This is a genomic window from Aeromonas sp. QDB25 (genome assembly GCF_027707725.1).
GTDB classification, from domain to species: domain Bacteria; phylum Pseudomonadota; class Gammaproteobacteria; order Enterobacterales; family Aeromonadaceae; genus Aeromonas; species Aeromonas caviae.
Genome location: NZ_JAPCIZ010000016.1, coordinates 1 through 57671, shown reverse-complemented (window position 1 = coordinate 57671; position 57671 = coordinate 1). Strand labels below are relative to the sequence as shown.

The 57671-nt window shown below is 61.0% G+C and carries 47 protein-coding genes, 3 tRNA genes, 2 pseudogenes and 1 riboswitch (1 of these 53 running past the window's edge); of the genes and pseudogenes, 29 read left to right on the top strand and 23 right to left on the bottom strand.

What is annotated here, in order from left to right:
* Both ggt and ybaL read left to right on the top strand, forming a co-directional pair.
* A protein-coding gene (ggt, locus tag PG883_RS07990; RefSeq protein WP_128297111.1) for a gamma-glutamyltransferase crosses the window boundary here: on the top strand, positions 1-1485 show its 3' portion. Its footprint begins 297 nt before the window's first position; only the last 1485 of its 1782 coding nucleotides appear in the window; its start codon lies off the left edge, out of view; its stop codon occupies positions 1483-1485.
* 374 nt (positions 1486-1859) lie between these two features.
* Positions 1860-3491, top strand: a complete 1632-nt coding sequence (gene ybaL, locus PG883_RS07985; RefSeq protein WP_049636613.1) for a YbaL family putative K(+) efflux transporter — start codon at positions 1860-1862, stop codon at positions 3489-3491.
* Between the two features lie 98 nt (positions 3492-3589).
* Here ybaL and PG883_RS07980 read toward each other — a convergent pair whose 3' ends face one another.
* Positions 3590-4891 (bottom strand): sigma-54 dependent transcriptional regulator, encoded by a 1302-nt coding sequence (locus tag PG883_RS07980; RefSeq protein ID WP_010673560.1) that lies wholly within the window; start codon positions 4889-4891, stop codon positions 3590-3592.
* 346 nt (positions 4892-5237) lie between these two features.
* Here PG883_RS07980 and PG883_RS07975 point away from each other — a divergent pair, with 346 nt between their 5' ends.
* From PG883_RS07975 to PG883_RS07955, 5 genes are all read left to right on the top strand, one after another.
* Complete coding sequence (locus PG883_RS07975) at positions 5238-5816, top strand: hypothetical protein (RefSeq protein ID WP_223924172.1); 579 nt, start codon at positions 5238-5240, stop codon at positions 5814-5816.
* Positions 5817-6003: 187 nt separating this feature from the next.
* The gene (locus PG883_RS07970; protein WP_081331937.1) at positions 6004-6963 is read left to right on the top strand and encodes a hypothetical protein; all 960 of its coding nucleotides are present in this window, start codon (positions 6004-6006) and stop codon (positions 6961-6963) included.
* Positions 6964-7015: 52 nt separating this feature from the next.
* Positions 7016-7693, top strand: a complete 678-nt coding sequence (locus PG883_RS07965) for a C39 family peptidase (protein WP_039039335.1) — start codon at positions 7016-7018, stop codon at positions 7691-7693.
* Between the two features lie 7 nt (positions 7694-7700).
* Complete coding sequence (locus PG883_RS07960) at positions 7701-8360, top strand: hypothetical protein (protein ID WP_039039334.1); 660 nt, start codon at positions 7701-7703, stop codon at positions 8358-8360.
* Positions 8361-8422: 62 nt separating this feature from the next.
* Complete coding sequence (locus PG883_RS07955) at positions 8423-9622, top strand: transporter (protein WP_041213311.1); 1200 nt, start codon at positions 8423-8425, stop codon at positions 9620-9622.
* A gap of 99 nt (positions 9623-9721) precedes the next feature.
* Here the strand turns inward: PG883_RS07955 and PG883_RS07950 are convergent, their stop codons facing one another.
* Positions 9722-10999, bottom strand: a complete 1278-nt coding sequence (locus PG883_RS07950; protein WP_042014744.1) for an NAD(P)/FAD-dependent oxidoreductase — start codon at positions 10997-10999, stop codon at positions 9722-9724.
* 49 nt (positions 11000-11048) lie between these two features.
* A complete protein-coding gene (gene puuR / locus PG883_RS07945) occupies positions 11049-11657 on the bottom strand; it encodes an HTH-type transcriptional regulator PuuR (protein ID WP_029314011.1) in 609 nt (202 codons plus the stop codon).
* A gap of 309 nt (positions 11658-11966) precedes the next feature.
* On the opposite strand from puuR, the gene PG883_RS07940 reads away from it, so the two are divergent.
* The 5 genes from PG883_RS07940 (at position 11967) to PG883_RS07920 (ending at position 18480) form a co-directional block, all read left to right on the top strand.
* Complete coding sequence (locus PG883_RS07940; protein WP_010673552.1) at positions 11967-13430, top strand: NAD-dependent succinate-semialdehyde dehydrogenase; 1464 nt, start codon at positions 11967-11969, stop codon at positions 13428-13430.
* Positions 13431-13662: 232 nt separating this feature from the next.
* Positions 13663-14952, top strand: a complete 1290-nt coding sequence (gene gabT / locus PG883_RS07935) for a 4-aminobutyrate--2-oxoglutarate transaminase (RefSeq protein ID WP_042014742.1) — start codon at positions 13663-13665, stop codon at positions 14950-14952.
* A 233-nt stretch (positions 14953-15185) separates the two neighbouring features.
* The gene (locus tag PG883_RS07930) at positions 15186-15323 is read left to right on the top strand and encodes a hypothetical protein (protein WP_164882979.1); all 138 of its coding nucleotides are present in this window, start codon (positions 15186-15188) and stop codon (positions 15321-15323) included.
* The gene (locus PG883_RS07925) at positions 15323-16666 is read left to right on the top strand and encodes an APC family permease (protein ID WP_128297292.1); all 1344 of its coding nucleotides are present in this window, start codon (positions 15323-15325) and stop codon (positions 16664-16666) included. Before PG883_RS07930 ends, PG883_RS07925 begins: the two co-directional genes overlap by 1 nt.
* A gap of 470 nt (positions 16667-17136) precedes the next feature.
* Positions 17137-18480 (top strand): APC family permease, encoded by a 1344-nt coding sequence (locus PG883_RS07920; RefSeq protein ID WP_039039328.1) that lies wholly within the window; start codon positions 17137-17139, stop codon positions 18478-18480.
* 75 nt (positions 18481-18555) lie between these two features.
* Here PG883_RS07920 and PG883_RS07915 read toward each other — a convergent pair whose 3' ends face one another.
* Positions 18556-18948 (bottom strand): hypothetical protein, encoded by a 393-nt coding sequence (locus PG883_RS07915; RefSeq protein WP_029314009.1) that lies wholly within the window; start codon positions 18946-18948, stop codon positions 18556-18558.
* Between the two features lie 251 nt (positions 18949-19199).
* On the opposite strand from PG883_RS07915, the gene PG883_RS07910 reads away from it, so the two are divergent.
* The 4 genes from PG883_RS07910 (at position 19200) to PG883_RS07895 (ending at position 25397) form a co-directional block, all read left to right on the top strand.
* Positions 19200-20354, top strand: coding sequence for a Na/Pi symporter (locus tag PG883_RS07910; RefSeq protein ID WP_049636607.1), 1155 nt, complete (start codon positions 19200-19202; stop codon positions 20352-20354).
* Between the two features lie 141 nt (positions 20355-20495).
* Entirely contained in the window at positions 20496-20966 is a 471-nt protein-coding gene (locus PG883_RS07905) for an FKBP-type peptidyl-prolyl cis-trans isomerase (protein WP_010673545.1), read from the top strand.
* Between the two features lie 298 nt (positions 20967-21264).
* Complete coding sequence (locus PG883_RS07900; protein ID WP_128297545.1) at positions 21265-22032, top strand: DODA-type extradiol aromatic ring-opening family dioxygenase; 768 nt, start codon at positions 21265-21267, stop codon at positions 22030-22032.
* A gap of 143 nt (positions 22033-22175) precedes the next feature.
* Entirely contained in the window at positions 22176-25397 is a 3222-nt protein-coding gene (locus tag PG883_RS07895) for an ATP-binding protein (RefSeq protein WP_270807060.1), read from the top strand.
* A 264-nt stretch (positions 25398-25661) separates the two neighbouring features.
* Here PG883_RS07895 and PG883_RS07890 read toward each other — a convergent pair whose 3' ends face one another.
* Positions 25662-25862 (bottom strand): YbfA family protein, encoded by a 201-nt coding sequence (locus tag PG883_RS07890; RefSeq protein WP_010673543.1) that lies wholly within the window; start codon positions 25860-25862, stop codon positions 25662-25664.
* A gap of 214 nt (positions 25863-26076) precedes the next feature.
* Here PG883_RS07890 and PG883_RS07885 point away from each other — a divergent pair, with 214 nt between their 5' ends.
* On the top strand, positions 26077-26364 hold the full coding sequence (locus PG883_RS07885) for a hypothetical protein (protein ID WP_010673542.1): 288 nt from the start codon (positions 26077-26079) through the stop codon (positions 26362-26364).
* Positions 26365-26427: 63 nt separating this feature from the next.
* Here the strand turns inward: PG883_RS07885 and PG883_RS07880 are convergent.
* Positions 26428-26501: transfer RNA gene (locus PG883_RS07880), tRNA-Cys, on the bottom strand.
* A 55-nt stretch (positions 26502-26556) separates the two neighbouring features.
* Positions 26557-26632 (bottom strand) — tRNA-Gly (locus PG883_RS07875).
* A gap of 249 nt (positions 26633-26881) precedes the next feature.
* Between PG883_RS07875 and PG883_RS07870 the strand changes: the two genes are divergently transcribed.
* Positions 26882-30319 carry a hybrid sensor histidine kinase/response regulator gene (locus PG883_RS07870; RefSeq protein ID WP_128296988.1) on the top strand — a complete coding sequence of 1146 codons (3438 nt, stop codon included), beginning with the start codon at positions 26882-26884 and terminating at the stop codon, positions 30317-30319.
* 380 nt (positions 30320-30699) lie between these two features.
* Here PG883_RS07870 and PG883_RS07865 read toward each other — a convergent pair.
* Positions 30700-30789, bottom strand: a tRNA-Ser gene (locus PG883_RS07865).
* Positions 30790-31129: 340 nt separating this feature from the next.
* On the opposite strand from PG883_RS07865, the gene PG883_RS07860 reads away from it, so the two are divergent.
* Complete coding sequence (locus PG883_RS07860; RefSeq protein ID WP_125117417.1) at positions 31130-32047, top strand: L,D-transpeptidase family protein; 918 nt, start codon at positions 31130-31132, stop codon at positions 32045-32047.
* A gap of 13 nt (positions 32048-32060) precedes the next feature.
* Positions 32061-33053, top strand: a complete 993-nt coding sequence (locus PG883_RS07855; protein WP_125117418.1) for a DUF481 domain-containing protein — start codon at positions 32061-32063, stop codon at positions 33051-33053.
* Between the two features lie 63 nt (positions 33054-33116).
* Here the strand turns inward: PG883_RS07855 and PG883_RS07850 are convergent, their stop codons facing one another.
* The 3 genes from PG883_RS07850 to PG883_RS07840 all read right to left on the bottom strand — a co-directional run bounded on the left by PG883_RS07850 (position 33117) and on the right by PG883_RS07840 (position 35666).
* Positions 33117-33842, bottom strand: a complete 726-nt coding sequence (locus PG883_RS07850) for a MaoC family dehydratase (protein WP_010673529.1) — start codon at positions 33840-33842, stop codon at positions 33117-33119.
* 236 nt (positions 33843-34078) lie between these two features.
* Positions 34079-35026, bottom strand: coding sequence for a 23S rRNA (adenine(1618)-N(6))-methyltransferase RlmF (gene rlmF / locus PG883_RS07845; RefSeq protein ID WP_029313997.1), 948 nt, complete (start codon positions 35024-35026; stop codon positions 34079-34081).
* Between the two features lie 151 nt (positions 35027-35177).
* Positions 35178-35666, bottom strand: a complete 489-nt coding sequence (locus tag PG883_RS07840) for a C40 family peptidase (RefSeq protein ID WP_010673526.1) — start codon at positions 35664-35666, stop codon at positions 35178-35180.
* On the opposite strand from PG883_RS07840, the gene PG883_RS07835 reads away from it, so the two are divergent.
* The 3 genes from PG883_RS07835 to PG883_RS07825 all read left to right on the top strand — a co-directional run bounded on the left by PG883_RS07835 (position 35584) and on the right by PG883_RS07825 (position 37511).
* Positions 35584-35847, top strand: a complete 264-nt coding sequence (locus PG883_RS07835; protein ID WP_164882945.1) for a hypothetical protein — start codon at positions 35584-35586, stop codon at positions 35845-35847. The two genes, PG883_RS07840 and PG883_RS07835, sit on opposite strands and share 83 nt — an antisense overlap.
* 96 nt (positions 35848-35943) lie before the next feature.
* Positions 35944-36666 carry a 4'-phosphopantetheinyl transferase family protein gene (locus tag PG883_RS07830; protein ID WP_053288177.1) on the top strand — a complete coding sequence of 241 codons (723 nt, stop codon included), beginning with the start codon at positions 35944-35946 and terminating at the stop codon, positions 36664-36666.
* Positions 36663-37511, top strand: coding sequence for a tetratricopeptide repeat protein (locus PG883_RS07825; protein ID WP_041214740.1), 849 nt, complete (start codon positions 36663-36665; stop codon positions 37509-37511). Before PG883_RS07830 ends, PG883_RS07825 begins: the two co-directional genes overlap by 4 nt.
* Before the next feature lie 139 nt (positions 37512-37650).
* Here the strand turns inward: PG883_RS07825 and PG883_RS07820 are convergent, their stop codons facing one another.
* Together PG883_RS07820 and ribB are read right to left on the bottom strand one after the other, a co-directional pair.
* A complete protein-coding gene (locus PG883_RS07820) occupies positions 37651-37893 on the bottom strand; it encodes an Lpp/OprI family alanine-zipper lipoprotein (RefSeq protein ID WP_010634682.1) in 243 nt (80 codons plus the stop codon).
* 225 nt (positions 37894-38118) lie between these two features.
* Entirely contained in the window at positions 38119-38772 is a 654-nt protein-coding gene (gene ribB / locus PG883_RS07815) for a 3,4-dihydroxy-2-butanone-4-phosphate synthase (RefSeq protein WP_010673523.1), read from the bottom strand.
* 104 nt (positions 38773-38876) lie between these two features.
* Positions 38877-39034: riboswitch (FMN riboswitch) on the bottom strand.
* Positions 39035-39243: 209 nt separating this feature from the next.
* Between ribB and purU the strand changes: the two genes are divergently transcribed.
* The gene (gene purU, locus PG883_RS07810) at positions 39244-40080 is read left to right on the top strand and encodes a formyltetrahydrofolate deformylase (RefSeq protein WP_029313992.1); all 837 of its coding nucleotides are present in this window, start codon (positions 39244-39246) and stop codon (positions 40078-40080) included.
* 58 nt (positions 40081-40138) lie between these two features.
* On the opposite strand, the gene PG883_RS07805 is transcribed toward purU, so the two are convergent.
* Complete coding sequence (locus PG883_RS07805; RefSeq protein ID WP_128296989.1) at positions 40139-41407, bottom strand: DUF945 family protein; 1269 nt, start codon at positions 41405-41407, stop codon at positions 40139-40141.
* Positions 41408-41516: 109 nt separating this feature from the next.
* Entirely contained in the window at positions 41517-42998 is a 1482-nt protein-coding gene (gene cls / locus PG883_RS07800; RefSeq protein WP_010673520.1) for a cardiolipin synthase, read from the bottom strand.
* A 96-nt stretch (positions 42999-43094) separates the two neighbouring features.
* Here cls and PG883_RS07795 point away from each other — a divergent pair, with 96 nt between their 5' ends.
* Positions 43095-43637: a DUF1439 domain-containing protein gene (locus tag PG883_RS07795; RefSeq protein ID WP_029313991.1), complete on the top strand. Its 543-nt coding sequence runs from the start codon at positions 43095-43097 to the stop codon at positions 43635-43637.
* A gap of 4 nt (positions 43638-43641) precedes the next feature.
* Here the strand turns inward: PG883_RS07795 and PG883_RS07790 are convergent, their stop codons facing one another.
* Positions 43642-44082 carry a GNAT family N-acetyltransferase gene (locus tag PG883_RS07790; protein ID WP_010673518.1) on the bottom strand — a complete coding sequence of 147 codons (441 nt, stop codon included), beginning with the start codon at positions 44080-44082 and terminating at the stop codon, positions 43642-43644.
* Positions 44083-44424: 342 nt separating this feature from the next.
* Between PG883_RS07790 and PG883_RS07785 the strand changes: the two genes are divergently transcribed.
* On the top strand, positions 44425-45165 hold the full coding sequence (locus tag PG883_RS07785) for a lytic transglycosylase domain-containing protein (RefSeq protein WP_041213327.1): 741 nt from the start codon (positions 44425-44427) through the stop codon (positions 45163-45165).
* Between the two features lie 104 nt (positions 45166-45269).
* Here the strand turns inward: PG883_RS07785 and aqpZ are convergent.
* The 5 genes and pseudogenes from aqpZ to PG883_RS07760 all read right to left on the bottom strand — a co-directional run bounded on the left by aqpZ (position 45270) and on the right by PG883_RS07760 (position 49828).
* Positions 45270-45956 (bottom strand): annotated as a pseudogene (aqpZ, locus tag PG883_RS07780) (aquaporin Z).
* 300 nt (positions 45957-46256) lie between these two features.
* The gene (gene ruvC, locus PG883_RS07775) at positions 46257-46778 is read right to left on the bottom strand and encodes a crossover junction endodeoxyribonuclease RuvC (protein ID WP_039039380.1); all 522 of its coding nucleotides are present in this window, start codon (positions 46776-46778) and stop codon (positions 46257-46259) included.
* A gap of 233 nt (positions 46779-47011) precedes the next feature.
* Positions 47012-47920 carry a Gfo/Idh/MocA family protein gene (locus PG883_RS07770; RefSeq protein WP_128296990.1) on the bottom strand — a complete coding sequence of 303 codons (909 nt, stop codon included), beginning with the start codon at positions 47918-47920 and terminating at the stop codon, positions 47012-47014.
* Between the two features lie 284 nt (positions 47921-48204).
* Entirely contained in the window at positions 48205-48432 is a 228-nt protein-coding gene (locus PG883_RS07765; RefSeq protein ID WP_053288171.1) for a hypothetical protein, read from the bottom strand.
* A gap of 445 nt (positions 48433-48877) precedes the next feature.
* A complete protein-coding gene (locus PG883_RS07760; RefSeq protein WP_128296991.1) occupies positions 48878-49828 on the bottom strand; it encodes a transposase in 951 nt (316 codons plus the stop codon).
* Between the two features lie 584 nt (positions 49829-50412).
* Between PG883_RS07760 and PG883_RS07755 the strand changes: the two genes are divergently transcribed.
* Genes PG883_RS07755 through PG883_RS07745 form a run of 3 tightly spaced genes read left to right on the top strand, consistent with a single transcriptional unit; the run spans position 50413 to position 53427 of the window.
* Positions 50413-51444 (top strand): IS630-like element ISAhy2 family transposase, encoded by a 1032-nt coding sequence (locus PG883_RS07755; RefSeq protein ID WP_001809438.1) that lies wholly within the window; start codon positions 50413-50415, stop codon positions 51442-51444.
* Positions 51425-52744 (top strand): SIR2 family protein, encoded by a 1320-nt coding sequence (locus tag PG883_RS07750; protein WP_270807059.1) that lies wholly within the window; start codon positions 51425-51427, stop codon positions 52742-52744. Before PG883_RS07755 ends, PG883_RS07750 begins: the two co-directional genes overlap by 20 nt.
* On the top strand, positions 52744-53427 hold the full coding sequence (locus PG883_RS07745; protein ID WP_270807058.1) for a hypothetical protein: 684 nt from the start codon (positions 52744-52746) through the stop codon (positions 53425-53427). Before PG883_RS07750 ends, PG883_RS07745 begins: the two co-directional genes overlap by 1 nt.
* A gap of 108 nt (positions 53428-53535) precedes the next feature.
* Here PG883_RS07745 and PG883_RS07740 read toward each other — a convergent pair whose 3' ends face one another.
* Together PG883_RS07740 and PG883_RS07735 are read right to left on the bottom strand one after the other, a co-directional pair.
* A complete protein-coding gene (locus PG883_RS07740) occupies positions 53536-55938 on the bottom strand; it encodes a YgiQ family radical SAM protein (protein ID WP_128297218.1) in 2403 nt (800 codons plus the stop codon).
* Between the two features lie 196 nt (positions 55939-56134).
* Positions 56135-57559, bottom strand: a pseudogene (locus tag PG883_RS07735) (efflux RND transporter permease subunit); the annotation flags it as partial.
* Positions 57560-57671: the final 112 nt, after the last annotated feature.

Sequence of the window (57671 nt, the reverse complement as noted above, 5' to 3'; positions counted from 1 at the left end):
GGCTCCCTCATGCTGGTGTGGGACGGCAAGCAGGTGGCGGCGGTGGATGGCCGGGAGACAGCCCCCGCCGCTGCCACCGATCAGCTCTTCATGAAGGAGGGCAAACCCATGGCCTTCTATGAGGGGGTGGTGGGCGGGCGCTCCGTCGGCGCCCCCGGCACGGTGCGTGCCCTGGCCCTGGCCCACGAGCGCTATGGCAAGCTGCCCTGGGCCACGCTGTTCGAACCCGCCATCACCCTCGCGGAGCAAGGGTTCGTGATAAGCCCCCGCCTCGCCACCCTGCTGGCAAAAGATCCCTATCTGGCCGGGGATCCGGACGCCCGCGCCTACTTCTATCAGGCGGACGGCACTCCCAAGACGGCTGGTACCCGGCTCACCAACCCGGCCCTGGCCAGGGTGCTGCGTACCCTGGCAAGCGACGGCCCCGACGCCTTCTATCGCGGCCCGCTGGCCGAGGCCATGGTGGCCAAGGTGCACGCCCACCCGACCAACCCCGGGGTGCTGAGCGCCGCCGATCTCGCCAGCTACCGGGCCAAGCTGCGGGACGGGCTCTGCTTTGACTATCGCCAGAGCGAGATCTGCGGCTTCCCGACCCCCTCCTCCGGCACCCTGGCCCTCGGCCAGATCTTCGGCATGCTGGAAAGCCGGGACATGGCCGCCCTCAAACCGGTACAGGGGGAGCAGGGTCAACTGGCCGCCTCCAGCGAGGCCATTCACCTCTACAGCGAGGCGGCACGCCTCGCCTTCGCCGATCGCAACCAGTACGTGGCCGACGGCGACGTCGTCGACGTGCCGGTGACAGGCCTGCTGGACAAGGGCTATCTGGCGCAGCGGGGGCACCTTATCGGCAACCGCTCCATGGGCGTCGCCCAGCCCGGCAACCCGCCCCGGGCGCTGGCCAGGGGCCGGGACGCCACCCCGGAGCTGCCCTCCACCAGCCACATCTCCATCGTGGACAAGAGCGGCATGGCGGTGGCCATGACCAGCTCCATCGAGGATGGCTTCGGCTCGCGGCTGATGGTCAACGGCTACCTGCTGAACAACCAGCTCACCGACTTCTCCTTCACCTCGGTGGACGCCGCCGGCCTGCCGGTGGCCAACCGGGTGGAGCCCGGCAAGCGCCCCCGCTCCTCCATGTCTCCCCTGTTGGTGTTTGACAAGGCAAGCGGCGAGCTGGAGATGAGCCTGGGATCCCCGGGAGGCTCGGCCATCATCAACTACGTGGGCAAGGCGCTGCTCGGCACCCAGGATTGGGGGCTCGACCTGCAGCAGGCCATCAACCTGCCCAATTTCGGCAGTCGCAACGGCCCCACCGAGCTGGAGCAGGGGCGCACGCCCGACGCCGTGGTACAGGGGCTCAAGGCCAGAGGGCACGAGGTCCTGCTTAACGAGCAGACCTCCGGGCTGCAGGGCGTCCAGCGCCATGCCGGCGGCTGGCTGGGGGCCGCAGACCCCAGACGTGAGGGGGTCGCCAGGGGGGAGTGATGCCCCTTCAGCACCCTCGTTCACCATGGAGGAGGCCAGCCTCCTCCATGCCGTGTGCTCATAGGTGTTCTCCCTTGCCTCCCAATATCATCATCGATTGATTATTCCTGCCAATTTTTCTTTAACTGCACACTCTTTTCACCCAATCGCAATGCATTAAAGATGCTTTTCATCAAAACCAACGCAAAAACTGGAACAGTGTTGCTCATGGCATATAAATGCATTACTTTTCAATAGAAACGGCATCTGTTGCCCTCAAGATTTCCCCTTGATACGGCCAACTTCTGTCTCTTTCGCCCCCTGCTCATTGACAGCTGCCCTCTTCACCTTCGGGTGATCTGGTAGCCCCTGACTGCCATTAGCGAGGTGACGACATGGACCACTCACTCCCCCTTATCACCACCCTGGTAGGCGGCCTCGTGCTGGCCTACCTCTTCGGCATGCTGGCAAGCCGCCTGCGCATCTCCCCCATGGTGGGCTACCTCGCGGCCGGCGTGGTATGCGGCCCCTTTACGCCGGGCTATGTCGCCGACCTGCGGCTCGCCCCCGAGCTGGCCGAAATCGGCGTCATCCTGCTGATGTTTGGTGTCGGCCTGCATTTTTCCGTGAAAGACCTGCTGTCGGTGAAACACATCGCCATCCCGGGAGCCATCGTCCAGATAACGCTTGCGACCCTGCTCGGCCTTGGCCTCTCCCAACTGCTCGACTGGACCGTGACCGCCGGCCTGGTGTTTGGCCTGGCCCTCTCCACCGCCAGTACCGTGGTGCTGCTGCGCGCCCTGGAGAGCCGCGGCCAGCTCGACACCAACGAGGGACGCATCGCCATCGGCTGGCTCATCGTGGAGGATCTGGTGATGGTGCTGGCCCTGGTACTGCTCCCCATCCTCGCCAACCTGCAGCAGGGGGGCGAGGCACTGACCCCGGCCCAGGTGATGGCGGATATCGGCCTGACCCTGGCCAAGGTGGCTGCCTTCATCGCCCTGATGGTCATCGGAGGGCGACGCCTCATCCCCTGGCTGCTGGCCCGCACCGCCGCCACCGGCTCCCGCGAGCTGTTCACCCTGGCCGTCCTCTCCTGTTCCCTTGGCATCGCTTTTGGCGCCGTCAAGCTGTTTGGCGTCTCCTTTGCCCTCGGCGCCTTCTTCGCCGGCGTCGTGATGAACAGCTCCCATCTGAGCCACAAGGCGGCCAACGACACCCTGCCCCTGCAGGACGCCTTCGCCGTGCTCTTCTTCGTCTCCGTGGGCATGCTGTTCGACCCCGTCATCCTGCTGCGCGAGCCCCTGGCCGTGCTGGCCACCCTGTTCGTCATCGTGATCGGCAAATCAGTGGCCGCCTTCGCCATCGTGCGGCTCTTTGGCCACAGCCAGCGCACGGCGCTGACCATCTCCGCCAGCCTGGCCCAGGTGGGGGAGTTCTCCTTCATCCTGATGGGTCTCGGAGTCATGCTCGAGCTGGTCCCCGGGGTCGCCCGTGATCTGGTGCTAGTCGGCGCCTGTTTCTCCATCGTGCTCAATCCGCTGGTCTTCAACCAGGTGGAGCGCTGGCTGAGGCGCCATCCCGATCCACGCACCGATGGGTCACCTCACCTCTGCCCCTTGCAGGGCCATGTGGTGGTAGTGGGCGCCGACGAGATAGGTCAGCACCTCATCCGGCAGTTGCATGAACAAGGCAGGGAGATGGTGGTGATCGACACCGACGAGCGACTGCTGGCCCCCTGGCGCGCCATGGGGATCACCTGTCTGGCGGGCCATCCCATCCAGCAGGATCTGCTGACGGCGGCGCTGCCCAACGCCAGCTGGCTGCTGATCACCCTGGATGACAGCCTGCTGGCCGGTGAGATAGCCATCAGGGCGCAGGAATACGGCGCCCTGATGCGCATCGCCGCCTGTGCCCACCAGCACGAGGAGGTGCATCATCTGCGCGTGCGCGGCGTGCATCAGGTGGTCAAGAGCGAGGAGGAGGCTGCGCGGCGACTCTGTCACCTCGCCATGGAGATGGCCTGAAGCTCATCGGAAGTCACGAGTCCCCACGACGGGGCCAGACAAGAAGCCCGGGCCTGCTGCCCGGGCTTCTTGCATGACGGGACGATACTGCCGTTCCCTCACAGCAGATCGTGCTTGTCCAGCAGGCGATAGAGGGTGGCCCGGGAGATGTCGAGCGTGCGGGCCACCTCCTCGAGCTGATCGGGGAAGCGGGCCAGCGTCCGTTGCAAGGCCTGACGCTCCGCCGCTTCGCGCACCGCCTTGAGCGAGCCGTCGAGCAGCAGGCTGTCCATGTTGGTCAGCTCCATGTCATCGGCTTCGATGAAGGGGCCGCTGCACATGACCACCGCCCGCTGAACCCGGTTGCGCAGCTCCCTCACATTCCCCGGCCAGCCATAGGACTGCATGGCCTGGCGCGCCTTGCGGGTGAAGCTGAGCACCCGCCCGCCCCGCACTTCCGCCAGAATGTCATCGGCAAGGAGCTGGATGTCTTCCGCCCGCTCGCACAAGGCCGGGGTGCGCAGGCGCACCACGTTGAGCCGGTAGTAGAGATCCATGCGAAATCCGCCGCTAGCCACCGCCTGCTCCACATCGATATTGGTGGCCGCGATGATCCGCACATCCACACGACGCGTCAGGTGGCTGCCCACCGCCTCTATGCACTGCTCCTGCAAGAAGCGCAGCAGGGTTGCCTGATCCTCCAGTGGCAACTCCCCTATCTCGTCGAGAAACAGGGTGCCGCCATCGGCGGCCTCTATCTTGCCTATCTTGTGGTGCTGTGCCCCGGTGAAGGCCCCCTTGACGTGGCCGAACAGCTCGGACTGGATGAGCTGATGGGGCATGGCCCCGCAATTGACCGCCACGAAAGGGCTCTCCTCCCCGAACGTGCTGTAGTGCAGCTCCCGGGCCACCAGCTCCTTGCCCGTACCGCTCGGTCCCGTCACCAGTACGGGCAGGCGGCAATGCTGCAACCGCACGATCTGGTCGCGCAACTGGCGGATGGGGGCGCTCTCCCCCTGGATGAAACGAAGCTGGGGTTGCAGTCGGGGGCGGTGTCGCCGGATGAGGCGCGCCATCCCCAAGGCATGTCCCAGGCTGTGGGAGAGCCTGTCTCTGTCCAGGGGAAAGGTGTGAAAATCATGAAAACAGGCTGCCAGCAAATTGCGAAGGGCTTCGCTGGCGAGACAGTCCCGCTGGATGAGGCCGATCCACAAGGCGCCGGAGTGCTGCGCAATCAGGTTGTAGAGGGCTTCGTGCTGCTGATGCTCGATCACCACCAGCACCAGGGGATAGTCCTTTTCCTGCAGTTTTTTCTCTGCCACCACCAGGGAGCTTGCCTGCTCCACCTGCCACTCGCCTTGTTCCAGCAGGCTTTCCAGTACGGCACATGAATTGATGAGCAACAATGCCGTTTCTGTCATAGGGACAACTCCTTGTTATCGCCACTGCACGAAGGAGTCTGACGACTTGTTCAGATAACTCCCTTTATCATCAAATGGCGCCATTTAATATGGCCAGACGATGATAACTATAAAACATCCCGCCTTTAGATTGATGGCACCACAATATTGAGACAGCCAAATTATCCGTGAGAAAAAATAAATCCATTGATAAATAAGCGCTTACTTCACGACATAATATGTCGCTCTCAATATTGAGACGTAAAAACAATTATATCAAATAAAAAACAACTAAAAATCATATGGTTGTAAATTGGCATGGTCGTTGCTCTCTCCAATAAGCCCTCCTGGCATATGGAGACAGAACATGAAAATATATATTGCATTGGCAGCATTTCCTTTTCTGGCATTTGCCACCCCCTCAATGGCACAAAACCGGGTCGATCTCGGTGCTCAGGCATTGAGCAATATTCGTGGTTCCATGGGCGTCAATATGGTTGCCGGCAATAACAACCAACAAGGCAATCTTGCCGCCATCGCCATTTCGGGTCCGGCCGTCATTCAATTTGGTCAGCTGAATCAATCCACCACCAATCTGAACGGCAGCCAGAGCGTCGCCATCCTGGGCTCGGCCCTGAGCCAGAACCGGGGACTGGTCGGCATCAATCAGGGGGCGGGTGAGGGCAACCAGCAACTGAACGCCTTCGCCCTGTCCCTCGATGACAGCGGCCTGGGTGTCGTGACCGACATCAATCTCAGCTCCAGCGTCGCGAAGACCCCAGGGGGAAAGCCCCCCGCCAACACCACTACCAGCATCTATCTGGATGACACCGCCCTCACGGGCAGCAAGGGGGTCATTCAGGTGAACCAGGTCACGGGACAGGGAAACCAGTCAGTCAACATGGTTTCCCTGCCCCTGGCTGGCGCAGTAACGGCATCCCCATGATGCCGCAGGGATAGGAAGCCAGGCCCGGGGGTATCAGCCGATGGGCATATCTTCCGCTGAAAGTTCAATGGAGAGACTCATTATGCGTGGACTTATTTATAGCTCATTAGCCGCCGCGGTCATCATGGCCATGTCGGGCACTGCATCCGCCGATTACCGCGGTGACAGAGATGAGACAGGGGCAACCTTGACCAAGAAGGTCAAGGCAGAGGTCGATGTGGAATACGAAGGCAGGGTCAATGTCGGCGGCTACATCAACGTCAACAAACTCGGCATGGCCGTCGTGGACAACCAGCAGTCCAGTTCCATGATAGGCACCGCCAATACAAGAACGGAGAACACGAGCAAGATCGACGGCTCGTTCAAGGGTGCATCCGGTAACATCGGCGCCAACGTCGCAGCCGGTGACTCCAACGTACAGGGCAACAGCGCTTCCCTGGCCGCCTATGACGAGGTCGATGCCGAGTTCATCATGGGTCGTGGTCAACAACAACACGGCGCCCCTGGCGGATCATCGGATGCCGAGGTCTTCTCCACCCAGAGCGCCAGCAACAACTGGACGACCAATCACGGCCATCAGAACAAGGCCGGTGTGGGCGATGGGGCCTTCAAGGATGCCGCAGGCAACATCGGGGTCAACGTGACCTCGGGCTCGGGTAACGTCCAGGCCAACAACATGGCTGCCTCCGTGTCCACCGGCAACATGGCCGTGGCCACCGTGGCCAACAGCCAGAGCGTCTCCAAGAACATGACCGAAAACCAAAGCCTGAGTGCAACCAAGACGGTTGACAAGGCGGGTGTGTTCCTCGGTCTCAAGGCTTGGGGCGATTACGAGGGGGGCGGTACCGGTCATGATGTCAAGAAAGGACATGACCACGACAATGACAACGACAGGTACGGCAACAACAACCCGAAAGATGATGGCAAGTTCGAGTTCAAGGAAGAGGGTGACATCAAGCTCAGTGGGTACGCCGTCGGGTATATTCCCGTGGTCAACACCTACACCAGCCGCGAAACCTTCAACCGGGCAACCATCGATGGCGGCGCCTTCAACGGTGCCGTGGGCAACATCGGGGTGAACGTCTCCTCGGGGACCAACAACCTGCAAGCGAACAATCTCTCGCTGGCCGCAGGGTTTGCCAAGTAAGTCGATGCGAGGGGGCCCAGTGCCCCCTTTTTCCCTGACACTGGAGGTCTGAATGCGCTGGCTGTTGCTGTTGCTGTGCTGTCCTGCCGTCTGGGCGGGCTCGGTGCCACTGGGAGAGCATCTTCCGGCGCTGGGGGATCTCAACAAACCGGTGCAGAGCATTCTGGAGCGCCGGTACGCCAACATCGAGCGCCAACATACGGATTTCAGCTGCGGGGCCGCCGCCGTCGCCACCATCTTGCGCTACGCCTACGGCCATGCAACCAATGAACGCTGGGTCATGGATGGCATGCTTGCCATGGCAGACCCGGAGCAGGTCAAGCACTACGGCTTCTCCATGCTCGACATGAAGCAGTACCTGCAAATGCTCGGCATGCGGGTCAGAGGGTATCGACTGGGCGATGAAAAACTGCGCCAGGTGAGGGTGCCCACCATCGTCCTGCTCAACATTCGCGGCTATCAGCACTTTGCCGTGCTGCGGGCCATCGATCGCCACGATCGCGTCTATCTGGCAGACCCGGCCCTCGGCAACCGGGTGATCACGTTCAAGGAGTTCAAGGAGAGCTGGAACGGCATCCTCCTCGCCGTCATCGGCGCGGGCTATCGTCCCGATGCCCCCCTTGCCAACCCCTCTCCCCCGCTCTCTGTCAGAGGCAAGGATGGGCTCTTCGCCCCGGTCAATGAAACATCCCTGCTGGAATTCGGTTTTCAGCACAAAGAGCTAATGTGAGGTCATCATGAATACCCGACCCGCCCTATGCCTCCTCTGCAGCCTGGGTGGCATCGCCTCTCCCCTGCTGGCAGCACCGGACCCGCTGGCCCATCTGTCAGACCACTTTGCGCCCGAACTGGCGGACGGGGAGCTGGCCCACCTGCGCGGCCGCTATGTCAGCAGCCATGGCATCAGCTACTTCGGCATCGAGTTCATCTCGTCACTGACCACGGCCCAGGCCCAGCAGACGGCGGCCATGAACCTGGCGCTGAGCATTGTGCAAAACAAGCCCAAGCTGGATGTGCGCGTCAAGGATGAGGTCAAGCCCGCGGCCACGCCCGCCAAGGAGGCCCAGGTGCAGGGGGCCGGGCTGGTGCAGGTCGTTCAACTGGAGGGGAGTGGCAACAGCTCGGTCAACCAGGCCGGTATTGAACTGACCACCCCCACCATGACGGGACACCTGGTCCAGGCGGGCAGCTACGAGCACCAGGGCGATCTTGGCACCGCCACCTACCGGGTCTCGGGGAATTATGCCGGCTTGCAACTACACTCTTCCGACGGCCGGGTCCTGCTGGAGCAGAGCCTGCGCGGTACCGACTTCAGCCGGGGGCTGCTGCAGTTCAACAAGGTCAGAGGGGACGGTTTGCAGACGCTCAATCAGACCCGCATCTGGTTTTCGCGCTGAGCACCGGTGAGCCCGGGGGCTGAACCATCAGAAAGGATGATAAACAACAAGGACGTATCCCGATGAAACAGTCTCGCATGCTGTTGATTGCCCTCGCCCCCTTCGCCTGCTGGGGGGCCACGGCCGAGGAGGAGGCCCTGCAACAACAGCTGGATCTCCTGCGCCAGCAACTGATCCAGCAAAACCAGGCCCTTCATCAGCTCCAAGCTCGCCTGGAGGCCGTCAAGGCCGCCGGTGCCACGACGGCAACCGCCGGGGTCGGAGCCGGGGCCGCCGTCGCCTCCACCCAGCAGGACGCCTCACGGCGCACGCCGGAGGTCGGCCGCAGCACCGAAGACCTGATGATCGAACAGCACAATGTGTTCGACCGCGCCCTGACCGTCGATGTGGGCCTCTCCTATCAGCACTACAACCGCAAGGATCTCGCCCTGCGCGGCTTCCTCGCCCTGGACGCCATCTTCCTTGGCGAAATCAACCTGGATCGGGTTCGCTCCGATCAGTGGACGGCGGATGTCATCACCCGCTACACCCTCAACGATCGCTGGCAACTGGAGCTGGCCCTCCCCTACATGTTCCGCAACACGAACTACCAGAGCACCGGCAAGGAGAACTCCAGCCGCGACTTCGAGGAGCAGAGCGTCAGCGATGGCGGTCTGGGGGATCTCAGCCTCGCCATCTACTACAGGGTCATGGCCGAGAGCGAGGATTGGCCGGATCTGGTGTGGAACTTCCGGGCCAAGGCGCCGACCGGCAAGGATCCTTACGGCATCGAGATCAACACCTCGGAATCGGGCAACCTGGTGACCCCCAAGGAGCTCGCCACCGGCAACGGGCTCTGGCAGCTCTCCACCGGCTTCTCCCTGGTCAAGACCATGGATCCCGCCATCCTGTTTGCCAGCCTCAACTATGGTCACAGCCTCAAGCAGGACTTTGACGATATCTCCTACCAGCCCGGCAACCAGCCCGGCAGCATCCAGCTGGGAGACTGGTATGAATATGGCCTGGGGGTCGCATTCGCTCTCAACGAACGCTTCAGCCTCTCCTTCAACATCAACCAGCGCGTCACCATGGAGTCCGAGCAGGGGTCCGAAGGCTTTGCCATGGAGAAGGTCACCGGCTCCGATGCCAACGCCGCCAGCTTTGGCATGGGGTCGACCTGGGCCATCACCGACAACCTCTCCATGGCGGTCAACTGGTCTGCCGGGCTCACCACGGATGCACCGGACTACACCATCGGGATCCGCTTCCCCTACCGCTTCTAGCCCTGTCAGGGCCCGGGCAGGTTGACGACAAAAAACGAGGGAGGCATAACGCCTCCCTCTTCTTGTTGCCGCCAGCCTGCCTGGCGGGCCACCTTGTCATCACACCCCCAGTCGATCGCGCAGGGTGTACCAGGCGGCGCCGGCGGCGGTGAAGGGGATGCGCAGCAGGCGGCCACCCGGGAAGGGGTAGTGCGGCAGCCTGGCGAACGCATCGAAGCGCTCCGCCTGACCGCTCAGCACCTCGGAGAGCAGCTTGCCCGCCAGATGGGTACAGGTGACGCCGTGGCCGCTGTAGCCCTGCATGTAGTAGATGTTGTGACCGATGCGGCCAAACTGCGGCAGGCGCGACAGGGTGAGCAGGAAGTTGCCGGTCCAGGTGTACTCCACCTTGACGTCGGCCAGCTGCGGGAAAGTCTTGAGCATCTTGGGGATGATCAGCCGCTCGATGTCCGCCGGATCCCGCGCCCCGTAGACCACGCCGCCGCCATAGATGAGCCGGTGATCGCCGGAGGTACGGTAGTAGTCGAGCAGGTAGTTGCAATCCTCCAGACAGTAGTTCTGTGGCAAGAGTGAACGGGCCCGCTCCTCTCCCAGCACTTCGGTGGCGATCACCTGGGTGCCGCAAGGCATGCTCTTGCTGGCCAGTTCCGGCACCAGATTGCCGAGGTAGGCGTTGCCGGCCACCACGATAAAGCGTGCCTTCACCGCCCCCTTGGCGGTCTTGACCAACGCCGGCTGACCCGGAGTAATGCTGGTGACGGCGGACTGCTCGAAGATAAGCCCCCCCTGCATGCGGATGGCTTCCGCCTCCCCCAGCGCCAGGTTGAGGGGATGGATATGGCCGCCGCTCTTGTCCAGCAGGGCGCCGACGTAACGATCGCTCGCGACCACCTCGCGCACCCCGTCGGCATCGAGCAGCTCCAGTTGGTCGTTGCCCCACTTCTCCCAGCGCGCCTTCTGCGCCTTGAGCTCGTGCAGCTGCTTCTCGGTCTCGGCGGCAAAGACGCCCCCCTCCTGCAGATCGCACTGGATGTTGTAGCGCTTGATCCGCTCGCGGATGATCTGGCCCCCCTCAAACAGCATGGAGCCGAGCAGCCTGGCCTGATCCGGCGGGCAGTTCGCTTCGATGGTGTCGATGTCGCGGCTGTAGGAGTTGACGATCTGGCCGCCGTTGCGGCCGCTGGCGCCAAAGCCGACTCGCGCGGCCTCCAGCACCACCACCTTGTACCCCTTCTCCACCAGATGCAGCGCACTGGAGAGGCCGGTGTAGCCTGCGCCTATGACGCAGACGTCGCACTCCAGCTGCTCGGTGAGCGTGGGATAGGGCGCGTGTTTGTTGGCACTGGCTGCGTAGTAACTCTTTACATGTTCGGTCATGATCCCTGTTTCCTTACCGGTTCGTTTCCAACACAACGGGTTGTTCACATTAAAAGCTGGCCGGGGTGTGGGCGCTGACGATGCGGCAGACCTGCCCCGAGGGATTGCTGAAACTGTGGGGCTCGCCGGTGTCGATGACATAGCTGTCCCCGGCGCACAGTTCATAGGTCTGGCCGGCCAGGGTCAGCAACACCGACCCTTCCAGCACGGTGCCCACCTCTTCCCCCTGATGCTTCACCACGCCGCCGGTGTCGGTGCCGGGGGCATAGGTCTCCAGCATGAAGCCGAGCTGGCGCCGATTGTTGCCGTTGTGCACCAGCTTCATGGAGACCCCCTGGCTGCCGAGCTCGATGAGCTGCTCCGCCTTGATCACCACGCTGGGCGTGCTCGCCACCTCCTCTTCGGCGAAGAAGCGCGACAACGGCAGCTCGTAGACGCTCAGCAGCTTTTGCAGGGAGGCCACCGAGGGGCTCACCTTGTTCTGCTCTATCATGCAGATGGCGCCGTGGGTCAGGCCGCTCAGCTCCGCCACCCGGCGCTGGGAGAGCCCGAGCTCCCTGCGGATCCGGGCAAGCCGCTCCCCCATGTTTCTCTCGTGCTCCGCTAGGGGATTGTCCGTCATGGTCCGCCACCGGACCTCGCCACGGGATTGCTCCATCGCCCACCTCCTTCCATGGTCATTCGAATACCTGGGGCCGACTGGTCAATATAGTGAGTCAGGAACGTCAGCCCCGTTCACTATCCTGCACAACCCAGAGCGTTCATTATTTTGCACACCCTGCGCAATGAAAACCGCTACAATCGCGCTAACAGCCCCATTTCTAGCATGTGACGCCCAGTTCACTCAAATATATTTAACACTTGAAAAACATTTCGGCTCATTTTATGGTCGTTACGTGCTTATTATTCTATACGGCGGTGCCCACATAAACGCGCCACCCAGACCCACTATCGAGGCCCCTTACTTATGTCAGCATCACAACCTGCTCTCTCCCTGATCAAATCCCTGGCCTATGTCGACGGCCGCTGGTGCGAGTCCCTGGGCGGGCGCCGGTTCGAGGTCCTGAACCCGGCCACCGGCCAGGTCATCACCCAGGTGCCCGACATGGACGGGGAGGATACCCGCCTCGCCATCGCGGCCGCCCACGCGGCGCAACCCGCCTGGGCGGCCCTCACCGCCAAGGAGCGCAGCAGCAAACTCTACGCCTGGTTCGAGCGCATCATGGCCAACCAGGAGGAGCTCGCCCGTATCATGACCTGCGAGCAGGGCAAGCCGCTGGCGGAAGCCAAAGGAGAGGTGGCCTACGGCGCCAGCTTCATCCAGTGGTTCGCGGAAGAGGGCAAGCGTGCCTATGGCCGCACCATCCCCGGCTTCTCCGCCGATCGGCGCCTGGCCACCATCAAGCAGCCGGTGGGGGTCGTGGCCGCCATCACCCCCTGGAACTTCCCCATCGCCATGATCACCCGCAAGGCGGGTCCGGCGCTGGCCGCCGGTTGTACCATAGTCATCAAGCCCGCCGCCGAAACGCCCCTCTGCGCCCTGGCGCTGGCGGTACTGGCGGAGCAGGCGGGCATTCCCGCCGGGGTCATCAACATCGTCACCTCCCATCAGGCGAGCGCGGTGGGCAACGAGCTGTGCAGCAACCCCGTGGTGCGCAAGCTCTCCTTCACCGGCTCCACCCGCATCGGCAAACTGCTGATGCGCCAGTGCGCCGACACCATGAAGCGCCTCTCCCTGGAGCTTGGCGGCAACGCCCCCTTCATCGTCTTTGACGACGCCGACCTCGACGCCGCCGTGGCCGGGGCCCTGGCGTCCAAATACCGCAACGCCGGCCAGACCTGCGTCTGCGCCAACCGCATCCTGGTGCAGGCCAGCGTCTATGACGCCTTCGCCGAGAAGCTCGCCGCCGCGGTCAAAGCCTTCAAGGTCGGGGACGGCATGGGCGAGGGCGTCCAGATCGGGCCCCTCATCAACCCGGCCGCCGCCAGCAAGGTGGCCGAGCTGGTGCAGCAATCGGTCGCCGCCGGTGCCCGGGTGCTGGTGGGGGGCGACGCCCACCCCGCCGGTCCCCTCTTCTATCACCCCACCATCCTGACCGGGGTCACCCGGGGCAACCCCATTCTGGACGAGGAGATCTTCGGGCCCGTCGCCCCCCTGGTGCGCTTCGAGACGGAAGCCGAGGCCATTGCGCTTGCCAACGACACCCCCTATGGCCTGGCCGCCTACTTCTATGGCCGCGACATCGCCCGGGTGTGGCGAGTGGCCGAGGGACTCGAATACGGCATGGTGGGGATCAACGAGGGGATCATCTCCACCGAACTGGCCCCCTTTGGCGGGATCAAGGAGTCGGGACTGGGCCGGGAAGGTGCGGCCGAAGGGCTGGAGGAGTACCTGGAGACCAAATACCTCTGCTTTGGCGGCATTCGCTGAGGGAAATGAAAGGGCAATCGCATCGTTAAAACAGATGCGTTATGACACAGCCCATCGCTTTTACAGATAGAAAGAGGGGGTCGCCGGTCACGACCGAGCGCCTTGTGGGCCCTGAGGGCACGCCCGGGGCCCCCTTTTGCGAACAGGCCGCCCTGCCCGAAGGCAGTTGGCGGCACACATATGGCCAGATGGCACAGGAACAGCGGGGGCCCATGCCCCTCAGGGAGGAAAGATGAGTCATTCAAGCAACAACCAGCAGTGGCAGGCCCGCCGCGAAGCGGCCGTGGTCCAGGGGGTCGGCACCCTGCTGCCGGTCTTCATCGACCGGGCGCACAACGCCGAGCTGTGGGACGTGGAGGGCAACCGCTACATCGACTTTGCCTCCGGCATCGCCGTGCTCAACACCGGCCACAACCACCCCAAGGTGGTGGCGGCGGTGCGCGAGCAGCTCGAGAAGTTCAGCCACACCTGCTTCCAGGTCACCCCCTACTCCGGCTATATCGAGCTGGCGGAGAAGTTGAATGCCCTGGTGCCCGGCCCCACCCCCAAGCGCACCCTCTTCCTCTCCACCGGCGCCGAGGCGGTGGAGAACGCCATCAAGATCGCCCGCGCCCACACCGGTCGCAGCGGCACCATCGCCTTCAAGGGGGGCTTCCACGGCCGCACCATGATGGGCATGGCCCTCACCGGCAAGGTGGTGCCCTACAAGACCGGCTTCGGCCCCTTCCCGGGGGAGGTCTATCACCTCCCCTTCCCCGCCGACTACCTGGGAGTGAGTGAAGACGATGCCCTGGCCGCGCTGGATCTCTGCTTCAGCGCCGACATCGAACCCACCCGGGTGGCCGCCATCATCATCGAGCCGGTGCAGGGGGAAGGGGGCTTCTACCCCGCCTCCGCCAGCTTCATGCAGCGCCTGCGCCAGGTGTGCGACCAGCACGGCATCCTACTTATCTGCGACGAGATCCAGACCGGTTTCTGTCGCACCGGCAAGACCTTCGCCACCGAATACAGCGGTGTCGAACCCGACATCATGACCCTCGCCAAGAGCCTGGCCGGCGGCTTCCCGCTCTCTGCCGTGGTGGGCAAAAGCGAGGTGATGAACGCCGCCAAGCCCGGTGGCCTGGGGGGCACCTATGCGGGCTCCCCCATCGCCTGCGCCGCCGCCCTGGCGGTGCTGGAGGTGATCGAGGAGGAGCGCCTGAACCAGAAGGCCCTGGCCCAGGGGGAGCAGATCAAGGCACGCCTGCACCAGCTGGCGACACGGTTTGACTGCATCGGCAACATCCGCGGCCCCGGCGCCATGGTGGCCATGGAGCTGGTGAAGGAGGGGGATGCCGCCAGACCGGACCCGGATCTCACCAAGCGGCTGGTGGCCGAGGCGGGCAAGCGGGGCCTGGTGCTGCTGGCCTGCGGCGTGCGTGGCAACGTGATCCGTTTCCTCGCCCCCCTGACCGCCCCGGCAGCCATCGTCGACGAGGGGCTCGACCTGCTGGAGCAGGCCCTGTCCGCCTCCCTGGCCTGATCCGGAAGAGCGCGTTCGCCCACGTGCAAAAAAATGCGTTTTTGCTCCCTTGATATGCTTGTCAAGGGGGCATCACGAATGCACAATGCGCCGCCGTATTCAAGGACCGTCCGCTCATCGGAGCCCGGTTCTTTTTTTGCGCCAAACAAATCCATAACGAGGCCGGAACAGACCGGAAATGATAACGAGGTGGCACGCCATCTCACGACACCCGCTTCTTAGTGAGGAACTCCATGGGGCATATCATCGCTTTCCTGCCGGCCCGCGCCGGTCTGCGCCATCCGTCCGCATCCCGGACTGGCGCCCCCACCGTGCAGGATGACCTCACCGTCAGCCTGATCCCGTCAGCCAGCCTGCGGGGGATCGCCTGATGCACCCGCACCCCGCCGGTCTGAAAAAAAGCCTGAAACTCTGGCACGTGGTCATCATGGGGCTGGCCTATCTCACCCCCATGGCGGTGTTCGACACCTTCGGCATCGTCACCGAGATCACCGAAGGCCATGTGCCGACCGCCTACCTGCTCGCCCTCATCGGCATGCTGTTCACCGCCATGAGCTACGGCCACCTGGTGCGCAAGTTCCCCTCGGCAGGCTCCGCCTACACCTATGCCCAGAAGGTGTTCCACCCCTATGTGGGTTTCATGGTGGGCTGGGTCTCCCTGCTCGACTACATGTTCATGCCCATGATCAACATGCTGCTGGCCAAGATCTACATAGAGGCCCTCTTCCCCGGCGTGGCCCCCTGGACCTACATCCTGGCCCTGGCCGCCGTCATGACCTTCCTGAACCTGCGGGGCATCAAGCTGGTGGCGAACTTCAACAGCCTGATCGTCATCATGCAGTTCAGCATCATCGCCGTCTTCATCGGCCTCATCGCCTGGGGCGTGAGCCACGGCGAGGGGCTGGGCACGGTGGCGAGCAGCCGCCCCTTCTTCTCCGAGCAGATGCACATCCATCCCCTGCTGACCGGCGCCTCCATCCTCTGCCTGTCGTTCCTCGGGTTTGACGCCATCACCACCCTGTCGGAGGAGACCCCGAACGCGGATCGGGTGATCCCCCGGGCCATCGTGCTCACCGCCCTCATCGGCGGCGTGCTCTTCATCTCGGTCTCCTACTTCCTGCAGCTCTTCTTCCCGGACATCTCCCGCTTCCAGCAGCCGGATGCGGTGCTGCCGGAGATCGCCCTCTATGTGGGCGGCAAGCTGTTCCAGGCGGTGGTGCTGGTCTGCACCACGGTGGCGGTGCTCGCCTCGGGGCTCGCCTCCCACGCCGGGGTATCGCGCCTGCTCTACGTGATGGGCCGGGATCGCGCCCTGCCGAGCCGCGTCTTCGGCTACATCCACCCCACCTGGCAGACCCCGGCTCTCAACGTGCTGCTGGTGGGCATGCTGGCCCTCTCGGCGGTGGCCTTCGATCTGGAGATGGCGCTGGCGCTCATCAACTTCGGCGCCCTGGTGGCCTTCACCTTCGTCAACCTGGCGGTGATTGCCCACTTCTATCTCAGGCTGGGTCACAACAAGACCCTGAAGGATCACCTGCTGTTCCTCGCCCTGCCCCTGTGCGGCGCCGCCTGCATCGGGGTGCTCTGGCTCAACCTGGAGCCCGCCTCCTTCGAGCTGGGGCTGATCTGGGCCGCCCTCGGTGCCATCTACCTGCTGCTGCGCCTCACCGTGTTCCGGGTCCGCCTCGGCCGCCCCGAGCAGGACGCCTCCTGAGCGAAACCGGCGCCCTCAGGGCGCCGGTTTCACATGGCGGCAAAGCAGGGTCCCGCCTGATGACAAGGTTGTCATCGACTTTCCGGCAGCGGTGGCGAAGTGATCGCTCACCGGGGGAACAAATTCCCCGCTGACGGCCTTTTTCGCTTGTCTCCTCCCTCCCCTGAGGGCACAATACGGCGCCCCTTGAGAGCCGATGTTTCAACAACATCGGTTCTTTGCTTTTCTGGGGCACACCACCATTCACCAAGAGGCCGGCCATGTGCCGGAATTGATACCCAGATTGCCAAGCAATCTCCCGACGTTGTGAGGAAAAACATGGGGCATTTCACTGCTTTCCTGCCGGTCCCCGCCGGCGTGCGCCACGCATCTGTGCCACAGATGGGCGCCCCCTGTGTCCAGCGACGCGTTTCCGCGTCCCTGATCCCGTCCCATCTCGCCCACGGGGCCTGTGCAGAGGAGAAAGCGTGATGGCCGGTGCCAAGCTGCTCAAGACCCTCACCCTGTTCCAGGTCGTGGTGATGGGTCTGGCTTACCTCACGCCCATGGCGGTATTCGATACCTTCGCCATCGTCGGTGACATCACGGATGGTCGCGTGGCCACCGCCTACCTGCTGGCGCTCGGCGGCATCCTGCTGACCGCGTTCAGCTACGGCCACCTGGTGCGCCGCTTCCCGTCCGCAGGCTCCGCCTACACCTATGCCCAGAAGGTGTTCCACCCCTACGTGGGCTTCATGGTGGGCTGGTCTTCCCTGCTGGACTACATGTTCATGCCGATGATCAACATCCTGCTGGCCAAGATCTACCTGACCGCCATGTTCCCCACCGTGGAGCCTTGGATCTTCATCTTCGGTCTGGTGACCGTGATGACCTTCCTGAACCTGCGCGGCATCAAGCTGGTGGCGAACCTCAACGGCTTCATCGTCTTCATCCAGATCGCCATCATCGTCACCTTCCTCGGCCTCATCGCCTGGGGCCTGAGTCACGGTGAAGGGGCCGGCACCCTGATGAGCAGCCGTCCGTTCCATGTGGAGTCTGCCAGCATGCTGCCGCTGTTTACCGGCGCCACCATCCTCTGCTTCTCGTTCCTGGGCTTCGACGGCCTGAGCTCCCTCTCCGAAGAGACCCCGAATGCCGGCAAGGTGATCCCCCGCGCCATCGTGCTGACGGCCCTCATCGGCGGCATCATCTTCGTCACCGTCTCCTACAGCCTGCAGCTCTTCTTCCCGGATCTGGCCCGCTTCAAGGAGCCGGACGCCGTGCTGCCGGAGATCGCCCTCTACGTGGGTGGCACCCTGTTCCAGAGCGTGGTGCTGGTGTGCACCACCGCGGCCGTGCTCGCCTCCGGCATGGCGGCCCACGCCGGCGTGTCGCGCATCCTCTACGTGATGGGTCGCGATCGCATGATCCCGGAGCGGGTGTTCGGCTATATCCACCCCACCTGGCGCACCCCGGCCATCAACGTGCTGCTGGTGGGGGCCCTGGCCCTCTCCGCGGTCTCCTTCGATCTGGACATGGCCCTGGCCCTGGTGAACTTCGGCGCCCTGGTGGCCTTCACCTTCGTCAACCTCTCGGTGATCGGCCAGTTCTGGGTCCGCGAGAAGCGCAACAAGAGCCTCAAGGAGCACCTGCTGTTCCTGGTGCTGCCGCTGCTGGGGGCCGCCACCATCGGCGCCCTCTGGATCAACCTGGAGCAGAGCTCCCTGGAGCTTGGCCTCATCTGGGCGGGGATCGGGGTCACCTACCTCTTCCTGCGCCTCGCCGTGTTCCGCATCCCCTTCCGTCAGTACGAGGAAGCGGCCGACGGCCAGTAAGGCGGCACACACGCCCAAACAGAAGGGGAGCCCATGGCTCCCCTTCTTGCATTCAGACGTCCGGTGCGCGGACCCTCACCCCTGATTGAGCACGGCCGTGGCGGCCGCCTTGACCGGATCCCTGGTCACGGCGTTGACATCCTTGCGGGTCTGGTTGACCTTGTCCTGCGCCTGCTTCACACCGGCACTCTGCTTGTTCAGGGCCGCATTGGTGTGCTGCCTGGTCTCTTTCAGTCCCGCCGTCTTCTTGTCCAGCACGTCCGTGGTGTGTTTCTTCACCTCGGCATTGGCCTTCTCCTTCTGCTTGCGCACCAGCTTGTCGGCATCGCAGTTGCCCTTGACCCCCAGGGTGGCGTTCATCGCCTCGTTCCTGACCGCCTTGTCGAGGTTGCACTCGGACTTGAACACGCTGGCCTGCGCACCGGCAGACAGCAGACCCAGGGAGAGGCACAAAACCCATGCACGCATCATCACTTCCTCAGTTTCAAGACAGGAAAGTCCGGCAGCATATAACCCTGGGATCCCAGTGCAAGGGCGGGGGCCGGTGATGAGCCGGATGGCGTCATATCGGCGTTTGCTCCGACACCTTTTGTCTGCGACGCCCCCTGCCGCCCTGTCACCAAAGCATCATAAAAGTGTCACGTTGTCATATTTCTGTCATGGAGCCTTGTTGTAATGCGCCCGTCCATTTTCAACGCAGAACGACCCCAAGAGGCCATATGCACAGCACCGCATCTTCCGCACCCCAGCAGATCCGTCGTCCCGGCCCCCTGTTCAACTGGCTCGCGGTGATCACGCTGATCTACCTGATCCTGGTCGCCGTTGGCGCCGTCTCCCACGGCTTCAAGGGCTTCTCCGGCGGCGCCGAGGGCGCGGCCCAGATCTTCGCCTTTGCCAACAACCCCTTCGTCGCCCTGCTGCTCGGCATCCTGGCCACCGCCCTGGTGCAATCCTCCAGCACCGTCACCTCGGTGATCGTCGGCCTGGTGGCAGGGGGCCTGCCCATGGCCATGGCCATCCCCATGGTGATGGGGGCTAACCTCGGCACCACCATCACCAACACCATCGTCTCCCTGGGGCACATCCGGGACAGAGGCGAGTTTCGCCGCGCCTTCGCCGCCGCCACCGTGCACGACTTTTTCAACCTGCTGGCGGTCTTCATCTTCCTGCCCCTGGAGCTGATGTTCGGTCTGCTGCAAAAGAGTGCGGAAGGGATTGCCAGCCTGCTGCTGGGCTCCGCCGACATGTCGATGAAGGGGATGGATTTCATGAAGCCCCTCATCTCCCCGTCCCTGGATCTCATCGACGGTGCCGTCGCCTTCCTGCCGGGCAAGGGGGGCGCCATCGCCACCATTCTCATCGGGATTCTGCTCATCCTGTTCTGCGTCACCGCCCTTGGCAAGGTGCTGCAACAGGTCATGGTGGGCCGTGCCAAGGAGCTGCTGCACAAGGCCCTGGGCCGTGGCCCGCTCACCGGCATCGCCTCCGGCACCCTGGTCACCGTGATGGTGCAGTCCTCCTCCACCACCACCAGCCTGATGATCCCCCTGGCGGGAGGCGGCGTGTTCAACACCCGTCAGCTCTACCCCTTCACCCTGGGGGCCAACATCGGCACCACCATCACCGCCCTGCTGGCCGCCACCGCCATCAGCGGTGCCGGTGCCCAGCTCGCCCTGACCATCGCCCTGGTCCACGTGCTGTTCAACCTCTTCGCCGTGGTGCTCATCTACGGGGTGCCCTTCCTGCGGGAATTGCCCATCAAGGCCGCCGAAGCCCTGGCCCGGGTCGGCAGCGAGAACAAGCTGCTGGCGCTGGGTTACGTGGCCGGGCTCTTCTTCGCCCTGCCCGCCCTGATGATGGTGGCCGTCAAGTAACCCCGCGGCGGGGGCACTCAGCTGCCCCCGCCCCCTTACCCGCCAGGTCACATCCCGGGGCGCCTCCCCTCGCCCTCTCCCCCTGGCTGGGATAAGATGCCCCCTCACTCGCACTCTGATTTCAAGGAACAGGAAAACCCGATGAAATTCATTCTGATAGCCCTTCTTATCGCCGGCGCCGCCTACTACTTCTACTCCAGCAGCAACAACCGGAAGCTGGCCGAAGAGAACGTGCGCAAGGGGGCCGAGTTCCTCGCCAGCAACCAGGAAAAACCCCTGGTGACCACCACCGCCTCCGGCCTGCAGTACGAAGTGCTGACCCCGGGCACCGGTACCGTTCACCCCACCGCCACCAGCAAGGTGAAGGTGCACTACGAGGGCAAGCTGCTGGACGGCACCGTGTTCGACAGCTCCGTCGCCCGTGGCGAACCCATCGAGTTCGGCCTCAACCAGGTGATCAAGGGTTGGACCGAAGGGGTGCAACTGATGGTGGAAGGGGAGAAGACCCGCTTCTACATCCCCGCCAACCTGGCCTATGGCGACAGAGCCGCCGGCAAGATCCCGCCGGGCTCAGTCCTCATCTTCGACGTGGAGCTGCTGGGCATTCAATAAACCCGCCCGGGGCCCGCGTTGATCTTGGAGGCGGCGCTGCGGGGCATCCCGTCAGAGGCCACGTCCGACGGACCCTGATCACAACGCCGGCGCACTGCGCCGGCGTTGTCGTTTCTGCCCCGGTCTCCCTCGCCCTGATGCCAGACTATCAACCAAAAGTGAAGAGTGCTTATCCTTAAAGCCTGATTGTTAACCCATCAATAGGGGCAGATAATGACCACATCGTCAGCGGCATGTCGCCCTGGCCTCGGGTTGTCGGTGCGCCGCGCGCATCGGCACAACACATATGGAGTCTGTCATGTCTATCGCCCCTGTCTGGTTCATCTCCCACGGCGCCCCGGATCTGGTCCTGCGCGATCAGCCCGCGACCCGGTTCCTGAAGCAACTGCGCCTCGAGGGTGCCAGAGGGCTGGTGGTGATCTCGGCCCACTGGTTCAGCCGAAGCGAGCTGCAGATCAACGTCGAGCCCAGCCCGGCCCTGATGTACGACTTCTACGGCTTCCCCGAGCCCCTCTACCAGATCCGCTGGCCCGCGACGAGCCCGCAATGGTTGCAGGAAGCGGTGAGCGATCAGCTGCTGCTGGCCGGCCTGCCCGCCACCCCGGTGCGCCGCGAGCTGGATCACGGGGTCTGGTCCCCCCTCTCCCTGATGGATCCGGACAGTGAACTCCCCCTGGTGCAGATCGCCATCCCGGCCAACTTCACCCCGGCCCAGCTGTGGCAGCTGGGGGAGGCATTGCAGGGGCTGCGCGAGCAAGGGATCGGCATCCTCGCCTCCGGCGCCATCACCCACAACCTGCGTGCCCTCGGGCCGGACGGCTCGCCGGTTCCCCAGTGGGCGAGCCAGTTTGCCCGCTGGCTGGAGCAGACCATGGCAGAGGGAGACAGGGGGGCGCTGGAAGATTACCGGGCCCGGGCGCCGGGCGCGGTGGAATCCCATCCCCACGACGATCACCTGCGCCCCCTGTTTGTGGCGCTCGGCGCGGCGGGGGCCGACAGACCCCGAAAGCTGCACGACAGCTGGGATTACGGCAGCCTCTACATGGGGGCCTACCAGTTCGGTTGAGGGCGGGGCGGCCAGGCCGCCCTGCTTGACGTGCTCTCGCCGACGCGCGTGGAGAAATAGCGGACTCGTTATAGCCATTTTCCGGTAGAATGGCCGCCATTGGATGAGGCTTGGCAGGGATGGCTGTCGCGTCGGGTGGCTAGATGAACCTATATCGAACACTGATCCTGCTCTGTCTGCTCTGCCTTCAACCTGTGCAGGCCCTGACCCTGCACAGCCGCTACGATCCCGCCCCGCTGCCTCCCCGCTGGTCGGAGGCGGAGCTCGGATGGCTGCGCCAGCAGTCCCAACTGCGGGTCGGCATCCTGCAAGAGGACTACCGCCCCTTCACCATGATCGCTCGCCAGCGCGTCGAGGGGCTCAGTGCCGACTACATCGACCTGCTGGCCCGGATGCTGGACAAACCCGTTGCCCTGAGCGCCTTCCCCGACAAGGCGCACCTGCTCCGTGCCCTGGCACGGGGGGAGATACACCTCGCCAGCCTCGGCAATCTCACCCTGGCGGACAGTGACACCCGGGCGATCCGCCTGAGCAACCCCTATTTCAGCAGCCCCCTCGTCTTCTCCGTGCCCAGACGTTATCGGGGGGCACTGCTTACACCTGGACAGCGGGTGGCCGCCGTCCGGGATCAGATAGACAGGGCGCGCTTTGTCCGCTACTACCCCACTCTCACCCTGGTGACCTATCCCTCCAACATGGAGGCGTTCGATGCGGTCTTCTTCGGCCGCGACGACATCCTGCTGGGGGATGCCCACGCCACCCACTACCTCAACAGCGAGCGCTTCGACAACCTTCGCCAGCGGGGCGAGGCCCCGCCCGAGCTGGCGCCTGCCGAGTTCCGCTTTGCCGTCCCGGCCACCGAGCCCGCCCTGCTCAGCCTGGTCAACCGGGGGCTGGCGGCCATCGACGACCGGGCGCGCAACACCCTCTTCACCCAGTGGAACGGGCCCATCCGCGACATGAACGAGCGAAGCGCCGATCTCTATGATGCCGCCGAGCGGGCCTGGATGCGGCAAGCGCCCCCCATCAGGGTGTGGCTGATGGACAACCTCTACCCCTATGGCGCCCTGGATCATGACGGCCAGCTGGTCGGCATGACGGTGGACATGCTGGACAAGATCCGCACACGCACCGGCCTCACCTTCGAGTTCGTGCGGGCAGATTCCGAGCGTCAGCTGGCAAAAGCCATGCAGTCAGGCGCCATCGACCTCATCGGCGCCATCTCCCAGCAGGTGGCCGAACACTACGGGCTGCACACCTCGGTGCCCTACGCCACCGACAACATCTATGTGATCCTCACCCGCCAGGAGGAACAAGGGATCGACACCATCCGGAGTCTGGCGGGCAAGACGGTGGCGATGACGCACCATGTGCCCCTCGCACAGACACTCGAGGGCAGCCGCATCACCCAGGTGGAGAGTGCCGCAGAAGCGATGGAGGTGCTCGCCCAGGGACGGGTGGATGCCGCCATCGTGCCCCTCTATTTTGCCCGCCATGCGCTGGACAATGATCCCCAGAGCCCCCTGCGCATCGCCGGCCCCGCCGATGACGAGCCGATCCGGATGGGGTTTGCCAGCCTGCCCGGACAGGGGATGCTGATGGGGATCCTCGACAAGACCATCCTCGCCATCCCCCCCAACGAGCTCGCCATGATGAGTTACGAGTGGCGCAACCGCAAACTGCCGGTGCCCGGCTTCATGGATCGCCACGCCCACATCGTCTACCTGGTGTTCGTGGGGCTCCTCACCCTGGCGCTGGTGCTGCTCTATCGCAACCGCATGTTCAAGCGGATGGCCAGCGCCGAGCAGGCTTCCCGCCAGCAACTGGAGGCCCATGTCAGGTTCATCCGGGCACTGGGGGAGAGCCTGCCCCACCCCATCGTCGTGCGGGACAAGAGCGGCAAGGTGCTGCTGTGCAACAGCAAATACCTGACCCAGCTCGGCGCCGAGCCAAAGGCCATTCTGGGTCAGCCCTTCGCCCAGGGGCTGTCAGGGGTGCTCGATGCAGGCAGCATCGCCGTGCTGGAGCAGGACTTTGCCAGGGTATTGCAGGAGGGGCAGCCCATCTTTGCGGATCGCCTCTTCCATCACAGGGGAACCCAGAGCGACATCTATCACTGGATGGTGCCCTATTTCGACGGGGAGGGGGCCATCAGCGGGGTGATCGACGGCTGGATAGACATCACGGACCGCAAGCGGCTGGAAGAGGCGCTGCGCGAGGCCAAACAGCAGGCCGACAGCGCCAGCCGCGCCAAGAGCGACTTCCTCGCCACCATGAGCCACGAGATCCGCACCCCCATGAACGCCATCCTCGGCATGCTGGAGCTGGCCACCGAGGATCCCGCTCTCAGCCGTCACAGCGGCGAGCTGCTGCGCATCGCCGCCGACTCCGCCAACGGCCTGCTGGATCTGCTGGGGGACAGCCTGGATATCGCCTCCATAGAGGCGGGCCAGATGACCCTGACTCCCACCCCCTGCGATCTCGCTCCCCTGCTCTCGTCCGTCACCCGGGTCTTTGCGGGCATGGCCGAGCAGAAGGGGCTGCTCTATGAGGTCAGGCTGCCCGACACCCCCATGCCAAGGGTGCTGATCGATCCCCTTCGCCTGCGCCAGATCCTCTTCAATCTCATCGGCAACGCCATCAAGTTCACCGAGCAGGGCCGGGTCGCCATCACCGCCACCCTGACCGGGGGCGAGCAGCCTCCTGTGCTGCACCTCACCATCACCGACACCGGAGCCGGCATTCCCGCGGACAAGCTGCCCCGGCTCTTCACCCCCTTCTATCGCGCCCACGGCCAGGGCCAGTTCCCCGGCAGCGGGCTGGGCCTCAACATCGCCCGCATCCTGTGCCAGATGATGGGGGGGGAGATAGCCGTTCACAGCCAGGTCGGCGAAGGCACCCGGCTCGAGATAAGGCTGCCCCTCACGCTCGCCCAGCAACCCCCCGCCCCGATCACGGCAATGCCGGCGCCCCAGCCCCACCAGGTTCAACCCCTCCCCCATCGGCTGCATATCCTGGTGGTCGATGACAATCACGCCAACCAGATCCTGCTGCGCCAGCAGCTCAAGCACCTGGGACACGACGTCAGTGTGCGCAGCAATGGCCTGGAGGCCCTGCGCGCCCTCGCCAGCCACCCCTTCGATCTGGTCATCACCGACTGCCAGATGCCGGTGATGGACGGCTTCGAGCTGACCCGCAGCCTGCGTGCCCTTGGCCATGGCCTGCCCGTCTGGGGCTTCACCGCCCATGCCCAGCCTCGCGAGCGGGAGCTTTGCCTCGCCGCCGGCATGAACGACTGCCTGTTCAAGCCCATCGGCCTCGCCCGTCTGCGCGCGGCGCTGGCCACCCTTGGGCCTGCGCCCTGAGTACCGCCAGCCCTTCCTCCCGTCATGTCGCACGGGCGCGGCTGAGAATGCGGCTGAGAGTGCGGCATAAAGGGTCGCCCACAGAAACAAGAAACAAGAAACAAGAAACAAGAGACAACGTGGACCGGCCATGGATACAAGGCCGGTGGCGGTTCGAGACCCATAAAAAAACCGACACCAGGGTGTCGGTTTTTTTATATCGGGAGGTGCGCCCTGCCTGTCACGCCAGTCTGGCGCCGGGTGAAACGGGCGTCACGGGGAGGATCAGTAGAAGATCCGCTCCCCTCGCTCGCTCATCTTGAGCCAGACCGGCTTGGTGCTGGTCTTGCTCCAGATGCGGTGCAGGTAACTGTAGAAACGGGCGCGATCCCGGCGAAACAGCATCACCGGGAAGGCGAGCAGACCCGCCATCAGGACAAAGATGCGGCGAAGGATTATCTGAGTCAGGGAGAAGGGATGAAACATGATGTAACGCCTCACTGGTAAGACCACTGAACAAAGATTACGCCAATCATTGTAGGATTACTACACCGACAGCGCCATTTTTTGATAAAAAATGGCGCTAAAAGCCTAAAAATGAAACCGGGTTACATTCTTTAACTAAAAAACAACAAAGGTGGCAAAACGCGGCCCCTGTTCCAGAGTTAACGAGGACTGGACCAGAACGGGGGAACACAGGATGAAACTTGCAGATGCGGCGCTGCTGGGGGCATTGGGCGTGCTCGCCTGGAGCCAGTGGCAGGAGTGGCGGCTCAATCGTGACGATGCCATCGACATCCCCTATCACGGGGTCCCCACCGCCAGCCTGTGGCAATGCGGTTTGCTGATAAAGGAGATGGCCGCGCTGGCAGAACAGGGGGGCGAAGAGAGGTCCGGATCCAGGGGCGAGGCATTGGCCGAGATGGATCAGCATCTGCACAAGACGTGGCAACGGGAAGGTTGTTCACGGCTGACTGACATGCAATGAAGCATCATCCTGGGCCGCCATGGCGGATGGACAACGTCAGTGATGTGGATAACAGGGAGAAGATGGAGGCACGTTCCGGAGTCGAACCGGACTAAACGGATTTGCAATCCGCTGCATAACCGCTTTGCTAACGCGCCATGCTGACAAGGCATTGCCTTGAGAGTGATGTCCATGGTTGGTGCCATGGAGTATTGGAGCGGGAAACGAGACTCGAACTCGCGACCCCGACCTTGGCAAGGTCGTGCTCTACCAACTGAGCTATTCCCGCATTACTGCTTGCGTGCCAGTTGCCTGACAACGAGGCGCATTATACGTACCCCGAGCCCGGGCACAACCCTTTTTTCTCACTTTGAGCCCTTTCCCGTGCTGTTTGCTCACCCTTTAGACGCCTTGGTCGAAAATCCCCCCGCTCCCTGTGACCCGACGAGCGAATTTAAGATAAAGCCATTGAAATAGTTAGCCTTTAGTCAGAAACTCATCGCGCTTAGTAACTGGATTCTCAATTGAAAATCATGCGATGAAATGGAACTTCAGGCCTCGGGGGCTCAGACCGCAGCTGATGCTGGCTTTTTTCATGTTGGGCCTGGTGCCCTTCCTGGTCGTCACCCTGTTTTTCCTCTATAGCCACGGCAAGGATCTCACCACCCAGACCTCCAACCATCTGGTCTCGGTGCGCAACATCAAGAAAAACCAGCTGCAAGACTACTTCGGCAACCTCAAGGAGCAGATCATCAACTTCTCCCAGCAGGACTTTGCCGGCAACAGTATCGGTCGCTTCTACGGTTTCACCGGTGCCTTCGAGAAGCTCGGCACCACGCCGCAGGAGGCCCGTGCCCGCGCCCAGGCCCGCTATGTGCCGGGCTCCTGGGACAAGCTGCAACAACCTGACAGTCAGGTGGAGATAGAGCCCTCCATCAGCGCCCTCATCCTGGCGGACGAGATGTATGGCCGCGTCCACCAGCGCTTCCATCGCGGCTACGCCGACATGGTGCGCAAATCCAACTACAGCGACATCTTCCTGGTCGACCTCAACGGTGACGTGGTCTACTCGGTCACCAAGCAGGCCAACTTCGCCACCAACCTGCTCTCGGGCCCCTACCAGTCCAGCGGTCTTGGCAACACCTTCGCCAAGATCAAGCGCCGCCTCGATGGCGGCCAGAAGCCCCAGCAGATCTTCGAGTTCACCGATTTTGGCCGCAACGAGCTGACCGGCCAGGTGGTCGCCTACCTCGCCGCTCCCGTGATGCAGTACGACTATGTGCGCGGCGTGGTCATCTTCGAACTGCTGCCGGACAAGCTCAACCAGATCATGGCGGAGCGGGAGGGGCTCGGCGCCACCGGCGAGACCATTCTCATCGGCCCGGACAAGCGGATGCGCGCCAACGCCTGGCTCGCCCCCGAATTCAGCGTGGAGAACAGCTTCAGCCCCGACTTCCGACCGCTGCAGACCCCCCTCATCATCAAGGCCCTCTCCGGGGAGCAGGGGGTCGGCCCCTTCCTCTCCTACCACGATGACGAGGTGCTGGCCGCCTATACCCAGGTGAAGGTGTTCGATACCGAGTGGGCCTTCATCGCCGAGATCTCCACCAGCGAGGCCTATGCCCCCATCCGCCAGCTCGAGACCCTGGTGATCCTGCTGGGAGCTGGCTCACTGCTGCTGCTGATCCTCTTCTCCCGCTGGCTCTCCCACTCTATCACGGCGCCCCTGCGATCCCTCACCGCCGCCGCCGAACAGGTGGCGGACGGCGCCCTGGATCACCCCATCACCATCCCCCGCACCGACGATGACATCGACCGGCTGGCACAGGCATTTCGCCACATGCAGCGCTCGGTGAAGGACAAGATCGAGCTCATCGAACGCCAGACCCAGGAGCTGCAACAGCAGGTCAAGCTGACCCACAAGCAGAACCTCAGCCTGCAACAGGCGGACAAGCTCAAAGACGAACTCCTGGCCAACACCTCCCACGAGCTGCGCACCCCCATCCACGGCATCAAGGGGATGGCCGAGTCCATGCTCGCCAGCCAGCAGGACCTGACCGAAGGGCAGCAGAAACAACTCGGCCTCATCATCAAGAGCGCCGACGGTCTGGCCCGCCTCGTGGACGACTTGCTCGACTACCACCAGATGCGCTACGGCCAGCTGGAGATCCACCCCCAGCCGGTCTCCTCCAAGGGGGTCATCCGGCTGGTGCTGGATCTCTGCCAGCATCTGGTACAGGCCAAGCCCCTCACCCTGGTGGACAAGAGCCCCGCCGAACTGCCCCCTGTGCTGGCGGACGAGCAGCGCCTCGAGCAGGTGCTCTACAACCTGGTGGGCAACGCCATCAAGTACACCCCCCAGGGCAAGGTGGTGCTGAGCGCCCTGGTGGAGGGCAACTTCCTGCGCATCAAGGTGACCGACACCGGCATCGGCATCGCCAGGGACCATCTGGAGCACATCTTCGAGCCCCTGGTGCAGATGAGCCCGGAAGTGAGCAAGCAGGGAGCCGGCCTCGGTCTCTCTATCACCCGCCAGCTGGTGCACCTGATGGGGGGGGAGCTGTTCGTGGAGAGCGAGCCGAGCGTCGGCTCCACCTTCGCCTTCACCCTGCCGCTGGCCAGCGGCAAGGCGGGCAGTCTGACCCTCGACAGCCGCCAGATAGAGCACCAGCTGGTGCGCCAGCAACCCGTCATCCTGCCGGACTGGGAGAGCGAGGATCTGCCGCCCCCGCCGCAAGATGCCCCCGTCATCCTGGTGGTGGATGACGAGCCCATCAATTTGCACATACTGCGCCACCTGCTGCAGCCCTGCGGTTATCGCATCCTGCCCAGCAGCGACGGCCACGACGCCCTGACCAAGCTGGCTCAGGAGTCGGTGGATCTCATCCTGCTTGATGTGATGATGCCCACCCTCTCGGGCTTCGACGTCTGCCGCCGTCTGCGCCAGCAGCACCCCAAGGAGAAGCTGCCGGTGCTGCTGCTCACCGCCCTCAACCAGCCCAAGGAGATTGAAGAGGGTTTCAACGCCGGGGCCAACGACTATCTGGTGAAACCCTTCTGCAAGGAGGAGCTGTTCGCCCGGGTGAGGGCCCTGCTGGAGGCCAGCGCCGGGCGCGCCTCCCTGGTGGAGAACCGCCTGCTCAAACAGGAGATAGAGCACCGTCTGCTGCTCCAGGAGCAACTGCACCAGGATCAGGAGCGGCTCCTCGCCCTGCTTGGCGAGGGGGCCGACCCCATGGTCTTCCTCGATGAGCAAGGAGGGGTGCTGTTTGCTTCCCGGGCCCTGGCGCGCCTGCTGGGTCAGGAGCCGGAAGCCATGGAGGGGCAGATGCTGGACGAGTGGCTGGCCGCCCCGCTGGCAAGCCAGTGGCCCGACATGACCGCGCAGCCGGAGCGGGAGCTGGACTTCCTGGTGGCGGGCCAGCGAGACACCCTCAACGCCCGCGCCCTGCCCATCAACCTGGGGGGGCAGCACGCCTATGCGCTGACCCTTGGCACCGAACCGCGCCAGGACGACAATCGCATGGCTGCACTGGAGAACGCCCTCAAGAGCCTCTCTCGCCAGGCCATCATCGAGGATGGCCAGTTGCTGGGGGAACTGAGCCGGCTGGGAGGGGAGTTCAGGTCGCTGGCGGACGATCTCATTCGCCAGCAGGATGACGAACCTCTGCGCCGCGCCCTGGTGGACACCATGCGTCTCACCCTGGAGACCTGGCAGCAGAGCACCGGCAAGGGCAAGATAGTGCTGGCGGAGAAGAGCAAGCTGTGGCGGGTCTACATGGACCGCTCCAGTCCCCAGACCCGCACCCTCGACAAGTACCTGAACCTCGACACCCTGCCCAAGGCACCGCGCTGGAAGACGGTGGTGGCCAGCGCCGAGTACGTGCTCAAGCACTGCGCCCTGAACGAGGTGCAGCACCAGAGTCTGCACCAGAGCACCCAGCGCCTTCGCCAGCTCGCCAGCCGCAAGGCATGAGTCTCCAACCCGCAGCCACGTTGCTTTGATGATGGCTGCGGGATAGAAAACCAAGCACCAATAGCGAGCTCTGGACACATCGACTCGCAGGCTTTCTGCGCCTATCAGGGGGATCGCGATGGCTGAGCTCGCGGGGTCGGCCAGATGACCCTGCAGGTGCGGGCCCATTCCCCATCACCATGTTGGTGATGACCCCGGGAGACCTGACTGGGCCGGCAAGTGGCTAATCAGGTGAATGGACATTCGAGAGAATGGGGTAAGACTTCGCGACCCCGTGACCACAGGCCCCAAATCGGAAAAGACATTGGGAGATAGCTGAGCCGGGGAATGGACAGTAGAAATGACAAACCCGCGACGGGCGCGGGCTTGAGGGGAATAAATGGCGGAGAGACAGGGATTCGAACCCTGGGTGGCATTGCTGCCACAATTGATTTCGAGTCAATCCCGTTCGGCCACTCCGGCATCTCTCCACGGGCACTCATATTGACCCAACCCTAGCCGGGAAATCAATGTAAATCTCGTTGCAGATCAGACGACTGGCGATAAAACCGCCATCCGGCGATCCCGCCCCTCACAACACTAGTGACTTTCACCCTGCAGCGCCTCCTCGCTCACTGTCTCCACCCTGTACCCGGTTCCGGGCGGGTGAATACGGCGAGCCTGATGGGTCGGTGACACCCGGTGACGCGCTCGCCACCGCCCTCCCGGCAGTCATGGTGCCGGACTGGTAATCCCCGCGGGATTCGTTGACAATCTCTGCTCATTTTTTGGAAGGGAACCCGTCCCTCGCCCCAGCCGATAGGAACAACCATGCTCAACACTCGTATCGTCTCACTGTTGCTGGCCGCCGCCAGCCTCTGGGCCGCACCTGTCTGGTCCAACACCTATCCCCTGCCGCCAGCGGACAGCCGTCTCATCGGCGCCCTGGAAGATTACATCGTACAACCTGGCGATCATCTGGAACTGGTCGGCAAGCATACCCGGACAGGCTTTCTGGCACTGCTCGAAGCCAATCCCGGCGTAGACCCCTATCTGCCCACCCCGGGCACCCGGCTCACTCTGCCGACCCAGATGCTGCTGCCCGACGTGCCGCGAGAAGGCATCGTCATCAACCTGCCTGAACTTCGCCTCTACTACTTCCCCAAGGGCAAGCAGGAGGTGATGGTGCTGCCCATCGGGATCGGTGACATCGGCCGCGAGACGCCGGAGATGACCACCACCGTCATCGCGAAAAATCCCAACCCGACCTGGGTGCCCGGCCCCATGGTCCGCAAGTCCTGGCTGGAGCAGAAGGGGATCGATCTGCCCGCCGTGGTCCCCCCCGGCCCCGACAACCCCCTCGGCAAGTTCGCCATGCGTCTTGGCTATGGCAACAAGGACTACCTCATCCACGGCACCAACAAGGATTTCGGGGTCGGTCTGCGAGTCAGCGCGGGTTGTATCCGGCTGCGCCCGGATGACATCGAAACCCTGTTTGGTCTTGTTCCCGTCGGCACCCCGGTCCGGGTCATCAACCAGCCGGTCAAGATGGCGGTGGAACCCGACGGTCGTCGCTGGCTGGAGGTACACTCCCCCCTCTCCCGCACCGAAGCGGAGATGGCACAAGGGGCGCCGCTGGTGCTCTCCCCCGAAGCCGAGCAGTTCATCGCTGCCCCCGACATCGACAGTGCCCAGGTGACCGCCCTGCTCGAGCGCAAGAGCGGGCTGCCCAAACCCGTGAGCGGCTGAAGGCCTGACCACCATGAACAGAATCAGTCATGTGGTTTGCCTGTTGTTTCTGCTGCCTGGCTCCGCGGCGATGGCGGACATCCTCTGGATGCGCAACGGCGATCGTCTGAGCGGGACCATAGAGGAGATCACGGACGAGCAGATCCGCATCAAGCCCGCCTACAGTCAGGCCATGACGGTCCCGCGCCGCGCCATCAAACGATGGCGTCTGGACAAGCAGGAAAAACCCAAGCCGCTCACCAAGACGGGGATCCCCCTGCTGGACTCTCCTGACGAGGCCAATGCCTGGCTGCTGACAGGGAACGGGGATCTCAACATCAAGCTGAAGGAGAACACCAAGAAGACCAACAACGTCAATCTCAAGGTCTCCACCGAGTTTGCCAATCTGGACTGGCGTTACAGCCTGGATGGCGAGTACATCTACGAAACGGCGAACAACATCACCGACAGCCACGAATACAAGCTCAAACCCAAGCTCGACTTTTTCTTCGACGATCACTCGTTCCTTCGCTCTTCCGTCGACATCGATTACAACATGATCGATGCCGGCTATCTGGAGATTGACTATGCTTCCGGCCCCGGCTACCGCTTCTGGAATGACAGGCAACGCCGGCTGGAGCTCATTACACAGCTCGGTCTGGAGCGGGCCTATTTCAGGCCGGAGGTGTGGAGCAATTCCGACCTGTTTGACGACAGGATCATCAATTACCCCTTCGTCAGCCTGGGGTGGGACTACCGGCAGCCCTGGACCCTCTGGGAAGAAAAATTCGAGCTGTTTGGCAAGGGCAGTTATGAAAAATTCGTCGATCAACCCTCCCCCTACCTGACCAGAAAGCAGTCCGTCAGCGGCAGCCTGGGCCTCAGGTACTATTTCAACGATCACCTGCGCCTCTCCTGGTCAAGCGAACTGGATTGGGACGATGCCTGGCTCGACTACCACGGCCTGCACAGGGATGTGAGCGAGAAGGAGTGGCGTCACCTCATCACCCTGGGAGCGAGTTTCTGACCCGCCAGAAACGACACAGGCCCACCGAAGTGGGCCTGTGTTCATGGACGCAAGACGAGCGCGTCAGAAATAGATCCGGGTGACCGACTCGATGACGCAGCCAGGGCGGCGGATCCCCTCGATCTCTATCTTGATTTCCTTGAGGAGCTCGATGCCCCCCTTGATGGGCGTGACACGCGACAGCTTGGTACGGGCGCGGATATTGCTGTCCACCTTGATGGGGTAAGGGAAGCGGACCTGCTCCAGGCCGAAATTCACCACCATGCGAGCTGTCGGGAACTCCGGCGTGCTCTCGTCCACCGAACCGGTCAACTGGGGCAGCAGGGCCAGAGTCAGGAAGCCGTGGGCAATGGTGGTCTTGAAAGGAGACTCGGCTGCCGCACGCTCGGGATCGGTGTGGATCCACTGATGATCGCCGGTCACGGTCGCGAACTGGTTGATCAACGCCTGGGTGACCTGCAACCACTCGCCCACATGGGTCTCTTCACCGATGCGGGTCTGCAACTCGGCATAGAGTGCCGCCGCTTCGCCTTCGAGCTCTACCACGGGATCCTGCGCCAGGGCAGGCTGGCCATTCGCGACCTGGGTGACTCTGGCAGCCTCTTGCTGGCGGGCATCCTGGGACTCCCCCTGCAGATCCAGCACTCTTCCCAGCAAGGGGTGAAGGTGTGCCTTTTGCTGAAACTCACGCCAGTAGTCGCGGATCGCCGGAGAGAGCCAATCCTTGAGCTCAAAGGGGTGTTGCGCCAGAATTTCGCGCTTGTGCTTCAGAAAATCGACAACTTTCATTTACCGATCCCTATTCGATTCAAAGCCTGTAAAGAGGTCTAACCAGTCCTATTTTATGAAAGTTTCATCAGCAAGTACAAAAAAATCTCGGCGTACACCTGTACCAGGCGCGAAAGTGGTCACTAACATGCGAGCAAACACGGGCAGGAAAACGATTGAATGTAAGGCTGCAAACGAATCAACATCTGAGCTGAAAAAGAGACGGGGCCCGTGTCGCCACTGAGCCCCGTCCTCGATCATCTCCCCTGGGCGGTCCACCAGCTCTTGCGCTGCTCATCGTCCAGGAAACTCCAGGCGAGGATCCGGCTCACCTTGTTGCCTTGCGCCATGTCGAGCACGCGAACCTCCCGCGCCCCCACCCGAGCCAGCGCCTTTCGTGCGGCAGGCAGATTTTCCTTTTTCGACACCAGCGAGCTGAACCAGAGGCATTGGCTGGCAAACTCCTTGCTCTGCTCTATCATGGCCGCCAGAAACGCCGCCTCGCCCCCCTCGCACCAGAGCTCAGCCTTCTGACCGCCGAAATTGAGCACGGGCGCCCCGGCCACTGCCTGGCCCTTGCCCAGGTTGCGCAGCTTGCGCTCCGTCCCCTTGCTCGCTTCCGCCAGAGAAGCATGAAACGGCGGGTTGCACAGAGTCAGGGCAAAGTGCTCCTTCGGCCCCAGGATCCCGCGAAAGACATGCTTGGGGTTACCCTGATGACGGCATGTGATCTGGTTGCCCAATCCATTGCTGGTGGCCAGCAGGGTTGCCGCCTTCACCGACACAGGATCGATGTCTGAGCCCACGAAGCGCCAGCCATACTCCCGGGCGCCCAGCAAGGGATAGATGCAGTTGGCCCCGACACCGACATCCAGCACTCGAACCTGCTTGCCCGTCGGTACGCATCCCGCGCTCTCCGCCAGCAGATCCGCGACGCGGTGCAGATAATCGACCCGCCCCGGGATGGGCGGGCAGAGGTAGCCAGGCGGCAGATCCCAGTGTTCGATGCCATAGTGCAGCGCCAGCAGCGCCCGGTTGAGCGCCTTGACGGCGGCCGGATCGGCGAAATCCAGGGTCCGGGTGCCGTGCTCGTTGACGAACACGAAAGGCGACAGCGCCGGGGTACGCAGGCAGAGCGCGTCAAAGTCGTAGGGGGCCTGATGGCGATTGCGCGGGTGCAATCCGGTTTTCTGCTGGGGTGTCATGCTGGACCTGCCGAGGATCAAGGGGGCCACACTATAGAGAGTCGGCCAGGGAAAGTCTAAAAGAGGGCCATAAAAAAACCGGACCCTGAGGGTCCGGTTCAAGTGAGGTTGGAAAAACAGTCCGTACTGCGAGCCGTTTGTCCAGCCTGACTCAGATATCGATCCGGCGTGCCTGCCAGAACTTGTTGCGCCAATACACATTGTCGAGCTTGGAGCGCGTGACGCCGGCACGGAAGGAGACATGGATGAATTCACCGTTGCCGACATAGATGCCGACATGGTTCAGACGCGGGTTGATCTTGAAGAAGACCAGGTCCCCCTCGACCAGATCCTGCTTGGAGACGCGAGAGCCTTCGTGGACCTGGGAGCGGGTATCGCGGGGCAATTCGATGCCGATGGCATTGCGGAACACTTCACGGGTAAACGCCGAGCAATCGATACCTCGTTCTGTGGTACCGCCATAACGATAGGGGGTACCACGCCACTCTTTGTATACGGTCAGGATTTCGTTGACATCCGGGGTAGGCGAAACTTCGGGTTCAATCACGGGTTCCATCATGGAAACCTCGATCTTGCTCGCGACCTCGGGTTGGGGTGCCGAAGCACAACCTACCATTCCGAGCGCGACCAGCAGTAGCATCAGGTGGCGCAATCCTTTATCCCCGCAAAAAAGAGTGAAACTTGTTAAAATGCAGCCCGACAGGGCAATTTATAAGGCAACAGCACCCGACTATATCCAAGAATTCTATCGAGGCAAGCGAAAATCCCAATCGACCTCACATTTTTGCAAGGAAATGCTCTGTTTAGCGCAATTTATGTGATCATGGCCAAACAATATACAATCTTGAAAGCATCGGTTTCGGCCTCTCCAAACGGATTGTTATCGCTACTTCGACCCCATTTTTAAGTGAAATATTATGCTTTCTGCGGATCTCTATTTGTTAAATACCGCGCTCGTCGATACTGAACAGCTGATCGGGCTGTCATCCGGGCTCTCCCCGGAGGAATACCGCCACTGGCACGAGATCCGCCAACCCGGCCGCCAGCGCGAGTATCTGCTGGGACGCGTGTTGCTTCGCCGCCTGCTGGCCGAGCGACTCCATTGCCGGGCCGATGCCCTGACTTTTGGCATCGGTGCGCATGGCAAACCGACACTGCTCAGTCATCGCTGGCAGTTCAACCTCAGCCACAGCGGAGAGTGGCTGGTGATCGCCCTCTGTGAGGAGGGCCCCCTTGGGGTGGACATCGAGATGGGATTGCGTCACCGCTCCATACTGCCGCTGGCCAAACGCTTCTATGCGCCAAGCGAATACCAATGGTTAAACGCCCTGCCCCGAGAGGAGCAACATTCGGCCTTCTATCGGCTATGGTCTCGCAAGGAAGCTGTGCTCAAGGCGCATGGCGACGGTATTTCCGCAGGACTCGACAAGATCTGCTTCCTTCCGGAGCAGGCATGGCAGCTCAAAAATCATCTCGACAATCGCCACTATGAAATCCGCGACTGGCCCGCGGGCAGCGGATGGCTCAGCCTGGCTGCCCCGACTCGCAGGGTCGATGCCCATCTGCTGGATGCGCGCTTGAATTCCACCCCGCTGGACCCCATGTTGATCCACACCATTTTTCGAGAGTCAGCCTCATGATCGTCGACATCACTCCCCAGAACTTCCACGCAGAATTGCTCGATGCGTCCATGAAAAAGCCGGTCGTCATCTATTTCCACGCGCCCCAGATGCCGGAGTGCCAGGCCATGACCCCGCAAGTGGAAGCGCTGGTCGGCCCGGCCAATGCGGCGGTGACCCTGGCCAAAGTCGACATGAACGACCCCCAGTTGCAGCCTCTGGCCAGCCAGCTTGCCTTGCGCGCACTACCCGCGCTGGTGCTGTTCCATCAGGGACGTCCGGATGAGCAGGCCATTCTGGAAGGGCCGCAGGATGAAGCCACATTGCGCCAGTATTTCGCCGCCTTTGCCCCCAAAGAGGAGGAGTTGCTGCTCGATCAGGCAAAGCAGGCGCTGGAGAACGGGCAAGCCGATGTGGCGCACACCCATCTTGGCCAGGCCCATCGCCTCGCCCCCGAGCGTCACGACATCACGCTCTGGCTGATACAGGCGGCGCTGGATCTCAATCTCCTTGACGAGGCGCAGAGCCTGCTCTCGACCATCCCCATGGTGGCACAGGATGATCATTACCAGACCCTGAGCTCCCGCCTCTCACTGGCGCTGCAGGCCAGCGACAGCCCTGAGCTGCGCGCCCTGGAGCTGCGCCACGCTGAACAGCCGGATGATCATGCCCTCGCCCAGGAGCTGGCGGTGCTCTACAGCCAGGTTGGTCGACAGGAAGAGGCATTGGCCCTGTTGTTCACCATCCTCAAACGTGATCTCGCCTTTGGCGATGCCAAGAAGATCTATCTCGATGTGCTGGCAACCATGGGCGCGCACCCGGCGGCGCAGAGTTATCGTCGCAAGCTCTACAGCCTGCTCTATTGAGCGACAGGAAAATCAGAAGAGGGGATGCCGATTCGTCGGCATTGCCTTGTCAGGCGGGTTTCAGCGGGGAAACGCGGTAATTTGATGAATTTCAGGCAAAAAAAATGGCGCATTGAAATGCGCCATTTTTTCGCATGGATTACTTCTTGTAGGAAGTAGCCATGTTGTCGATGCGCTGGTTAGCACGCATAGCTTCTTGCTTGGCTTCTGCAACATCAGCAGCGATCTTGGACTGATCAGCACGAACAGCGCTAACATCTTGAGCCAGTTGGTCAACTTTGTTAGACAGATTCTGAACGGAAGTTTCCAGTTCGCTGGTGTTTGCACAACCGCCCAGCAGAGCGGACAGACCAACAACACCTACCAACAACATTTTTTTCATTTTTAAAAGCTCCCTTTAACTCGCCAGACGTTTAGCAAGCGGCGTGATTATGGCACAAAAAAATCATAGTTTGGATAGGCCTCATCACAGATAAATGCGTTAAAACCCTCATTTTTTTTTAGTTGCACACTTTCCGTACAAACCTTAAGCAAAAATGAGTGTCCCTGGATGAGGTTCGCACAAAGCGTAACCAAAATTTGGGCTTATTACAATTTCGTATGAGGCTCAGGCTGAACGTTCTGACAGCAATTGACGATATTGCACCAGATCTTCGATGGTCAGGACCGGCATCCGGTGCTGGCGACCGAAGGCCACCAGGTCCGGCAACCTGGCCATGGAGCCATCTTCCTTGGTCAACTCGCACAATACTCCGTAAGGTTTGAGCCCGGCGAGCTGCATCAGATCGACGGTCGCTTCGGTGTGACCACGGCGGGTCAGCACCCCACCCGTGCGGGCGCGCAGCGGGAAGACATGGCCGGGTCGATGCAGATCGGAGGGCCGGGCACCGTCGGCGATGGCCGCACGGATGGTGGTGATGCGATCGGCGGCGGACACCCCGGTGGTCACCCCCTGCGCCGCTTCGATGGTCACAGTGAAGGCAGTCTGATAGTGGCTGGAGTTGGCCTCCACCATCATCGGCAGCTCGAGCTGGCGAACCCGCTCGTCGGTCAGACAGAGGCAGACGATGCCGGAGCACTCGCGGATCATCATGGCCATCTGCTCGTTGGTCATGGTTTCTGCGGCAAAGATGAGATCGCCTTCGTTCTCACGATCTTCATCATCGGCCACCAGCACACCCTGACCGGCACGCAGGGCGGCCAGCGCGGCTTCGACGCGAGCAATGGGATCACCGAATTCACTGAGTAGAGACTGATTCATGGTAAGACTCCTAAAAAAGACAAGGACCAGAATCAGGGCATGGAAAGGCAGACAGAAGTAGCCATGCGGCGGCCAACCCGGCAGGGTCTGGCCAGCAATATCTGTCTTATCCTCTTTCATCCGGACTATGACCGTCGGCTCCGGCATCTCACCGGATCTGCTGACCCCGTCCCGGATGAATGCCGGGTCGGGCGCTCGCGGGCTCCCCGAGTCACATCGGGATACCGCCGGTGGGGAATTTCGCCCCGCCCTGAGAATAAGCGCAGACAGCCTAAAGAAAAAAGACGCAGGATGCCAGCCAAAAACCCATCAAAGACAAACCGGGAGCTGGCTGCACTGCAATTTTCGCGCGAGCACCACCCGATACACGGCGCGCTGTCCTTTCTGATTTCGTTTGTGGCATAGTGCCAGCAAAAACGCGCGCGCTCGCGCAGACCGGGTGCCAACATCACAAACGGAATCATGACAGAGATGGAAAAGAAAATACTGCTGACCGATTGCCCCGACGCCAAGGGTCTCATCGCCAAGATCACCAACATCTGCTACAAGCACCAGCTCAACATCAACAAGAACGACGAGTTCGTGGATCACGAAAACGGCCGCTTCTTCATGCGCACCGAGCTGGAAGGGCGCTTCAACGACGAGACCCTTCTGGCCGACCTCGATGATGCCCTGCCTGCCGGCGCCCAACGTCGCCTCGTCAAGGCGGGCAAAAAGCGCATCGTCATCCTGGTGACCAAGGAGACCCACTGCCTCGGCGACATCCTGATGAAGAACTATGCCGGCGCCCTGGACATGGACATCGTCGCGGTCATCGGCAACTACGACACCCTCGCCGAGCTGACCGGCAAGTTCGACATCCCCTTCCACTGCGTGAGCCACGAGGATCTCAGCCGCACCGAGCATGAGGAGCAAGTGCGCACGCTCATCGATGGCTACCAGCCGGATTACGTCATCCTGGCCAAATACATGCGTGTGCTGACCCCAAGCTTCGTGGAAGCCTATCCGCGCAAGATCATCAATATCCACCACTCCTTCCTGCCTGCCTTCATCGGCGCCCGCCCCTATCGTCAGGCCTTCGACCGCGGGGTCAAGCTGATTGGTGCCACCGCCCACTTCGTCACCGACGATCTGGATGAAGGCCCCATCGTCGAGCAGGACGTGATCCACGTCGATCACACCTTCAGTGCCGATGACATGGCCAAGGCCGGACGCGACGTGGAGAAATCCGTGCTGAGCCGGGCGCTGGAACTGGTGCTGAACGAGCGGGTCTTCGTCTACGGCAACAAGACCGTCGTGTTCAAATAAGCGGCTGCGCGCCCCCAGAAAAAAGGCTCCCGAGGGAGCCTTTTTCATTGCGCGGCACTCACGGGTGCAGCGGCAGACCATTGACGGTCACGACCCCTTTGTCGAGCTTGAGCTCGGCCTGAAGCTGTGACTCCTGCGCCTTCAGATATCCCATGGCAGTGAATTGCTCCAGCATGGGGGCCAACTGGGGTACGGCCTGGCCCAGCTTCTCCCCAAGGTGGGCATGCAGCAGACCGGAGAGTGCCTGCATCCCCTCCTCGCTGCCCATCAACTGTGCCAGGGTGGTGGGCGCCAGCTTGGCCTCCCCTTGCAGGCTGACAAGCTCACCGTTCAATCGCGCACTCAGATCCGCCAGTTCCAGTGTGGCCCCTCTCTGGAGCATCTTGTCCAGCGCTTCCTGGATGGCCGCTTCGTCCACCCGTTTGCTGCTGGCCTCTTGCAGCGTCTGATACCCCTCGAGATCCAGCCCCTTGAGGGAGAGATCCAGATTTCCCTGGGTCAGCGCGAGCCGGTCTTCCTCGCTCTCCATGTTGAGGGTCGCCACCTTCATCTGATAGCGAGTGGAGAGCGTCTGAAGATCGTCCCCCGCCAGCTCGGTGGCCGTGGTCAGCCCCTCCAGCGTGATCTTGACGTTCCCCGGCTGGATCAGGGTGAAGGCCGTGAGGGTCGCATCGCTGCGGGGAGAGAGCCAGAGCCCGCTGATCTCGGCCATATCGGCACTGCCCTTGAGATCCGCCAAGGCCAGATCTGTCTTGCTCTGGGCATCGTGGACCGTCATCCCCAACCAGTGGGCGGTGAGATGACCATTGCCGTCGAGATCCCCACGATAGTCGCCGTTCAAGGGCAGGAAGGTGAACTCGTTGAGCCCCTCCTTGACCTTGAAGTCACTCACCCAGAAGCGGGAACTGTTGCTCATGGTCCAGAGGCTGCTCGCCGATTCTGCCCCCAGTTGCCACTGCTGCATCCCCAGAGAGGTCAGGATGGGCGCCAGCGTGCCCTGTGCGGTATCCAGCTGGAGGTGACTCTTGATATAGAGCGGCAACAGGCGGCTGTTGAACGCGAACTGCATCTCGATGGGTTCGCTTCCCGCCAGCTGGGGATCAACACTCGCCAGCGTCTGGGGCGGCACCACCACCTTGAGCACGCCGTCGCGGGTGAACAGATTCTCCGTCTCCGGGCTCCAGGTGACTTCGATTCCGCTCTCCTGCTGCGCCCTGGCGATCTGCTCGGCCAGGATCCGGTCGAACGTATTGCCCGTGTACCAGCAGGCGCCAAGCCCTCCCACCACCAACACGACTCCGACGGCCAAGGCCACTTTTTTCTTCATCAGTTCTGTTTCTCCACAATGGTTCAATGGCGGGTGCATGGGCGCACTCTACGGGGAGGATGGGCATCAACACAAGCCAGACAACGGCTTGGGGTCCACGCTCTGGCTGTCACAGCAGGGGGCTGAACAGGTAGAAGATGTTCTCAAGCAATTTTTTGTACCAGGGGCGGGCACGCCACCTGGTCAGTGACATGGGGGTCGCCTCCAGCATGTAGCCCTGCACCAGCTGGTTCATCTCGGCGACAAACACCGGGTTGTCGATGAGCAGGGTGATCTCGAAATTGAGCCAGAGACTGCGCCGGTCGAGGTTGACCGTGCCCACCAGGGCGAAATCATCGTCCACCAGCACGCTCTTGGTGTGTAGCAGTCCGGCATCATAGCGGTATATCTCCACTCCTGCCGCCAGCAGATCCTCCATGAAGGAGTTGCTGGCGTGGTTGGCCATCAGGGAGTCGTTGCGCGCAGGCAGAACTAACTGCACCAGCACGCCGCGGGCCGCCGCCGAAGAGAGGGCCGCAGCCAGCGGATCGTCCGGCACGAAATAGGGGGTGGTCAGCACCAGATGGTGACGAGCCTGGTAGATGGCGAGCAGCAGGCTCTGCTGGATGCAGTCACCGCCGACGAAGGGGCCTGAGGGAATGAGCTGGGCTCGATAGTTGGTCTGTGGCCAGGCTTCCGGCTCATGTTGCAGACTGTCGAGCAGCCGCTCGCCGGTCTCCATCTCCCAGTCCCAGACGAAGGTGGACCACATCAACGGCACCACGGGGCCCTGCACCCGGATCATGATGTCGACCCACTGGCCGACCCCGGCATCCTGCTTGAAGAAACGAGGATCCACCATGTTCATGGAGCCGGTATAACCAACCTTGTCATCGATCACCACCAGCTTGCGGTGCATGCGCAAGTCCTGGCGCTGGAAGGGGATTCGCCAGGCGCCGACCGGCAACACTTCCACGACTTTGACGCCGGCGGCGCGCAAGGTTTTGGGCCAGGAGGAGCGGAAGAAGGTCTTGCTGCCGATGGAGTCGAGCAAGACACGACAATCCACGCCGCGTGCCGCCACCTCCATCAACGCCTCGCACACCTCGTCCACATCCCCGCCGGGGTGCCAGATGTAGAACTCCAGATAACAGGATTGGGAGGAGCCCCGGATGTCGCGCACTATCTCCTCTACGATGCTCTTGGGCTTGTGCAGCAGGGTCATCCGGTTGCCCGAGAGCATGGGCATGGCCAAGCGCCCCTGGATCAGATCGTGGAGCGGGCGTGCCTTGCTGCCCACCTCGCAGCAGTGCTGGGGGAAGAGGCGCGCGAGCTGGCGGATCCAGATGGCGTAAGGACGGTACATGGCCTGGGCCCGCTCCGCCCGCTTGCGGCCGAGGCGTATCTCGCCAAACAGCACGTAGAAACCGACCCCGGCGAAGGGGATGGCATAGATGAGGGCCAACCAGGCGAGGGATACCCCGATGGGACGTCGCTTCATCACCACCCGCAGGGAGATCCCAGCCACGATCACGGTGTGAAACAACAGCAACAACCAGCCGAGAAAGCGGGAAAACAGCAACTGAATGTCGTATTCCAGACCGTCGAGCAAGGCGACTCCTTGGTGTATTGGACAGATGGCACGGGCAGACCCCACAGGGTCGGGATGGTATGCTATGGGGCACACCCATTCTATCAGGTCGTTAGCATGATCCTGCAATCTATGCTGCTGAGTCTGGCCATGCTAGGTCAAGGCTCATATGACATCAATGAGCAGCAGATAAATCAGTACCTGCAATCCCAGGTGCAAGTGGACAAACAGCTGGAATTGCCCGGCATCATCAAGGCCCATGTGCAACTCGAGCAGAGCGATGTGCAGATTGGTCGCCAGAGCCCGGATACCGCCAGGGTGTTTGGCAAAGGCAAGTTGAAAATCGCGCTCCCGGATCAGACCGAGTACGACGCGCGCCTCAACATGACCTATGAGGCGAGGCCCCGCTACGACAAGGCCAGGAGTGCGCTCTTCCTCGACAACATGAAGCTCATCGATTACAAGCTGGAGCCTGCCGCGGCGGAACAGAAGTTTGGTTTCATGCTGAGGATGCTGCTGCAAAGCATGGAGAAACGGCTGGAGACCCAGCCTGTCTACAAGCTGGATGACAAGGACCCCAATCAGGCCTGGCTCAAGGAAAATCTGCTGGGGCTGGAGCTGTCACCAGGCAAGATCCACCTGCTGACCAAACCCCAATAAGATCTCAGTTGAAAACAGGCGCCTTCGCCTGACGCACCAGCAGCTCGATCTGGTAACCCTGTTCGTGCTGCTGGTGATAGAGGGAGTGAAGGGGCCCGTCGAGTTCATGCAGGGGAAGGTGGTCAAATCCCGCCTTGAGGTAGAAGGGTTTCTCGAACGGCAGGGCGTGACAGATCACGGGCTTGTCGGAAAGATCGCGGCAGGCATGCTGCAGCAAGCGGGACCCCAGCCCCAGGGACTGGTAGTGAGGGAGCAGACGAAAGCCGCACAAGTGGTAGTAATCCTGTTCATCGCGCAGGCGCACCGCCCCCACCAGCCAGTGCGCATCACGAACCACAAAAATCCGTTCTGCCAAATCCGGCACATAGTGGGAAAACGTCGTCTCGTAATAGTCTCTGATGAGGGAAAGATCCGCATCACAGTACTCTTCGAATCTGAGCTCCATCGCTCGCCTGCTTGTCATGCCCATTTCGCTCTGGCCATACCGGCCCTCTCCTGCTCGCTCTCTGGCTCCACGAAGAGATCAGACCAGAGTGGAGCAACAGCAAGATAACACGCCTTTAACTTACAAAAAAGCCAATAACTCGATGGAAAAGACGAGGTTGCGATCATGCGTCCCTTGACGCCATGAGCCGCGCCCCTTGTCCTGAGTGAGCACACAGGCGGGACGTCCCTCTGCCATCACATTTCCAGCCTCCCCTGTTCACGGGAACTTGTTCTGCGCCATCCCGAATGCTTTACTCAACGTGGCTAACGAGGCTTAAGGAGCAAGCCGTTGAAAGCATGGATGTTGCTGGGCATGATGCCGCTGTTTTCCCACGCAGCCCCGGCTCAGATACCGCCACCGGCAGAGGTGGTGATCCTGACCCCGGAGACGGCTGTCTCCTCCCCGGTTCCCACGCCGCGTACCGTGGCACTCACCACGGCGCCGCTCCCCTCCCCTGAACCCGCTAAGCCTGCAAGCCGTCAGATCCAGGTCTACAAGTCGGTACAAAAGAACGGGGTCATACGCTATTCCGACATGATGCCGGAGCAGGGTCACTACGAACTGCTGTTGTTCAACGACTGCTATGCCTGCGATCCGGCGTCCAAGGTCAACTGGCGCACGACAGGCCTCTTCCTCTATGACTACGCCAGCACCATACAGGCGGCAGCCAAGGCTTATCAGGTCGAGCCTGCCCTCATCCGGGCACTTATCCATGCCGAGTCCGCTTTCAATCCTCTGGCCGTCTCCCGCAAGGGCGCCATGGGACTGACCCAGCTGATGCCCGCCACGGCGCGCGAGCTCGGGGTCGGCAACGCCCTGCTGGCGGAGCAGAACATCTTTGGCGGGGTGAAATACCTGGCGGGTCTGCTCAAGCAGTATGACGGCAATGTGGCCCTGGCCACCGCCGCCTACAATGCAGGCGCCGGTGCGGTGCAAAAACACGGCGGCATACCGCCCTATGCCGAAACCCGGGCCTATGTGGAACGGGTCAAGCTGCTGCATCAGCGCTACAAAGAGATGCTGAGCGCCAAGGGACTGTGATCATGCCGCACCCTATCGTCAGCATGGCGCCCTGCCCGGTGTTCCTTCAGGCATAAAAAACACGCCCGAGGGCGTGTCGATACCACACGTTACCTAGCAACACATCACTCTTTCGTGGCGATCACACGATAGGCCAATGCACCCAGAATGGCACCGACAACGGGGGCAACCCAGAACAGCCAGAGCTAGCCCACTGCCCAGTCACCGACAAAAAGCGCCACGCCAGTGCTGCGCGCCGGGTTGACCGAGGTGTTGGTCACCGGAATGCTGATGAGGTGGATGAGGGTCAGGCACAGACCGATGGCGATGGGAGCAAACCCGGCCGGTGCACGGCTGTCGGTGGCGCCCATGATGACGAACAGGAAGAAACCGGTCATCACCACTTCACACACCAGCACCGCCAGCATGCTGTAGCCGCCCGGGGAGTGCTCGCCATAGCCGTTGGAGGCAAAGCCCGCCGCCAGATCGAAACCGGCCTGACCGCTGGCAATCACATAGAGCACCGCCGCTGCCGCAATCCCGCCCAACACCTGAGCGACCATGTAGGGCAGCACGCCGGAGGCCGGGAAACGACCGCCGGCCCAGAGCCCGATGGTCACGGCCGGGTTCAGGTGACAGCCAGAGATATGGCCGATGGCGTAAGCCATGGTCAGCACGGTCAGACCGAACGCCAGCGCCACGCCAAGCAGGCCGATGCCGACGTTCGGAAAGGCGGCGGCCAGCACGGCGCTGCCGCAGCCCCCCAGCACCAGCCAGAAGGTGCCCATGAATTCAGCTGCAAAAGGTTTCACTCTTGTCTCTCCCATGATGACTAACACGCGAACCTGAAAGGCTCATACGGACACTGTTATTGAACAGGCGCCATATTATGGGAGTGTGGCGGAGCAAGACGAAACCGACCCGATTCATCGCGGATATGTGATGAATGTCACAAGTTATTGATAAAGTAGAAAGATATTCACCCGCTCGGTGCGCTTCTCCATGGGAGTCCCATCGAGGGACGCGACAGATTGTGACCCTACCAGCGATTTTGCCAGCAGCTCCGGCACCCGGCGCTCCCCTGCCAACACCGGGTAGCCCTCCTCCAGGGATCAGCGATAACGGCCGCGCACCGATCCGCTGGCCCGCCCGGCCATGCGAATGAGGCTCTGACGGGTGTGGAAGTGGCAGAGCGCCACCCCGAGGGCATCCGCCGCATCCGCCTGGGGGGTGGCAGAGAGCTTGAGCAGATGGGTCACCATGTGCTGCACCTGCTCCTTGGCGGCGCCACCGGTGCCCACCACCGCCTGTTTGATCTGGGTCGCCGAGTACTCGCTCACCGGCAGCAGGGCGTTGACCGCCGCGACGATGGCGCTGCCACGGGCCTGGCCGAGCTTCAGGGCAGAGTCCGCGTTGCGCGCCATGAAGACCCGCTCGATGGCGAACTCGTCCGGCTTGAACTGGGTGATGATCTCGCTCACCCCGTCATAGACCTGCTTCAGGCGAGACGGCAGCTCCCCCAGATCGGTGCGGATGCAGCCCGATCCCAGATATTCCACCTTGCCCGCGACGATGCGAATGACCCCGTAACCGGTGATGCGCGAACCGGGATCGATCCCCAGAATGATGCTCATGAACGGAATACCCCGCCCACTGCGGTCAGCCATCTCATCTTCGACACCTTCTTCATTGCGATCTCTTGCCCTGCAGCTCTTGATGGCCGCCAAGATAACAAACCCGCCTTCGCTTGGCTCGCTCGCTGGCACCTTTCCCGGCTGACTGCGCAAGGAGCCACCATCTCATACAGTGCTCTGCCGCTTCTCTGGCCAGTGATGCCTGCCGGTGTCACCAGCCCCTTGCCTCCGGGTCATCCCTTTGCCAGGGCGACGAGGCGCTCTGCCAGTCGATGGCTTTGCAGGTAGCTCTCGACCAGCGCCCCGTCTGCCCGCCCGACGTCAATCTGCCCATACCAGTGCTCGAGCATGGCGACAAAGCCCCGCTGGGCCAGCACGGGCTGCCAGTCGCCCGGAGCCAGAGTCTGCACTGTGTTGTCTCGCGCAAGCAGGCCACGGGTGCAGTTCTCGATATGCAATGAGAGGTTGTCGCCATAGGCATCGATGCGCTCCTCGGTCATGCCGGCGCTGCGATTCATACTGCCGCTCACCGCCATCTGCCCGCTCTGCCAGGCGACGCTCACCCCGGCCAGCAACTCGGGCTGCTCACTGCTGCGTCGCAGCACCGCATGCAGCTCCCCGTCCGGCTCGCCGCCATAACAGCAGAGGCTGTCGAGCACATGGATACAGTCGTCGAACAGGAACTGGCGAGGCGCCCCCGGCAGGGCGTGCCTGTGCTTTTGCCAATGGAGCTCGGTCAGCGGCTGGCCGCGTGCGGCGGCCATGGCGGGCAGATAGCGACGGTTGAAGCCCACAAACAGCGGGCAGTCTCTGGCGATGGCGAGATTGGCGAGCGCCTCCACCTCTCCTGCGTTGTCACACAGCGGCTTGTCCACAAAGGTGGGAATGCCGGCACGCAGGCACAGCTCCGCCAGTTTGCCGTGCACGGCGGTGGCAGCGTGGATCATCACCGCATCAGGTCGGCTCGCCAGCAGCGCATCGACCTCGGTAAAACACTCGCCAATCCGGTACTGGCGCGCCAGTTTGCCGAGCACCGAGGGACTCCGGGTACAGAGCAGCGGGGTGACTCGCTCGTCGTTTGCAAGCAGCGGCAGATAGGCCTTCCGGGCGATATCGCCAAGGCCAATCAGGGCAATGCGCATGGGTACTCCTCTCAAGGGGATAACCAGATAACTGCCTGCACGATCTCAGGATTTCCCTCGCAGATCCAGCCTTGGCGTCATCTCGCTCCAGGCGCCTTCTGATGCAATGCGGCATCGCCCCGCGACACCCTGGCCACCTTCCTCCCATCGAAGCGACCCCCGGCGGCGCGGCGCTTGAGCGGCAAACCGCGATAGCAAAACAGGCAGGGCGACAAATGTCGCCCTGCCTGTTACACCCGCACACACCGCCGCACTCGGGCGATTGGCGCTCTTTTCACGTCTAGTTACTCTGCCGACCTGGCCTGCTCTTTGGCATCCCGCCACTTGCCAATCCTGGCGCCCAGCTCGGCGCAAAGCATGGCGCTGACCATGGCACCTATCATCCGGGTCATATCAGACATCTCTGTTGCAACCGGAAGCAGGGGCACAATCAGGTTAAAGGCGATGAGCCCCATCACCAGCCCGAGCCCGCTGCCTACCTTCTCTCTTCGGGATCGCGTTGTTATCGCCATCTGATTGCTCCTGACTTGAACGTTCCACGTGACTCGCCCTTGCCAACGTATCCAGCAAGATAACAAAGCCTTTCTTCATTTGGGACAGCCATCTTTGTGTACGAATTGTTCCATTAGAGGAACCATATCACCCACTCTGTTTCACTGATGCAAAAATCACCTGCTCAAGCAACACCCACGGTGTCGCCGCATTGTGAGAAAGGGCCTGTTGACAAAGGACCGATAGCCCCTCTTCCCCAACCCGCCTTATCAGGACTGCCATCTTTTGGAGAAAGCCCTCATCCAGCGCCCAGCACAATTCGTCATCCAGTATTTGCGATGGCATTTGTGAAACTCGGGGGATTAAAGAGAATGTCTTGGCATCGATGACGCCAATTCAGATGCGATCACACAGGCGGGGAGCTGGCGCGATACCGGACGTTGTTATGATGCGAGCATTCATCACTCAAAGGGATGGTTGATGACACCGTCGCTGGCCACAGTGCCAGGCAAACTGCTGACAATGCTCTTTGTCACCCACCACTCTGATGCCCTGGCGCCGAAACAGCGTCACTTGCTTGAGCCAGCGCACCTCGTCCACCCCCAGCCGCGTCAGGATGGGGGCAAGACAAACTGGGATATGGCCCCGTTTGTCCACTCGGATGGCGCGGCCTGTCCAGTCCACCAGCATCAGGTAATCCGCAAAGGTATATGGCAGGCTATCGGGTCGCGCTTCGTGCGCGAATGGCAACAGCAACGGCGGCAATGGGGCGGCGGACTGCTCGCCATTGAGACGCTGCTTGAGGCTGGTGTAATCGCTCTGCTCGGGCCGGTCGGACAATCCCGCTCGTATCGGATTGAGATCAACATAGGCCATGCAGGCCAGCAGGGCTGATTCGGTGAGCAAGGCCTGGCTCTTGAAGCGCCCTTCCCAGAAATGGCCCTTACAACCATCTTCCCGATTGGCCTGCCGAGCCAGGTTTTCGTTGAGCAGCCGCACAAACCAGCTGATGGAATGTAACCGCTCCCGCCACTGCCCTATCAGTTGTTGCACCACAGCGAGTTCGGGCTCAATCAGAGATTCCCCCTGATACCAGCGTCGTACCAGCAGCGGCCACTGGAACAGCGCAGCCCAACGCTCGGCCACCTCTCGCTCGCTCCAATTGGCAGCGGTATCCGGCTCGACATTGAGCACCAGATGATAGTGATTGCTCATCACCGCATAGGCACACACACCGATGGCAAACAGTCGCGACAATTGGCCCAACTTGTCCACTACCCACTGGCGCCGATGCTCGTAACTCTGGCCGGAGTGGGCATCTTCCCCGCACAGAAACGCCCGCCGCACACAGCGACTGACCACATGATAGTAAGGCGTATCCTGCAAACTGATTTGACGTGAACGGGCAATGGTCATGGCTCACCCCCTGGGCAGTGACACCTCAAGCCAAGTACAGGGCTACGTCGCTGTCAAAAAGGTGGGTGTCCCAGATTTCACCCCCACTGTCAAAAAGGTGGGTGTCCCAGATTTCCCCCCCAGATTGCACAATTTGCTGATCAAGTTCAAAAAACGATGTGATTCCGATGGTTACATCATTTTAAGGCTCGCTTGGGTAGTTTCGTTTGTCTTACAGTGGCTATCTGGAATCTGTTGAACTGCGATGGGCCACTGCCCTCGCTGGTCAATGGAGCATATTGGAAGCTGTAATCCATGGGCGGTAGCGTGGGATTTGGTGGCGTTACGCCCCATACCGAAAGGTGGGTGTCCCAGATTCCTATCATCCGAAAAAAATGTATAGGCTAAAACTCAAAATTAAAAAAATAATATACCTCTTTCAGATTTTAATTAAGGATTCACCGTGAAACTAAAAAGCGATAAAACATTCCTTGAGCTAAATAGCTGTTCCGAATAGTAGATCACCGGAGGAAGGGAACTCAGTCCAGTTTGTGCGATCTGATTAGTCGCTAAACAAAACAAGCCACACCCAAAGGACTGAGTTGATGCCTATCCTACCACCTCTGCCACGACCACAACGGCGCCGCATTCACAAAATCATCCATGCCACCCGTGATAAAGGACATGCTCGTCGCTTGATGGCCATCTTGCTGTTACATGAAGGACGCACGATCACCGATGTTCATCACCTTACCGGCGCTGCGCGCTCGACCATCGGTCGTTGGCTTCGGTGGTATCGAGATGAAGGCATAGATGCGCTAGAAGCCTTACCGGCTGGCCGTGCCCCAGTCTTACCTATCGCCAAGATTGTCACCTTACTGGTGCTGCTCATGCAGTTTTCTCCGCAAGATTTTGGTTATCAGCGCAGCCGTTGGTGTACTGAACTATTGGCTATAAAAATCAATCGGTTAACAGGGCTCAATGTGGCAGCCTCCACGCTCCGCCGATGGTTACCTCGTATGGGCATTGTCTGGCGCAGGCCCGTGCCGACCTTGCGGATAAAAGACCCAGCCTATCAGGAAAAAATGGCGAATATCGACGCCGCGCTGGCCCGCTGTGATGCCGATAATCCGGTGTTTTATGAGGATGAAGTCGATATAGACCTCAATCCCAAATTAGGAGCCGACTGGATGTTCAGAGCGCAGCAAAAGCGGGTTGTCACACCGGGGCAGAATGCCAAGCATTATCTGGCAGGCGTTCTCCACGCAGGCAACGGAAGGGTGCTTTACGTCAGCGGGATCAAGAAAAACTCATCGCTGTTTATTGCCATGCTGGAAAAGCTGCGCCACCACTACCGACGAGCCAAAACCATCACGTTGATCCTCGATAACTACATCATTCACAAAAGCAAACAGACCGAGCGATGGTTGAAGAAGAATCCCAAGTTCTGCCTGGTGTTCCAGCCAGTTTACAGCCCTTGGGTTAATCACATAGAACGGCTATGGCACAAGTTACATGAAACCATCACGCGCAATCATCAATGCAGAGGGATGGCAAACCTGCTGGCCCGAGTGAAACACTTCATGGATACCGTGTCTCCTTTCCCGGGGAATGGCTATGGCACAGCGAAGGTGTAGCACTATTGGGATCAGTTATTTAGTCAGTGAATACCATCAGAAACCAGATAAATTTGTATTCTTTGTGGGTGCAGGACTATCACAGCCATTATTTCCATCTTGGAAAAACCTGTTAAAAACATTTATTGAAGAAGCCAAGAAAGGCAGCCTATCCTTTGATGATTTCGAACTACTCAATTATATAGAACATGGCCAAAATTATCTTGATATAGCCGAAGTTTGCATCGATTCTATGGGTGAGAGTAGATATCGAGATGTAATGGAGTCAACGTTTGATAAAGATTTCGTAGATGAAGAAATTCCAGCCGCTTACAAAGCGCTCATGGACTTATCACCCAAAACGATAATTACTACTAATTATGACAGAATCCCAGACAGAGCTGGGAATGGGAAGTATAGAATCCACACCAATAAGAATGCAGCAGAAGCATCTAGAAATTTTGTAAATGGAAAGAATATTGTATTTAAAATACACGGAGATATTACAGAACAATCCAGCATTGTGGTAAAAACAAGTGATTATCAAAGGATAATAAATAGTAATGAAAGCACAAGAAATTTAATATCCAGTTTATTATCTACGAAACAAATGATATTTGTTGGGTTTTCATTATCCGACCCCCACATTGACATTATACTAGAAAGAATCAAGATTATTAACAATGGCATCCCACTATCTCATTATGTATTACTTAATGAATCATCTTCATTTAAGAGATCTAGTTTTGAGAAAAAATATGGTGTAAAAATAATTCCATATCAGCCAACGGATGATAGTCATCCAGAGGTAACTGAGTTTTTACGAGCACTGGATCATAATGTAAGTACGATTTCTGTAACACCGCCAAAATCTGTAGATATCCGAGAAAAAGAGCATCTAATTACTCACCTTATTGAGGCTATACCAGAAAATTTCATTGATACAGAATACACTGTTTTTTGTCGTGAAAATGAATTGTATGTGTCATTTACTTCGGCTGGTGAAACCAAAGGAGAGGTTCAACGAGAGATTTTATCACTTATTAAATTAATGAATTTTGAGTGTGCGTTCATTAACAAAATTATTATTTGCGTTGCAAGCAAGACAAAGCCTTTGATTAATTGCGATGACTCACAGCCTCTATTAATAAACGCTACCCTTTCATTTTCTGATGCCAATAGGTTTGCCTTAAAACAGATATCTACATCTACAGTGTGGAAACTAATTGACTTTTATTCATCTCCCAGCCTATCTAATATTTTTGAACAAAAGGCATTTATTGAATTTCCACTAAGCATTGGCATCACAGGAGAAAAATAATGGGTAGCAGCACAACCAAAATTGAGATGCTTCGTGGTGGCGCTATTGTCAGCAGTGTTCTTACAACTCCTGAACAAGTGAAACTTAAAGGTAATAATTTTCAAATATCATCAAAAAGATCTATGACAACATTCCCAACATTATATATAAAGTCTACCGACGCAGAAATCAATCAAGTTATTATGAGTTTCTCTAAAGGAGACATTATAAGACTTTCTATTTTAAATGATGGCAGAGGCGATTTTGATATCATATTTGAAGGTGAATTCAATAAGAAATCAATGCAGATTGAAAAAGATTCTGAATCCTTAACTATAGAAGTTGATGCAATACATTCTTTTTATAACCTATCTATGGTGCAACTTTCATCTTCTTTTAATTTCTCTAACCTAACATTTGGTAAATTTGTAGCTGACTTAACACTCATGGCCAATATACAATCATCAGTATATATTACTCCAAGTTTATCAAATACTTTAATAACAGGGTTGTCTTATAAAACAAACTTATATCGTCTATTTAAAGAAATATGTTTAATCCTTGACGCAACAGTGCTTTTTAATGAAGACAATAGCGTCAACATAGACTACAGAAGTAATATAATTGAAAGCTTCAGAGTACAGGAACCGATGACAATAACAGACAATGACATTATATCTATGGTATCCAGAGATAGCATTTAAATATTTTTTACCAGAAACTTTTTCTCAAAAAAAGCATTGATTTATGTTTTATAAAAAGGCGACCCTCCGGTCGCCTTTTTATTTTCTATCGCTTTACAGTCAGGAAACTCACCTTGCCGGTCGCTTGGCACCATTCCCTTTTGCTGCGGGCTTGCCACCCTGGGCTGACGGTTTGGCGGTACCAGCGCGGCTGGGAGCCTTACCTTTATGAGCGGGTTTACCCTGCCCGGCTGCTTTGCCCTGACCAGCTCCTTGGGCTGAGGGTTTGCCTCCGGCACCAGTCCCTTTACCAAACTGACTACCGACCGGTTTACCATTGCCCGCCTTGCCACCGCTTCTGCTGGCCGCCGGGGCATTGGCTGCACCAGCCTCGCTGCGGGCAGCCTTGTTGCCAGCCCCATTGCCACGCTGATGCGTGATGGCGCTATGGCGAGTCAGGGCAGGCTTGAGGCCCTTGCTGCGGCTGCGCTCGGCCTTGGCTTCACCACGACCTTCCGGCGGCACCAGGCAGTCGGGGCCATTGCCGATCAGGTGGCCCTTTCCCATCTCCAGCAGGGCTTCGCGGATCATCGGCCAACCGGCCGGATCGTGGTAGCGCAGCAGCGCCTTGTGCAGGCGACGGCGACGCTCCCCTTTCACCACGAACACGTCCCCGCCCTGGCGGCTCACCTTGTTGAGCGGGTTTTTCTCGGTGTAATACATGGTGGTGGCGTTGGCGAGCGGCGACGGGTAGAAGTTCTGCACCTGATCGAGCTTGAAGCGGTTTGCTTTAATCCAGAGCGCCATGTTCACCATGTCTTCATCCGTGGTGCCCGGGTGGGCGGAGATGAAGTAGGGGATCAGGTACTGCTGCTTGCCCGCCTCTTTGGAGTACTTGTCGAACAGCTCCTTGAAGCTGTAGTAGCTGCCCATGCCCGGCTTCATCATCTTGGAGAGCGGGCCCTCTTCGGTGTGCTCCGGCGCGATCTTGAGGTAGCCGCCGACGTGGTACTTGGCCAGCTCCTTGATATAGCGCGGATCTTCCACCGCGATGTCGTAGCGCACCCCGGAGGCGATCAGGATCTTCTTGATGCCCTTGAGGTCGCGCGCCTTGCGATAGAGGTTGATGGTCGGGCTGTGGTCGGTGTCCATGTGCGGGCAGATGGTCGGCCAGACGCAGGAGGCGCGGCGGCAGGTCTGCTCGGCCTTGGGGCTCTTGCAGCGTAAGCGGTACATGTTGGCGGTGGGGCCGCCCAGATCCGAGATGACGCCGGTAAAGCCCGGCACCTTGTCGCGGATCTCTTCGATTTCTTTCAGGATCGACTCTTCCGAGCGGCTCTGGATGATGCGCCCCTCGTGCTCGGTGATGGAGCAGAAGGAGCAGCCGCCGAAGCAGCCGCGCATGATGTTGACCGAGGTCTTGATCATGTCGTAGGCCGGGATCTTCTCGTTGCCATAGGCCGGGTGCGGCACCCGCTGGTAAGGCAGGCCGAACACCCCGTCCATCTCGTCGGTCTCGAGCGGGAAGGCAGGCGGGTTGACCCAGATGATGCGATCGCCGTGGGCCTGCGACAGCGCGCGGGCGCAGCCCGGGTTGGTCTCGTGGTGCAGGATGCGGGACGCATGGGCGTAGAGCACCTTGTCCTCCTTCACCCGCTCGAACGCCGGCAGCTTGACGTAGGTCTTCTCCCATGGCTTTTGCTTAGGCGGCTGCACCAGGATGGGCTTGGCCTCCTGCTCCACCGGCGCGGTACCCTCGTCATCAGAGCAAGGCGCCCCTTCCATATAGGGGTTGGGGATGGGATCGATGCGGCCAATCTGGTCGAGCTTGCTCGAATCCACCCCGCGCCAGCCCGGCAGCGGCTCCTTGCGGATCACGGCGGTGCCGCGAATGTCCTGCATGGTGTCGATGGTCTCGCCGCCTGCGATGCGGTGAGCCACTTCCACCAGGGGGCGCTCGGCGTTGCCGTAGATGAGGATGTCGGCCTTGGCGTCGATGAGGATGGAGCGACGGATGGTCTCGGACCAGTAGTCGTAGTGGGCGATGCGGCGCAGGGATGCCTCGATGCCGCCGATGACCACCGGTACCTCTTTATAGGCCTCCTTGCAACGCTGGGTGTAGACCAGGGTGGCACGATCCGGCCGCTTGCCGCCCACGTCCCCCGGGGTGTAGGCGTCGTCGTGGCGCAGCTTCTTGTCGGCGGTGTAGCGGTTGATCATGGAGTCCATGTTGCCCGCCGTCACCCCGTAGAAGAGGTTGGGCTTGCCCAGGCGCATGAAGTCATCCTTCGATGACCAGTCCGGCTGGGCGATGATGCCGACCCGAAAACCCTGGGATTCGAGCATGCGGCCGATCACCGCCATGCCGAAGCTCGGGTGATCCACGTAGGCGTCGCCTGTCACCAGCACGATGTCGCAGCTGTCCCAGCCGAGCTTGTCCATCTCCGCGCGGGACATGGGCAGGAAGGGCGCCGTGCCGTAGCACTCGGCCCAGTAACGGGGATAGGAGAAGAGGTTGGTAACCGGCTGCATTTTGACCACCTGGAACAATTCGGGTCGCGCATTATACCGGCAGAGCAAGGCGGGGGCGACGGCTTTTTGCCCCTACAGAACGCGAGGGGAAGGGGCGCCTTCGAGCGGGCGCGACAGGTCGGCGTGACAGACTCAGATCTCATCAACAAGCAGGGCGCCCATTGGCGCCCTGCTTGCTGTCATCCGGGTCGGCACGCTAGGCCGCCGGTTTGTCCCGCCCCTCGGGGGCCACCGCCCCCGGCACCGGGGAGGGACTTGCCGGGGTTGCCGTGGCCAGTATTTCGTCCACCAGTCGGTCCCGTGCCCCCGTCATCCCGGCGCGTCTGGCGATCAGGTGATAGATGGCGGGCACCACCAGCAGGGTCACCAGGGTCGCCAAGGACAAGCCGAAGAAGACCACGGTCCCCACGGCCATCCGGCTCTCGTACCCCGCCCCCATGGAGAGCATCAGGGGCACGGCGCCGATAATGGCGGTGAGCGAGGTCATCAAGATGGGGCGCAGGCGGCGCACCGACCCCTTGATGATCGCCTCCTCGAACCCTTCACCCCGCTGGCGCAGCTGGTTGATGAACTCCACGATGAGGATGCCGTTCTTGGTCACCATGCCGATGAGCATGATCATGCCTATCTGGCTATAGATGCTGAGCTCCTGCCCCGTGAGCCAGAGGCCGAGCAGGCCGCCGAAGATGCCGAGCGGCACCGTCATCATCACCACCGCCGGGGTCAGCAGGCTCTCGAACTGGGCCACCAGCACCAGATAGACCACCAGCAGGGCCAGGCCGAACACCAGTGCCATCTCCCCCTGGTTGTCGCGATAGTCCTTGGACTCGCCGGCATAATCCACCGACATGCCGGTGGGCAGGTGATCCGCGGCCCAGCCATCCAGGAAGTCGAGCGCCTCCCCCAGGGTGTGGCCGGGGGCCACGTCCGCGGTGAGGGTGACCGCCTTCTGGCGCTGGTAGTGGTTGAGGCGCTGGGGACTCGCCACCTGGGTGACGGTCGCCAGGGTGGAGAGGCTTACCATCTCGCCGCTCGCGGCCTTCAAATAGATGCGGCTGATGTCGGAGATGCCGTTGAACTGGGTCTGGTTGGCGCGCAGGTAGACATCATACTCTTCGCCCCTGTCCACATAGGTGGTCTGGCTGACGCCGCCGAGCAGGGCCTGCAGGGAGCTTGCGATGGTGGAGACCGGGATGCCGAGCTGGGTGGCTCGCTCCCGCTCTATGGTCACCTGCAGCTCCGGGGTCTTCTCGGCATAGTCGAGATCCGGGCTCTGCATCAGCCCGCTTTGGGCCGCCGCCTCCTTGAGCGCCAGCCCCTGCTGGTTGAGCTCGCCGTAATCGGAGCCCTGCAGCACGAACTGCACCGCCGCGGTGGAGCCGCCTCTGAACCCCGGCTGGAAGGTGCGGATCATCACGTCGGGGATGCCGGCGAGGCGGCCGCTCAGGGAGCGGCCAAACTCGGTGGCCGTTTCGTCCCGCACCGCCCAGTCGCTGAGCTGGATGATGGCCATGCCGGTCTGATCGCCGCCGCGCCCGAAGGCCGGGGTGCTGAAACTCATGGCCTGCACCACCCCCTTGCCGAGCAGCGGCAGGATGGCGGCCTCCACCTGCTGCATGTTGGTAAGTATTCACCGGAACAGTATTGACACAGGAAAAATGAGACGATCGTCTCTTGATCCCACTTTCCTGCTTGCTTGATCCTGCTCCTTAGATACGCTCCCCCCATGAGCA

Bases quoted from the DNA above. Each gene is read 5' to 3' on its own strand.
- ybaL (WP_049636613.1), top strand. From the start codon at position 1,860: ATGGACCACTCACTCCCCCTTATCACCACCCTGGTAGGCGGCCTCGTG.
- PG883_RS07980 (WP_010673560.1), bottom strand. From the start codon at position 4,891: ATGACAGAAACGGCATTGTTGCTCATCAATTCATGTGCCGTACTGGAA.
- PG883_RS07975 (WP_223924172.1), top strand. From the start codon at position 5,238: ATGAAAATATATATTGCATTGGCAGCATTTCCTTTTCTGGCATTTGCC.
- PG883_RS07965 (WP_039039335.1), top strand. From the start codon at position 7,016: ATGCGCTGGCTGTTGCTGTTGCTGTGCTGTCCTGCCGTCTGGGCGGGC.
- PG883_RS07960 (WP_039039334.1), top strand. From the start codon at position 7,701: ATGAATACCCGACCCGCCCTATGCCTCCTCTGCAGCCTGGGTGGCATC.
- PG883_RS07955 (WP_041213311.1), top strand. From the start codon at position 8,423: ATGAAACAGTCTCGCATGCTGTTGATTGCCCTCGCCCCCTTCGCCTGC.
- PG883_RS07950 (WP_042014744.1), bottom strand. From the start codon at position 10,999: ATGACCGAACATGTAAAGAGTTACTACGCAGCCAGTGCCAACAAACAC.
- puuR (WP_029314011.1), bottom strand. From the start codon at position 11,657: ATGGAGCAATCCCGTGGCGAGGTCCGGTGGCGGACCATGACGGACAAT.
- PG883_RS07940 (WP_010673552.1), top strand. From the start codon at position 11,967: ATGTCAGCATCACAACCTGCTCTCTCCCTGATCAAATCCCTGGCCTAT.
- gabT (WP_042014742.1), top strand. From the start codon at position 13,663: ATGAGTCATTCAAGCAACAACCAGCAGTGGCAGGCCCGCCGCGAAGCG.
- PG883_RS07930 (WP_164882979.1), top strand. From the start codon at position 15,186: ATGGGGCATATCATCGCTTTCCTGCCGGCCCGCGCCGGTCTGCGCCAT.
- PG883_RS07925 (WP_128297292.1), top strand. From the start codon at position 15,323: ATGCACCCGCACCCCGCCGGTCTGAAAAAAAGCCTGAAACTCTGGCAC.
- PG883_RS07920 (WP_039039328.1), top strand. From the start codon at position 17,137: ATGGCCGGTGCCAAGCTGCTCAAGACCCTCACCCTGTTCCAGGTCGTG.
- PG883_RS07915 (WP_029314009.1), bottom strand. From the start codon at position 18,948: ATGCGTGCATGGGTTTTGTGCCTCTCCCTGGGTCTGCTGTCTGCCGGT.
- PG883_RS07910 (WP_049636607.1), top strand. From the start codon at position 19,200: ATGCACAGCACCGCATCTTCCGCACCCCAGCAGATCCGTCGTCCCGGC.
- PG883_RS07905 (WP_010673545.1), top strand. From the start codon at position 20,496: ATGAAATTCATTCTGATAGCCCTTCTTATCGCCGGCGCCGCCTACTAC.
- PG883_RS07900 (WP_128297545.1), top strand. From the start codon at position 21,265: ATGTCTATCGCCCCTGTCTGGTTCATCTCCCACGGCGCCCCGGATCTG.
- PG883_RS07895 (WP_270807060.1), top strand. From the start codon at position 22,176: ATGAACCTATATCGAACACTGATCCTGCTCTGTCTGCTCTGCCTTCAA.
- PG883_RS07890 (WP_010673543.1), bottom strand. From the start codon at position 25,862: ATGTTTCATCCCTTCTCCCTGACTCAGATAATCCTTCGCCGCATCTTT.
- PG883_RS07885 (WP_010673542.1), top strand. From the start codon at position 26,077: ATGAAACTTGCAGATGCGGCGCTGCTGGGGGCATTGGGCGTGCTCGCC.
- PG883_RS07870 (WP_128296988.1), top strand. From the start codon at position 26,882: ATGAAATGGAACTTCAGGCCTCGGGGGCTCAGACCGCAGCTGATGCTG.
- PG883_RS07860 (WP_125117417.1), top strand. From the start codon at position 31,130: ATGCTCAACACTCGTATCGTCTCACTGTTGCTGGCCGCCGCCAGCCTC.
- PG883_RS07855 (WP_125117418.1), top strand. From the start codon at position 32,061: ATGAACAGAATCAGTCATGTGGTTTGCCTGTTGTTTCTGCTGCCTGGC.
- PG883_RS07850 (WP_010673529.1), bottom strand. From the start codon at position 33,842: ATGAAAGTTGTCGATTTTCTGAAGCACAAGCGCGAAATTCTGGCGCAA.
- rlmF (WP_029313997.1), bottom strand. From the start codon at position 35,026: ATGACACCCCAGCAGAAAACCGGATTGCACCCGCGCAATCGCCATCAG.
- PG883_RS07835 (WP_164882945.1), top strand. From the start codon at position 35,584: ATGGAAACCTCGATCTTGCTCGCGACCTCGGGTTGGGGTGCCGAAGCA.
- PG883_RS07840 (WP_010673526.1), bottom strand. From the start codon at position 35,666: ATGCTACTGCTGGTCGCGCTCGGAATGGTAGGTTGTGCTTCGGCACCC.
- PG883_RS07830 (WP_053288177.1), top strand. From the start codon at position 35,944: ATGCTTTCTGCGGATCTCTATTTGTTAAATACCGCGCTCGTCGATACT.
- PG883_RS07825 (WP_041214740.1), top strand. From the start codon at position 36,663: ATGATCGTCGACATCACTCCCCAGAACTTCCACGCAGAATTGCTCGAT.
- PG883_RS07820 (WP_010634682.1), bottom strand. From the start codon at position 37,893: ATGAAAAAAATGTTGTTGGTAGGTGTTGTTGGTCTGTCCGCTCTGCTG.
- ribB (WP_010673523.1), bottom strand. From the start codon at position 38,772: ATGAATCAGTCTCTACTCAGTGAATTCGGTGATCCCATTGCTCGCGTC.
- purU (WP_029313992.1), top strand. From the start codon at position 39,244: ATGGAAAAGAAAATACTGCTGACCGATTGCCCCGACGCCAAGGGTCTC.
- PG883_RS07805 (WP_128296989.1), bottom strand. From the start codon at position 41,407: ATGAAGAAAAAAGTGGCCTTGGCCGTCGGAGTCGTGTTGGTGGTGGGA.
- PG883_RS07795 (WP_029313991.1), top strand. From the start codon at position 43,095: ATGATCCTGCAATCTATGCTGCTGAGTCTGGCCATGCTAGGTCAAGGC.
- PG883_RS07790 (WP_010673518.1), bottom strand. From the start codon at position 44,082: ATGGAGCTCAGATTCGAAGAGTACTGTGATGCGGATCTTTCCCTCATC.
- PG883_RS07785 (WP_041213327.1), top strand. From the start codon at position 44,425: ATGTTGCTGGGCATGATGCCGCTGTTTTCCCACGCAGCCCCGGCTCAG.
- ruvC (WP_039039380.1), bottom strand. From the start codon at position 46,778: ATGAGCATCATTCTGGGGATCGATCCCGGTTCGCGCATCACCGGTTAC.
- PG883_RS07770 (WP_128296990.1), bottom strand. From the start codon at position 47,920: ATGCGCATTGCCCTGATTGGCCTTGGCGATATCGCCCGGAAGGCCTAT.
- PG883_RS07765 (WP_053288171.1), bottom strand. From the start codon at position 48,432: ATGGCGATAACAACGCGATCCCGAAGAGAGAAGGTAGGCAGCGGGCTC.
- PG883_RS07760 (WP_128296991.1), bottom strand. From the start codon at position 49,828: ATGACCATTGCCCGTTCACGTCAAATCAGTTTGCAGGATACGCCTTAC.
- PG883_RS07755 (WP_001809438.1), top strand. From the start codon at position 50,413: ATGCCTATCCTACCACCTCTGCCACGACCACAACGGCGCCGCATTCAC.
- PG883_RS07750 (WP_270807059.1), top strand. From the start codon at position 51,425: ATGGCACAGCGAAGGTGTAGCACTATTGGGATCAGTTATTTAGTCAGT.
- PG883_RS07745 (WP_270807058.1), top strand. From the start codon at position 52,744: ATGGGTAGCAGCACAACCAAAATTGAGATGCTTCGTGGTGGCGCTATT.
- PG883_RS07740 (WP_128297218.1), bottom strand. From the start codon at position 55,938: ATGCAGCCGGTTACCAACCTCTTCTCCTATCCCCGTTACTGGGCCGAG.